The sequence below is a fragment of the Acidihalobacter yilgarnensis genome (assembly GCF_001753245.1).
Lineage (GTDB): Bacteria > Pseudomonadota > Gammaproteobacteria > DSM-5130 > Acidihalobacteraceae > Acidihalobacter > Acidihalobacter yilgarnensis.
On the sequence record NZ_CP017415.1, the window covers coordinates 1058182 to 1115852 of the forward strand.

The following is a 57671-nucleotide window of genomic DNA, read 5'->3' on the forward strand; positions in this document are numbered from 1 at the left end:
CGAGGTGGCCGAGACCATTTCTCGCGGTGGTGCCGGCTGCTTCATGCACGGACCGACATTCATGGCCAACCCTCTCGCCTGCGCGGTGGCTACAGCGAGCATTGACCTGTTGTGTGAGTCTGGCTGGCAGTGCAGGGTACAAAATATCGAACAGCAGCTGCGTGCTGAACTTACCGCGTGCGCCAAACTCCCTGGTGTGCGTGACGTGCGGGTGCTCGGCGCAACGGGTGTAGTCGAGATGCACAATCCCGTGGACCCGAGCTGGCTGACACAGCGCTTCGTCGAGGCTGGAATCTGGCTACGGCCTTTTGACCGTTTGATTTATATGATGCCACCCTATGTGATCGAGCCGCAGGATCTGTCAAGTATGACGAGCGCAGTGCGGTGCGTATTGGCTGAAATGGGGCGCTAAGTAAAATGCACGTGCTTTCCACGCGATTAGGCTACCTATTCCAGTCTCATCCCGATCACCCTTTCCAGGGTGATTATAGATTCGTCCCGATTTATCCGTGAATTTTAAGGGGTGACGCATGTTTCATTGCACATGGGAAAAAGAAGATGCCCGCAACCAGTCGCGAGAAGTACTGCACGCAGACGAAAGCAAGTCATCCGTATGCATTGTAACGAGATACCCGTAATGCTTGTGTTGAGCATAGCAGCCTGAGTTGGTATGCCGTGAACGCTGCGATCATCGCTTATTCATCTGCGGGGGCTGTGGCTGAATCGACACCGGTTCTATATACACTTTCCAGCCATTGTTGACTGCTTCAGTTTGGACACCGGCCATCGACACCTAGAAAGACAACAGGCTGCTTGGGGTCGAGAGCACGCATTCTGCCATGTAGGTGGCAGTCGTTCATAAAGCCTAATAGATTTCCTGATCCTGGTCGTTTTCAACCAATGACCGATATTACGACCTAAAAAGAAAGTACCAGTTTAAATCGGATATTCTCCATTATTTCAGCGGTTTCCAGATGTGCTGAATGATCGGGAGCATAACGGTTTATTGCAGGGTGTCGATCCGCAGGTCGATACCCTGGATGTCGGCCCTTGCCGCGAGGTGCTGGATGTATTGGGAGACAGCGCGGCGGTAGACGGACTCGGTGAGGTAGGCGGCGATGCGGGCATGCACGGCCACGAATGGCAGTTGTTGCCCGTGGATGCGTTCGTCGAGGCGGACGATATGGAAGCCGTAGCGGGATTCGACCAGTTTCGAGTGGATTCGGCCGACGCTCATGCACGCGAGGTCTGCCTCGAATTCGGGCACGGTCTGGCCGCGTGAGATGTACCCGAGGCTACCGCCATTCGATGCCGATGGGCAGGCGGAGGTTGCAAGGGCGGCCGCGGCGAAACCTGACGGATCGGCGAGCAGGGCATCGAGGCAGATTTGTGCCCGTTGCCGGGCGCTGGCGCGTGCGGGTTCGTCATCCGGCAGGGCCACCACCAGGATGTGCGAGACCTCGTAGGCGTCGGGTTCGCGAAAGCGCTCGGTGTTGGCCGCGTAATAGGTGCGGCAGCTTTGTTCATCGGCCTCCGGTGTGCGCACCTCGCGCGCGAGCAGGGTTCTGATCAGGCCGTCCTCATGGGCTTCGTCTTCATCTTCCCCCGTGTCTCCGTGCGGCGGGTCCGGTTCGTCGATTTTCTGCGTTGTGGCTTCTTGCAACAGCAGCGAGCGGATGACCAATGCGAGGGCGGCCTGATGCTGGCGTTCGGCGATGTCGGGGTGATCGTGGTATGCGGATTCGACGTTGATCGCGCGTTCGTTTATTTCGATGCCATTGATGAGCAGGGTCATGACGGCTTCCTCAGGCCTGGCGTTTGCGTACGATCTGGTAACGGCGGCCGAGGTACCAGACCGGTGCGCTCCAGATGTGTACCAAACGCGTGAAGGGGAACAATAGGAAGACGGTCAAGCCGAGGAACAGGTGGATTTTATAGATCCAGGGGACGCCGGCCACGAGTGTGGCGGCACCGGGCTGGAAGGTGACGATGCGCTGCGCCCAGTCGCTGAGCACGATCATCATCGACCCGTCCAGATGCGCGGCCGAGAACGGGATGGTGAGCAGGCCGAGTAGCAGTTGCACGTAGAGGATGATGAGAATGGGGATGTCCATCTGCGAGCTTTGAGCGCGTACCCGAGGATTGGTGAGACGGCGCAGGAGTAGGATTGCGCCGCCGACCGCAGCGAACAGTCCGAACAGCCCGCCGGTGACCATCGCGATCACTTGTTTGGAGCCTGCAGTCATGCCGAGATAAGGATAAAGAGCATGCGGCATCAGCAGGCCGACGAGGTGCCCGAAGAACAGGAACAGGATGCCAACGTGAAACAGATTGTTGCCCAACCGGAAGCGGGGCGTGTTGTCCACGATCTGGCTGGAGTTGGTTTTCCAGGTGTATTGACTCATGTCGAATCGCACGACACTGCCTACCAGAAATACCGTGCCGGCGATGTAGGGGTAGTAACCGAACAGCAAGTTGTTTAGATAGTCCATGGGTTGTCTCCTGTCATCGGGTCTGCGCAGCGTGCCAGTGCACGGGCTGTGCCTCATCGCTGGACTTGTGGACGGAGGTGCAGGTGTCGTCTGGGCCGCCGAAGGTGACTGGCGTCTCCTGCCAAACCTGGTCGAGCGCCTGAGGCGTATCGTCAGGCGTCTCGGCACCTGCCTGGTGATGGATGTCTGCGGCTTCTGGGTCGAGACCGGCTAGGCGGACGAGTGGGGCGAACAATGCCGCATAGTCGCTGCCGCGCGTCGCGAGGCGAGCGTGCAGTAGCTGCATCAGCTGCCCGGTTGCAGCGAGCCAGTCCTGCGCCTGCGCAGGCGTTTGTGTCGAGAGGAATTCCAGGAACAGCGGGATGTAATCGGGCAGTTCTGGCACCGCAATTTCGAAGCCTGCCCGGCGATAGGTTTGCAGCAGCTCGATCATGGCCTGACCACGGTCGCGCGACTCGCCATGTACATGCTCGAACAAGTACAGCGAGCGTGCGCGTCCGCGGTCGAACGTGTCGACGTAGGCCGACTGTGCGTCGAGCAGCTCCTGTTCGCACAGTCGAGCGATAAAGTCGGCGACGGCGTCGTATTCGGCGCGTCGTAGCAATTTTTCTCGCGCGAGCACTTGGCGCATGTCCTCACCGTGCGCCAGCAGCGCCTCGTCTGGGTAATGCAGCAAGGCGGCGATGACCTTGAATGTCAGCATGTTGCTCTCCTTAGGTCGCATCCTTGTGATCGATCGTTTCCGCGACTACGGGCACCGGAAATTTGCGACGGCGCGGGTTCTTGGAACCGAATAGATTGGTTGGGGTAACGCCGCTGGTGTTGCAGCCGTCGCCGAAGCTGAAACCGCAGCCGCTGCGTTCGCCGTAGGCGTCGTCGGTGGAAATCTCGCGGTGGCCGCCAGGGACCACGAAGCGGTCTTCGTAGTTGGCGATCGCCATGATCCGATACATTTCATCGAGCTGTGTCTGACTCAGACCCACCTGGTCGAGCACATCGGTGCGGGTGACGCCATCCACGGTTTGGCTGCGCTTGTAGATGCGCATGGCGAGCATGCGTTCGAGGGCATGTTGCACCGGTGCCGTGTCGCCGGCGGTGAGCAGATTGGCCAGATACTGGATCGGGATACGCAGTGATTTGACATCGGGAATGGCGCCGTCGAAGCCGATCTGTCCCTGATCCACCGCGGCGCTGATCGACGATAACGGCGGGATGTACCAGACCATGGGCAGCGTGCGGTATTCGGGGTGTAGCGGGAAGGCGACCTTCCAGTCGATGGCCATTTTGTATACGGGAGATTGGCGCGCGGCTTCCAACCAGGATTCGGGTACACCGTCCCTGCGTGCCTGCGCGATAACAGCGGGATCGTTGGGATCCAGGAATATATCGAGCTGAGCCTGATAGAGATCCTGTTCATTTGCCTGCGAGGCGGCGTGCTTGATTCGGTCCGCGTCGTAGAGCACCACGCCGAGATAGCGGATACGTCCGACACAGGTTTCCGAACAGATGGTCGGTTGCCCCGCCTCGATGCGTGGGTAACAGAAAATGCATTTTTCGGATTTCCCCGATTGCCAGTTGTAATAGATTTTTTTGTAAGGGCAGCCAGAAATACACATGCGCCAACCGCGGCATTTGTCCTGATCGATCAGGACGATGCCGTCCTCTTCACGCTTATAGATGGCACCGGATGGACAGCTTGCCACGCAGGTCGGATTGAGGCAGTGCTCACAGAGTCTGGGCAGATACATCATGAAGGTGTTTTCGAATTGCCCGTAGATTTCTTTTTCCATATTTCGGAAGTTGTAATCCTTGGCGCGTTTCTCGAACTCACCCCCCAGGATTTCTTCCCAATTCGGCCCCCATTCGATCTTGTCCATGGGTTTTCCGGTCAGCGCCGAATAGGGTTTCGCGGTGGGCTGAGCCTTGGATTCCGGGGCGTTGTGCAGGCGCTGGTAATCGAAATTGAAGGGCTCGTAATAATCTTCGATCTGCGGCAGGTCTGGATTGGCGAAGACCTGCGCGAGTACGCGCCACTTATTGCCGATGCGGGGAATCAATTTTCCCGTACTCCGGGTGCGCCGCCAGCCACCATTCCAGCGCGACTGATTTTCCCATTCCTTGGGATAGCCGATGCCGGGCTTGGTTTCAACGTTGTTGAACCAGGCGTATTCCACACCCTCGCGCGAGGTCCAGACATTCTTGCAGGTGATCGAACAGGTGTGACAGCCGATGCATTTGTCCAGATTCAGGACCATGCCGATCTGAGCGCGTACTCTCATCGTGTGTACTCCTGTGTCAGGATGCTTTCGTCATCACCTTCGAGCCAGTTGACCTTGGCCATTTTGCGCAAGATGATGAATTCATCTCGGTTTGAGCCGACCGTGCCGTAATAATTGAAGCCGTAACTCAGCTGGGCATAGCCGCCGATCATGTGGGTGGGTTTGGGCACCACGCGGGTAACCGAATTGTGAATGCCGCCGCGTTCGCCGGTTATTTCCGAGCCGGGCGTATTCACGATGCGTTCCTGGGCGTGATACATCATGGTCATGCCGACTGGGACGCGCTGCGAGACCACGGCGCGTGCCACCAACGCACCATTACGGTTGAAGACCTCGATCCAGTCGTTGTCGACGATGCCGGCGGTCTTGGCATCGATCTCGGACAGCCACACGATGGGCCCGCCACGCGAGAGCGTGAGCATGAGCAGGTTGTCGGTGTAGGTGCTGTGGATGCCCCATTTTTGATGTGGGGTGATCCAGTTCAGCACCAGTTCCTTGTTGCCGTTCGAGCGTTTTTCGAACAGTGGCTCGATGTCACGCGTGTTGATGGGTGGTCGGTAGGTGGTGAAGCCCTCGCCGAAGGCCAGCATCCAAGCGTGGTCTTGGTAAAATTGCTGGCGCCCGGTCAGCGTGCGCCACGGGATCAGCTCGTTGACATTGGTCCAGCCGGCGTTGTAGCTGACCTCTTCGGATTCAATGCCGGACCAGGTCGGCGAGGAAATGATCTTGCGTGGCTGGGCCTGGATGTCACGAAAGCGGATTTTTTCGTCTTCCTTGTGCCGCGCGAGGTGGGCGTGTTCGCGACCGGTCACCTTGGATAGCGCCTCCCAGGCCTTGATTGCGACGTGGCCGTTGGTCTCCGGGGCGAGGCTGAGAATGGCCTCTGCGGCGTCGATGGCGGTCTCCATTTTCGGACGCCCCATGCGCGAGCTACCCTCGGTATGGCGGCCGTTCAAGTCACCGAGGAATTCGACTTCTTCGCCGGTGTTCCAGCCGATGCCCTTGCCGCCATTGCCGAGTTTTTCCAGCAAGGGGCCGATCGAGGTGAAACGCTCGAATGTGGCTGGGTAATCGCGTTCCACGACAATGATGTTCGGCATGGTCTTGCCTGGGATCGGTTCGCAGTCGCCCCGGCGCCAATCCTCAACATCGCATGCTTGACCCATTTCGGCAGGGGTATCGTGCAGCAGCGGTAGCGTGACGAGATCCTTTTCCACGCCAAGATGGCCTTTGACTACCTCGGAAAATTTCTCCGCGATGCCCTTGAAGATGCTCCAGTCGCTACGCGACTCCCAAACGGGGCTGACGGCCTCGGACAGCGGATGAATGAAGGGATGCATGTCCGAGGTATTCAGATCGTCCTTTTCATACCAGGTGGCCGTGGGCAGGATGATGTCCGAATACAGGCAGGTGGTGGACATGCGGAAATCTAGCGTGACCAGTAGGTCGAGTTTGCCGCGAGGCGCTTCTTCGTGCCAAGCCACGTCCTGCGGATGGGCGCCGCTCTCGGGGCCGAGTTCATCGCTCTGCACGCCGTCGCGGGTGCCGAGTAGATGGCGCAGGAAATATTCGTGGCCTTTGCCGCTGGAGCCGAGCAGATTGGAACGCCAGACGAACAGGTTACGTGGGAAATTGACCGGGTCGTCGGGGTCTTCGCAGCTCATTCGGAGATGCCCGTTCTTGAGTTGCTCAACGACATGGGCCTTGGGATCCTTGCCGGCGGCCTCGGCTTCCTTTGTCAGCGTGAGTGGATTACGTGCGAGCTGCGGGGCGGATGGCAGCCAACCCATGCGTTCGGCGCGCACGTTGCAGTCAATCAGGCTCATCTGCCAGTCTTCGGGGTCGACCAGCGGTGAGACCAGATCGGACACGCGCTGTGTCTCGTAGCGCCATTGATCGGTGTGCGCGTAGAAAAAGGAGGTCCCGTTCATGTGGCGGGGTGGACGGGACCAATCCAGGGCGAAGGCGACGGGCAGCCAGCCCGTCTGCGGGCGCAGCTTTTCCTGGCCGACATAATGCGCCCAGCCACCGCCGGACTGGCCGACGCAACCGCAGAGCATCAACATGTTGATGATGCCGCGGTAGTTCATATCCATGTGATACCAGTGATTGAGCCCCGCACCGAGAATCACCATGGAGCGCCCGCGAGTTTTGGCGGCCGTATCGGCGAATTCGCGCGCGGTATTGATCACCTTGCGGCGGTCGACACCGGTAATGTGCTCCTGCCACGCGGGCGTGTAGGGCAGGTCGTCGTCGAAGCTGCTGGCCACGCCGGGGTCGTTCAGGCCTCGGTCCAACCCGTAGTGGGCCAGCATCAGGTCGTAGACGGTGGCCACTAGCGCCTCCTGCCCGTCAGCCAGGCGCAGGCGCCTGACCGGAACCCTGCGCATGAGCACGTCGTCGTGAGCGGTGTGGCGAAAATGCTCACGTTCGATCCCGCCGAAATAAGGGAAGACCACCTCGCTGACTTCGTCGTGCGCGTCAATCAGGGATAACCGGAAGCGCACTTCACGTTCGTTGTCAGCGGCCCTGGATTCGAGATTCCATTGCCCGCTTTCGTCCCAGCGGAAGCCGATCGAGCCCTGCGGCACGATCACTGCTTGGGAATCTTCATCAAAGGCGACGGTCTTCCATTCCGGGTGCTTGGTTTGTCCAAGGGCAGCGTCGAAGTCCGATGCGCGCAGGAAGCGTCCGGGCGTCAGGCCCTTGAAGCCTGGGTCGAGGCGTACAAGAAACGGCAGATCGGTATAACGTCGGCAATAATCGATGAAATATTCGTTGGGATTGTCGAGGTGAAATTCGCGCAGGATGACATGACCCATGGCCATCGCCAGTGCGGCGTCTGTCCCTTGCTTGGGCGCGAGCCAGACGTCGGCGAATTTGGTGGCTTCGGCATAATCGGGTGAGACGACTGCGATCTTCGTGCCGTTGTAGCGGGCCTCGGTCATGAAGTGGGCGTCGGGTGTGCGGGTTTGCGGGACGTTGGACCCCCACATCATGATGAATTTGGCGTTGTACCAGTCGGCTGATTCGGGGACATCGGTCTGTTCGCCCCAGGTCATCGGCGAGCTGGGGGGGAGGTCGCAGTACCAGTCATAGAAGGAGAGGCAGACGCCGCCTATCAGCGAGAGATATCGACTGCCAGCTGCATACGACACCATCGACATTGCGGGGATCGGCGAAAAACCGATGACGCGGTCGGGGCCGTATTTTTTGATGGTGTAGACATTGGCCGCGGCGATGATTTCATTGACCTCTTCCCAGTTGCTGCGCACCAGGCCGCCAAGGCCGCGACGAGTTTTGTATGCGTTGGCTTTCTCGGTATTTTCGACGATCGATATCCAGGCTTCCACGGGGTCATCATGACTGGCGCGAGCCTCGCGCCAGAGTTTGAGCAGCCGCCCACGGATCATCGGATATTTGAGACGGTTTGCGCTGTAGATATACCAGGAGAAACTTGCGCCGCGCGGACAGCCGCGAGGTTCGTGGTTGGGTAGGCCTGGGCGTGTTCGGGGATAATCGGTTTGCTGGGTTTCCCAGGTCACCAGACCATCCTTGACATAGATCTTCCAGCTGCAGGAACCGGTGCAGTTCACGCCGTGGGTCGAACGCACGATTTTGTCGTGCTGCCAACGCTGCCGGTAAGATTTTTCCCATGAGCGATCTTCCAGTGTGGTCTGTCCGTGGCCATCTGAAAATTCGTCCTGGACCTTGCGAAAGAACGTCAGTCGATCGAGGAAATGGCTCATGAGGCTGCCTCCGTATCGGTCGCGGCGTGACCGTGCCGCTGAGCTAAGTAAATGAGGTGTGGTTCCACGGTGTTGAGCGGATCGCGGCATGGCCTCGTGGCCGCCGCCGGGCATCCAATGGCACTGTCTTCGAATGACGGCATGATTCGGGTCTCGTATTCTGCTCGTGGGACTTAAAGGCGCGAGTGATGCGTGCCTGTTATTTATTTCACTCGATGGGGCGCGACGCGCACGGGGGAGGTATGGATGGCCACGCCCTTACGTGTCGTGTAGAGCAGGACAGTGAAGAGCAGACTGATCAGCGCCAGAATTACGTAGACGACGTAGCCGCGCGCGTATCCGATGGTGCCCATGCGCTCGGCGATACTGCCGAGTAGCGGTGGCACGACGAACCCGCCGAGCGCACCCAGACCACCAACCCAGCCGGCGGTGCCGCCGACCGCATCGGGCACGTAGAGCGGTACGAGCTTGAATACTGCAGCGTTGTTTACGCCCATGCCGGCACCGACCAGAATTTCGCCGGCGACGGTGATCCAGAAGCTACCGGAAAACGTCATAAGCAGTGCGCCGGCGAGCAGGACGAGCAATGCGACGGCGGCCACAAGCTCGCCGCCAAAGCGATCTGCCCAGCTACCGCCGGGCACGCGAATGATCGAAGAGAACAGCGAAAAACCCGCGGTGAGTGCGATCGCAGCCATGGGTGTCGCGTGGTAAAAAGTCTGCCAAAAATTGGGTAACCACGCAGTCAATGCCAGGAAGCCGCCGAAGGTGGTGAAATAAAGGATCACCAGCGGCCAGGTGCGCCAGCTCATGGCCGAGTCGCGTAAGGTTTTGAACATACTGACCGCCGGGAAGAGTTCCTGTCCGTGTCTGGCGGCTTCTTCGCGTGCCTGATCGGGCGGCACGTCTTGGTGGCGCAATTGGAAATAAGGTGCGTTGAAGCCAATGACGACGTATAGCGCGATGCCCGCGATTACGATGGCGAGCGAAACGAGATATCCCATCCATAATCCACCTGCAGCGATAATCAGCGGCAGAATGATCGCAACCAGCCCTGGCGACGTGTTGCCCAGCCCGGCATAGATAGCAAGTGCCCGGCCCTGGCTGTTTCTCGGGTACCAGTACGACACTTGGCCAATACCGACAGAGAACGTGGCGATACCGCAGCCGCCCAGCGCCCCGAAGAACAGTAACCATGGGTAATGGGCTTGTGTCAGATGGTCGGGGTAGAGCGTCAGTAGCATCCAGTACAGACCGGCGATCCCGATGACTGATGCCAACAACAGAATCAGAAAAGGCAGTTTGCCGCCATTGCGGTCTACCCAGGCACCAAAGGGTATGCGCAGTAGCGACCCGGTCAACATGGGAATGGCGACCAGGAAGCCAACCTGTGCGGGCGTCAACTGCATAACTTCAATGAAGCCGTGGGCGGTAGGGCCGAAGAGTGAAACAGCGCCGAATCCGATGAAAAATCCGACGGTGGCGCCGATCAAGGATTTGACGGCACTGCCTTTAATGGGTGTGGGTGCCTGTGCGGTTTTGGGGGAGGGCATGATTTTCTCCTCGACTGGGGTCTATCGGAATCTGCATGTGTGGAATATTGATAGCAGGTACGCGTTCGTTTATTCATGATCCCGATCATGAATTTATTGTTAACCGATATTAATTTGAATTTCGGTTGTTTGAATTTTTTCAGCCGAGTGGTTGTTTTGTTTTTTTATATTTTTTGTTTGGTATTTTTTTGTTTTTTTTGGGGTGTGCATAGAAACCTAATGGCTTGGATGTTGTGTCCAGCCACGAGATATTTCTCCATGTTTTTGTGTTTCTGAAAAATTTAATTATTTTGACGTGCGGGTGTGCCCTTGTTGTCGATTGTGTGAGTGTCGGGCTGGGTCCAGGCGGATCGATGAATACATTATGATTACGCTGATGCCCATGGGGGCGAGCGTAGGTGCAACCTGCATCGATTCATTTGGTGAGCCCGCAAACATACCGCGTGGCCGATCTGAATCGGTCACGCGTCGAAATGAATTTCCACCCCCTTCTTGCCATGGAAACGGCATTCGCATGTTTTGTAGCATTCGCTTCCCGGTTGGATATTGATCTGGATCAAGGAGGGCGGGAGCGATGATCATCGCTGCAGGAAATTGGCTGCGATGCGGCGGATCAAGGCCCGCTCCCGGTACGCGCGCGGAGATGGTTTTACCTTGTGGCGACGGAGTTGTGCGATCAGTCGTGCAGGTTGGGTGCGGCTGCGAGTGTTCTGAGCCCTGGCACATCAAGCAGGCGGAGGCTGCGAGCGTGCATTTCGATCAGGCCGCGGCGCTGCAGTTCGCCGAGCAGTCGCGAGAGTGTTTCCGGCTTGATGGCGAGGTGCGCGGCGACCACGGATTTGGAGGCCGGGAGTTGAAGGGCGTCGCCGGATTCCGCGAGTGCTAGCAGGTAGGCGATCAGCCGATAGTGCGCACTTTCGAGCGTCTGCGCCTCGACTTCGGCCAGCAGACCCTGGATACGCCGCGTCTGTTGCGCGAGCAGGGCAATGCAGGTCGATGGCGCATCGAGCAGGAGGCCGCGGAATGTTGCAGCATCGACAGCCCAGACTTCACTGGCTTCGAGGGACTGGGCGCTGACTGGGTAAACGGCCTGCTCCATGAAGGCGATACCCTCGGCGAAGGTGCCGCCAGGCGATACGATGCTCATAACCTTTTCTTCGCCCTGGCGCGAGAGCATGAATAGCTTGATGCGTCCGGTGCGCAACAGAAAAAATTCCGCCGCCGGGGCGCCGGCATGGAACAGCGGCTCGTCGCGTTCAAGTTTATGGCGATGCGTGTGACGCGCCAGCACGTCGATTTGCCGTTGATCCAGCGTGGCGAACAGACCCACTTCTTGCAGGTTTTCGATCATTCGATCCGTTTCCATACGATGAATTGCCTGACCGTAGAGGCAATCACGGTAATGCCTAGAGGTCCGGCGTCAGTCTATACGCATCGTGCTTTGCTTGCGTGTAAGGGCCTGCGCTGACTAGGGTGTTGACGCGTGAGTTTTTCAGATATTGATCTGGGTCAATGCCGCCTCGGTGGGGCGACTGCCAAGCTGATGCCGTATGGTCGAATGGGTATTGTGCCGGATGGGAGGCGATGTGGAATTCACACTGAATGAGGATGCCGATAAGCGAGATGCGCGCACACGCCCGGTTCGGACGAGGCGCCCTGGTGCCGAAAGGATCGGGCTGGCCGCGATACGTGAGGTGGTCGATCGATTCTATGAACGGATTCAATGCGATCCCATGCTTGCATCGCGCTTCGCCACCGTGGAGGACTGGGATACACACAAGGCACGGCTTACGCATTTCTGGTGGGTCGCCCTGGGTGGCCCGGCCTACGCACCTTATCGTTATCGGGTGGTGGAAAAGCATCGCGACATTGGAGTTACGCGTGTGGAAATTGAACGTTGGCTTGAAATTTTTTCCGAATGCGTGCGGGCACAATTACCGGAGTCACTGGCAACGCGCTGGTTGCATCGTGCGAGGGCGATGAGCGCTTCGCTGGCGCAGGTGGCAGGAGAGGGTTTGGTATGAAATTCCCTTCTCCGGCCGCCAGCTTTGACGATCCACTGGGATTGCTGAGAGATTGCCATCAGCGTATGGAGGGTTTTTGCGAGACTCTGGAGCGCTTGCAGGTACATGTGCGGGCGCACGGTGTCGATGACGAAGCGCGAGCCGCCATCGCGCGAATTCAGGCCTATTTCAACCACGCCGCGCTGCATCATCACGCCGATGAAGAGGCTGATCTATTGCCCTTGCTGCATTTGCGCGCAGTGACGCACGAGGCGCAGATGGCGGTGACGGGTTGGGCTGCGCGTATCGATACAGATCATCGGGCCCTGGCGGCGTCCTGGGCAAAGTTGCGCGATGAATTGACGGCGTTGACCGATGGTCATCGCACTGGCCCATCTGAGTCCGCGGCATTCGTCGCCATGACACGGGCGCATTATCGTTTCGAGGACGAGTCTGTATTTCCGCTGGCGAGCACGCTGCTGACGGCTGATGATCGCGTGGCGCTGGGGCAGAGTATGGCACGCCGGCGCCGTGCCGGCCTTGCGGAGAATGTCTGATATGAACGTTCCCGAGAATCAGGCGCACTGTGTGCGCAAGCCGGCGCTGTTATTACCCGCCGGATATGAATCATTCAACCGGACACCCGATTTTGACCGCTATACGATGCCGCCAGGATTGGCTGAGTCGCATCGCACCACGCGAGGCGTTTGGGCTGAAATCGTGATCGAACACGGCAATCTGCGTTACGAGTGGCTCGACGGTTCCGGCGAGCATTGGCAGCTCGCAGCCGGCGAGATCGGTGTGATTCCCGCAGATTTGCCGCATCGGGTCGAACCGATGAGCGATGACACGCGCTTTTACCTGCGCCTGTATCGAGAGGCGCGGCTGCAGGGGGATAGAGCGTCGGCTTCGTGCAAGGCCCTGCGGTATCCGCTGGACTTGCGCCAGTTCCCACGGCCGCTCCGCGAGCATGAATTATTCGCCGCATTTGACGCGTTGTCGCCGGGGCAGTCGCTGTCGTTCGTCGATGACCGAGACACGCGTGCGTTACTTGAGCACTTCGCCGCGTCGCGTCGGCACCGTTTTTTATGGTTGCCGCAGGCCAATACGATCGGTCGCTGGGCAGTTTGCCTGTATCGGCGCGAGCCGCTGTCGTCGCCTCGCGTGGGCGAGGTGTTACAGGCGGACCATGCGCGTATCGACGAATTGCTCGATATCGCCACGGAACAAATGGCGGCCGGCCAGCGCGGCGGTGAGTCGCTGGATGATTTGATCTGGGGGCTGCGTCGACATATCCGTTTCGAGGAGCAGCGATTTTTCCCGTTGTTTCTGAGCTGCGGTGGCGCCGAGCCGCCGATTCGGGTGATGCTCGCGGAGCATGGTGCCATTGAGACGTATTTGTGTCGTTTGGAGAATGCACCTGAGGATGCCAAGGCGTTGGCTGAGCTTCGTCAGCTGCTCGGACAGCATAATTTTAAAGAGGAAGGCGTGCTCTACCCCATGCTCAATGCCTATCTTGAGGGGCGCGATGAGCCGCTGGTCGAGGATCTCTTCGCCAGTCTGTGATGACGCGCACCCTTGATGGCGCAGGGCATTGTGAGCGAAGCAATTTCGCGACGGCCAGAAAATCGGTGTGTCCCCTATCCGGCCGTACGCGGATACGGGACAATGCTCGAATCACATGCTAGCGGTAGCGCCCGGTGGATCAATGAACGCTGTTGTAAGACGTATCCATACATTATGCAGATCCTCACGCCGACACTCCCGGCCGAGGCGCCATGAGGGAGCCTGTCAGCGCATTGCGGATTCACAGTGGCCGATGTGCCGGTGACGAGCGATTTCCCGGTTGCCTTGGTTACGGGCTCCACCTCGGGTATCGGCGAGGCGATAGCGCGTCGCCTCGCTCGCGAGGGCATGGCGGTCGTTTTGCACTCGCGCGAATCGACGGCGGCAGGGCGCGCCTTGGCGGCCGAACTGGGGCAAGCCGCTTATGTGCAGGCCGATCTGATGCTGGATGCCGATCGGGTCCGCCTGATTCGGGAGGCGGTGGGCATCTGGGGGCGTCTCGATGTGCTGGTCAACAATGCCGGATCGAGTCGGGTCATTCCGCATGCGGATCTCGTCGCTGCGACGCCAGAGGTGTGGCAGCTTTTGTACGAAATCAATGTGGTGGCGCCCTTTCGTTTGGTGGCCGAGGCCGAGTCTGCATTGCGCGAGGCCGCCCGACGTGGCCGACCCGGCTGCGTGGTGAATATCAGTTCCCATGCCGGCGTGCGGCCTAAGGGAGCGTCGATCCCGTATGCCGCCACGAAGGCAGCGCTGAACCATGTGACCCGTTTGCTTGCCTTGTCGCTGGCACCAGACGTGCGCATCAACGCGGTCGCACCGGGTTTGGTCGACACGCCGATGACCGTGGATTGGACGGAGGCCCGGGAAGTCTGGCGAACGCGCGCGCCCATGCAGCGGGCGGCCAGCCCGGACGATATCGCGCAAGCGGTCGCGCTGCTGGTGGCCTCTGATTATCTGACGGGTGAGATACTGCTTTCAGATGGTGGCTTGAATCTGACGTGAAGACGATAAATTACGTGTATCTGAATCAAGTCGGCTCGGTCTGTAACGCCGCGCCTAGGCAGTAGCGTGACGGATATTTTGGCGGGATAGCCGGAAACGGACGGGCTGAGCAGCCATACTCCCCTCATAGCGTGGCAATGAATGCGATGAATCGCAGCCCACAGTCGTCCATGCTTGGTATGTTCAGTAAGACTCTGGCATGCTACGCCGCCCGCATGAAGACACCATGAAAACTCCCAAGCGAATCCAGCCACTGGTTGATGATGGCCTCGTTGATGAAGTCATCCGCTCATTGATGAGCGGCAAGGAGGCTTCGGTCTATATTGTGCGCTGTGGCTCCGAAATCCGCTGCGCCAAGGTCTACAAAGACGCAAGCCAGCGTAGCTTCAAGCAGGCGACTCAGTACCAAGAGGGACGCAAATCGCGTAACAGCCGCCGAGCGCGCGCCATGGAAAAGGGCTCGCGGTTTGGCCGTGAGCAGCAGGAAACTTCATGGCATAGCGCCGAGGTCGATGCGTTGTACCGGCTGGCAGAGGCCGGCGTGCGCGTACCCCAGCCTTTCGGCTGTTTTGAGGGGGTGCTGCTGATGGAGTTGATCACCGATGTAGACGGCGATGTGGCGCCCCGTTTAAACGACGTCTCCTTGTCTCACGAACAGGCGCTTGCCGGCCATGCGCAATTGATGAGAGACATCGTGCGTATGCTCTGTGCAGGCCTGGTGCATGGCGATCTGTCCGAATTTAATGTGCTAATGGATGCATCGGGTCCGGTCATCATCGACCTGCCGCAGGCGGTCGACGCCGCCGCCAACAACCATGCGCAATGGATGCTTGCGAGGGATGTTGAAAGCATCACCGCTTATTATGCGCAATCCGCCCCGGAGCTGAGCGACACGCGCTATGCACAGGAGATCTGGGCGCTCTATGAAAAGGGCGAATTGACCCCGGATGTGGCGCTGAGTGGTCGATTCGTGGAGGAAGCGACGGATGCAGATGTGGACGCAGTGCTGCAAGTGATTCAGGATGCCAGGGAAGAAGAGTTGGCCCGCAGGCAGCGTTTACTTGACTCTAACGAATCTGATTGATCATGCGGTATAGAATGCGCGCCAATGCGTCATGGGCAGCTTGAGCGTGCTCAAGCGTAACCAGCACACCACCTATTGTTAAAGCCTTTTTCCCCAATGATTACCCGTCTTGGAAATCCACTTTATTGATTGTTGACAATCGTCGCCAGTCAATGTCGTCGAGACAAAAAATCAGCATTCTGGGTCGTATCGATACTGATCGATTGGCATGCCATTGAGACAAATATATAAGCGAGAAAGCTATATATGACGGTCGGCCTTGTGGGCAGTTGTTTGTGCACAAGCGCGATGCCATCATCAGGCAATCTTTGGCTGCAATAAAAATAAAATTATAAGATTGTGATTTTTGTTGTTTTATTTGTTTCTCAAACAACGCCTTGAAAAGTATTCTTTTAATCCATGGTCCGTTCGGTTTGTGGGGGCATGGATGTTCTCTGGCGTGGTTGTAATCTGCGTGACTTGACTTGGATCAAGGTGGTGTTCCAGGGGCGACGTATATTCGATGCTGGATTGTGTCAATAATGGATGCTTCGGCATGAACGGTTCCGAGATAAATTCTACCTATGCCTATAGTCTGCACGGCAATTGTTATTTGAATGTGACTAACCGTTGCACGCTGCGTTGCCGTTTTTGTCCGAAGTTCAATGGTCAGTGGCTTGTGCAGAGCTACGGTCTTAAATTGTATCGAGAGCCAGATGTGGATGCATTAATAGATGCGGTAGGTGATGCAAGCACATGGAAAGAAGTCGTTTTTTGCGGACTGGGCGAGCCTACATTGCGTCTGGGCACAGTGCTGGAGACGGCACGACGACTGCATGAATCAGGAGTGCGTGTGCGGCTCAATACGGATGGTCTAAGCAATCATGTGTACGGGCATGATGTGATCCCCCGGTTGGCGAATGTGATCGATGCGGTCTCGGTATCGCTCAATGCGCAGACCGCAGCTGTATATGCCGTCCATTGCCGCCCACGGGATGCAGGTGCTTATCCGGCGGTGCTCGATTTTCTGTATCGAGCATCGGATTGTTTTGCGGAGGTGACCGCGACAGCCATCGATGGTTTGGTGGGTGTGGATATGGATACTTGTGCCGAAATCGCCGATAAAATGGGCGTGTCATTTCGGCGACGCGAGTTGGATAAAGTGGGTTGATGGTTTCGTAGGGTTCGCGGAAACGCGTGTTTTTGAGATCCATATACATCGCTTCGATGTGGCTTGTGTCATTTGATTGGTGATTGATATGTCTGTGGTAAAAATACCTGAATTGGTTTGCCCGGCCGGTAGTTTGCCCGCGTTGCGCGCGGCAGTGGATGGTGGCGCAGATGCGGTTTATTTGGGTCTTCAGAACGCGACCAATGCAAGAAATTTTCCGGGGCTTAACTTTTTTATTGAAGATATTAGGCGTGGCATAGAATATGCGCGCCAGCGAAATGCGAAGATTTTTTTGGCACTCAATACCTATCCACAGGCAGAAAACTGGGTGCAATGGACGTCGGCGGTTGATATCGCGGCTGACTTGAATGTTGATGCCGTCATCATGGCCGATCCTGGGCTATTGTCGTACGCAGTCAAAAAATATCCGTCATTGCGCCTGCATTTGTCGGTTCAGGGATCGGCTACCAATTTGCATGCATTGACATTTTACAAAGAACATTTTGGTGTCCAGCGTGCGGTGCTACCAAGAGTGCTTTCATTGCAGCAGGTTCGTGCAATTATAAAAATTGCACCATTGGAAATAGAGGTTTTTGGGTTTGGCAGTCTGTGTGTGATGGTCGAGGGTCGATGTGCCTTGTCATCGTATGTGACGGGGGAGTCGCCGAATACACGCGGCGTGTGCTCGCCTGCGCATGCCGTGCGTTGGGAGGAGACTTCGGCCGGACGGCAGGTGCGGTTGAATGGCGTGCTGGTGGATCGATATGCCCCTGGTGAGCCGGCCGGCTACCCCACTTTATGTAAAGGACGTTACCTCGTATCGGCGAAGGCGGATTATGCGATCGAAGAGCCGACCAGTCTTAGTGTGCTGGATATCTTGCCGGACTTGATCTCAGCTGGTGTGACGGCGATAAAGGTTGAGGGGCGTCAGCGTAGCCCGGCCTATGTCGGGCAGGTGACACAGGTGCTGAGACGGGCGCTGGATCGGTGTGGTCGTGATGCCGGGACATATCGGCCGGAGCCAGCTTGGCGGGAGACCCTCGACAAGCTGTCGGAAGGACAGAGCCACACGCTGGGCGCACTTGATCGCCCTTGGCAGTGAGTATGTATGGGAGGAGAAATGAAGTTAGCGTTAGGCCCTCTTGCCTATTACTGGCCGGAGCAAGTGATGCGGGATTTTTACCGACAGGTGGAATCCTGGCCTGTCGACATCGTCTACCTGGGTGAGGTCGTATGCGCAAAACGACGTAATTTTGGATTAGATGACTGGCTGGAAACAGCTGATCGATTGTCCGCCACGGGTAAGGAAATCGTGCTTTCGACTTTGGCACTGGTCGAAGCGGCTTCGGAGTTACATGCTCTTGAGCGGATATGCCGGAATGGCCGTTACCGAGTCGAAGCCAACGATATGGCCGCGGTACAGGTGTTATCCAGCGAGGCATCCTTTGTCGTGGGGCCGCATTTGAATTGCTATAACCCAGCGACTTTGGGGTTGCTGGCGGGTATGGGCGCTACCCGCTGGGTGGCACCGGTCGAAATGTCCGCCTCCATGCTCAATGCCATACAGTTGTCAGACTTTGAGGGTGTGGAGACAGAGGTGCTCGCCTACGGTCGTCTACCACTGGCCTTTTCGGCCAGGTGCTTTACGGCTAGGGACGCTGGCATACCGAAGGATCATTGCGAATTTCGTTGCGAGAAACACCCAGATGGATTGCGCTTGAGTACTCAGGAAAATCAACCGCTGTTTACGGTGAATGGTGTGCAATTGCAATCAGGTTTGCCCTGTAATTTACTCGATGATCTCGATACTTTACGAGATAGTGGCGTGGATGTGCTTCGATTGATGCCCCAAATGCATGGCATGGCGCAGATTGTCGAGGTGTTTCATCAAGCCATACATGGGCATGTGGGCACAATGGCGACTTTAGAGTTGCTTGAAACATTGAATCCAGATGGCTATTGCAATGGATACTGGCATGGAAACGAAGGTATGCACTGGTACCCCCCTACATTGAGAAGCGAGTAGCCATTGGCATTATTGAATTGATGGCTATTTGTGGAAACAACGTTGGAGGCGATCTCACTTCAATGATTTATACAATATTTTAGCCATTTATTTCATCATGAAGAATCTTTCAGATTGTGAACCGATGTCGGGTATTGAAGTTGTTGCTTATGATGCGGCGCAACTCAGCTTGACAGCTAGGTACGGTGTGCCCTATTTGCGCTTCTATCGATATCGTCCTACTGCGTGTCTGGGGTACTCTGAAGACCTTGATCATGCGTTACGTCAAGAATTCTGTGCCGATAATGGCATCGCCATCGTAAGGCGTTTGAGTGGCGGTGACGCGCTTTATTTGGATGAAGGCCAATTATGTTGGACATTGACCGCCAAACGTGAAGACTTGTTGGGCAGTATGGATGCTGTCTTGATGAAATTGGTTCAAGGTATGGGTGAGGGTTTGAAGAAAATTTTCGTCGGCGCGAATTTCTCGAAACCGAACAGCCTGGAAGTGAATGGTAAGACATTAGGCATGGTCTATCTGGGCGAAAAGGATGATATCTGGATCGCTCATGGTGTATTGCTTGAATGCCTGGATATTGAAACACAGCTCAAGGTGCTGCGTGCGCCAAAGGAGAAATTGAATCCTGATGGTATTCTGTTGGCGGCGGCACGATTTATTACGTTGCATGAATTGATTGGGCCAGACTCAGGTGATTACGCGGGCGCGCTCTTCGCGTCACTCGCGCAATCCACTGGGCTCGCGATCAGGATAGCGCCTACGCTAGACGCTTGCGCGGATGTGATACCCGAGCATCCGCCGATGTCATATGCCAATGCTGTGTCTGCATTCCTTGTGACGCCTGGCGGCAATACATTACGTGCGACATTGAATCTGAGTTTTGACGGTTTGCGCGTCATGGGGTGCTCGCTTCACGGAGATGTATTGGTGCGCCCGAGTGGACTTTACGAATCCCTCTGCAACGATTTGGTAGGCCATCTTGTAGTGGAGCTGGATGCGTATATCAGAAGGTTTTTTGCGTGCTTCGACTGGGAAATGTTGGGTTGTGCCACAGACGATGTCGTTCGGCTTTTCAATATGGTCGTTTTGCGAAAGTCGCAGCAGGAGAAGCTCGAAATAACGGCCGACCAAGCCAATAGCCTGATGATACATGATCCTCAAGGCGACGGAGATGTGTCGGTGCTGCTGAATGTGGTCGACGCCGTATTAGTGCCTTATTGCGCGAAGCCGGTCTGGTGTAAATGGCGCCACAGGGATGGTTGCCCGGAATGTGGGATGTGCGCTGTGGGGGTCGCTTATCATCTGGCGCGTCAGCGCCATATTCCCGTCATTACAATACGCAATTTTGAACATCTTGAGTCGGTGCTGTCGGATTTCAAGGCATCGGATTCTCGGGCTTATGTGGGAATGTGTTGCAGCCATTTTTACAGGAAGCGCTATCGCGCCTTCGAGCATGCGATGATGCCTGCTCTGCTGATGGATATCAGCGGGTCTAATTGTTATGAATTGGGCCAGGAAAACCTCGCCTACGAGGGCCGATTCGAGGCCCAATCCGAAATCAACCGGTCTTTGTTGGAAAAAGTGATGGTTCAGGTGCCGCCGGCTCGGGATCAGTCCTGAATAGGGTCAGGATGTTTGACCCAATATTCTCGCTAGCATCAGATGTACCTGACGGGGCGCACCGCTACGTGCGACGATATCGGCGATCCGTTTTGTCGGAGCAGGACCAAGCAAGGTACTCAAGCGTCCTTCCCAGTCATAATCCAGGCTGTCGAGGAGATTTTTTACCGCTAGTCCCGTTTCTGTCGCCCCTTCTATGATTAATTGGCGATTGAAAAACAGGGTGTCTGGGTCCTCGGTCCGGGTTGCAAGGCGCAAGAAAACGGCCAATGTACCTCGAATACTCACCTCGCAGCGTTCGAGAGCGTCATTTGTGGAATACAGGCGCCCGTTTGCGATCAGAAAGCACCACCGATTGCCTGTATCGGTTATGGCGATGCCAATGCGTCTGCCATGCAGTTCGCGTGCTCTGGTAGTAATCGCCTGCGGTCCGATCATGAGATTGAAGACATGCGCAATCATCATGCCGTGCAACGCGTTGGGCATCGTCTTGAGTAGTAATGCGAGCGGGTATGGCGGCAAGGCGGAAGGATGTGACGTGGCGACGTTGGTGACATGAGGCATGACGATGACCCTCTGTATTGCCTGAACACATTGGCGATCATGCACTTGTGGTCGTTCGGGCCGGTTGATCTGTGTCAACCGAGAGAGGCTTGAGGCGAAGCGCGCCATGGCAAAAATACCGGGATATTGAAGCAGGCGGGATAGGAGCGCTGCCGACGGCAGCCGATCGTCAGGCAGGTACGCGGATTACATACAACAAAATCGCAAAAAAATGACAGGCGCTACCGGCGACCACGAATCCATGCCAAATGGCATGGTGATAGGGGAGTCGGCGCCACAGGTAAAAGATGGCACCGGCACTGTAGATGAGGCCTCCGAGTATCATGAGGGCAATTGCGGTGCTGGGCAGTACATGCGCGAGCGGCCCGATGGCGGCTACCGCCAGCCAGCCGAGGCAGAGATATAGAATCACCGACAGCATGCGTGAACCACCTCGCGTCGCCCATTCCCGAATGATGCCGAGCAGCGCCAGACTCCACACAACGGCAAATAGCGACCAGCCGATCTTGCCATGCAGGCTGACCAGTGCGAATGGCGTATAGGTGCCTGCGATCAGCAAGTAGATGGCACTATGATCCAGGCGTTGTAACACGTGTTTGGCACGGGGGGCGGGTATTGCGTGATAGAGCACCGATGCAAGGTAAAGTAGTACCAAGGCGGTGCCGAATATCGCTGAGGCTACGATGCGGTCCGGGCCGCCTTCCAGTGAGGCGAAGACCACGAGTACGACCAATCCCGCCAGCGCGAGTGCCAAGCCGACGCCATGAGTGACGCTATGGGCAATTTCCTCTTTCAGCGAATACCGTGATTCGAATGCCGTTGTTCGTGTCATTGCAAATCTCCCGCGCTACGCCGTTCACCGCCCGCTAATGCAGCGATGAGCACACCTGTTGCCACTTCCCTCGCCATTCAAGCCTGCCACGACAGGCGCCTGTCCTTGATGATCTGGTCATGATACGTCAGCGTCGCGCCATGCGTCAGCCGTGATGAGGCGTTGGGGGTATGTGCTACGCCGTACCTCTGAATTGGAAAGACTCGAACCAGGGGCTGATGTCTTCGCCCGCTTTGCGCCACAAGGATTCTTCTTCCGCTGCATGCTGTGGGTATCCGAATGCATCCAATATGCGCCTCGTCTGCCATGCGTAGTGGCGGACGCCCTGTTTGGCAAGCCATCGTGCAAGACGGGTCATGCCCTCGATCGTTGCGCCAGCGTAGATCGTGGTGCGTATCTCGTAGTCCAGACCGCTGCCGATGACCCCATCCAGGCTGCGCTGGAAACGCATTCCGGCACCGGGAACGCCGGTGATTTTCGAGTAGAGATCAAGTGGCGCCTTGGCGTCGAGCGCAATCCAGTCAAGGGTACTGAACAGTGACATCAGGCGCCGTGGATAAATTCCGGCGGTATGCAGGCCAGTACGAAATCCCATGGCCCGGGTTTCGATGAGGGCCGCTCCGAGTGCTGCCTGCGCAGTCGGCTCTCCACCGCTGAAAACAACCCCGTCGAGCAGACCGTGTCGGCGCTCAAGGAAGGTTTTGATCCGTGCCCAGTCGATACCTTGCCCCTTTGCGGTTGAGGCTAATTGCAGCGGGGTGTTTTGGCAGTAATCGCATCGCCAGGGGCAGCCCTGGCAGAAAACGACCGCGGCCAGGTTTCCTGGGAAATCGAGTGTGGTGAGCGGGGTGAACCCGCCTATGCGCAAGGTTTCCACTGCGCGGACACTTTTGTGGCAATTCGTTCAGAGGTTGCCGGCTCGCGGAAGTGTTGCCGCTGCGCATGCTCGGACTGTTTGCCTGGATTGAATTCAGAGACGGGGCGGTGGTAGCCCATCACGCGCGTCCACACCTCACAGCGCTGCCGCTCGGCGTCGCTCAGCGAATCGATTTTGTCGATGTGCATATGTTTTTCTCCTTGTTACTTGTCGATGTGGCAGCGCGGTTAATGTGCCGTCATGCGCTTGTGCGCCAGGCGTTCTTCGTCGCAGCGGGGGCAGAATTCGTGCTCGCCGGCCAGATAGCCGTGTTTGGGGCAAATGGAGAAGGTGGGTGTAATCGTGAGGTAGGGCACTCTGAAGCGCTCCAAGGCACGCCGCACGATCCGCTTGCAGGCCTCCGCACTTGAGATACGTTCGTTCATGTAGAGGTGAAGTACCGTCCCCCCGGTATAACGTTGTTGAAGCGCTTCTTGGCGTTCGAGCGCATCGAAGGGATCATCCGTGAAGCCCACCGGGAGCTGGCTCGAATTGGTGTAATACGGTTTTTCTGGCGTGCCCGCCTGCAGGATGCCCGGCAGGCGTTTACGATCTTCCTTGGCGAAGCGGTAGGTCGTACCCTCTGCCGGCGTTGCTTCAAGGTTGTAGAGATGACCGGTTTCTTCCTGGAAGGCGACGATGCGCGCGCGCACATGATCCAGCACCCGGCAGGCGAAGGCATGGCCCCAATCGCTGGTGATGTCTTGCGAGTCGCCGGTGAAATTGCGAATCATCTCGTTGATGCCATTAATGCCAAGGGTGGAAAAATGGTTGCGCAGAGTGCCGAGATAACGCTTCGTGTAGGGGAACAGTCCTTCATCGATGAATCGTTGAATGACCTTGCGTTTGATCTCCAGGCTGGCCTTGCCGAGTTCGAGCAAGGTGTCCAGCCGCATGAGGAGTTCAGTTTCGTCGCCACAATATAAATAACCCAGGCGCGCGCAGTTGATGGTGACGACGCCGATGGAGCCGGTTTGTTCGGCGGAGCCGAATAAACCGTTCCCGCGTTTGAGCAGCTCGCGCAGATCGAGTTGGAGTCGGCAGCACATCGATCGGACCATGTGCGGTTCGAGATCGGAATTGAGGAAGTTCTGAAAATACGGCAGTCCGTATTTCGCCGTCATTTCGAACAGGCGTGTGGCGTTTTCGGATGCCCACGGAAATTCCGGCGTAATGTTGTAGGTGGGGATGGGGAAGGTGAAGACGCGGCCCTTGGCGTCACCGCGGGTCATGACATCGATATAGGCGCGGTTGATGAGGTCCATCTCCGGGACCAGTTCGCCGTAGGTGAAAGGCATTTCCTCGCCGCCGATCACCGGGTGCTGCGTGGCAAGATCGGCGGGACAGACCCAATCGAAGGTGAGGTTGGTGAAGGGGGTTTGGGTGCCCCAGCGCGAGGGGACGTTGAGGTTGAACACAAGCTCCTGTATGTGCTGATGTACGGTTTCGTAGGTGAGCGCATCTTTGCGCACAAACGGCGCAAGGTAGGTATCGAAGGAACTGAACGCCTGTGCGCCCGCCCATTCGTTCTGCAACGTGCCGAGGAAATTCACCATTTGTCCAACCGCGCTCGACAGGTGCCGGGGCGGACCCGCCTCGACTTTTCCAGGGACGCCATTGAGCCCTTCGGCCAACAAGGTGCGTAGCGACCAGCCCGCGCAGTAGCCCGAGAGCATATCGAGGTCGTGAATGTGCAAATCGGCATTGCGGTGGGCCTCGCCGATTTCGGGTGGATAGACGTGACTGAGCCAGAAATTTGCGATGACCTTGCCTGAGACATTCAAGATCAAACCGCCCAGCGAGTAGCCTTGATTGGCGTTGGCGTGGACGCGCCAGTCCGCGCGGGTCAGATATTCCTGTACCGAGGATTCCACATCGATCAGCGTCTTGCGATCCTCGCGCAATCGCCGGTGTTGTTCGCGATAGACGGCATAGGCGCGCGCGACGGCATAGTATTCGGCACGCATCAGTGCCAATTCGATCTGATCCTGGATGTATTCGATGTGCGCGCCGCCATCGTGCGACAGGCGCCGCTCAAGGGCGCGCGTTACCGCGTCGGTCAATGCCTGGAGCGTGTTGTCTTGGCCGCTGGGAAGTGTGTTAACAGGGCCGGCGGCTAGAAATGCCTTCGTAATGGCAGTTTTGATTTTCGACGGATTGAAGGTCGAAAGTCGGCCATCTCGATGAATGACTTTGTAGGCTGCTTGCGGTGGATGGACGGGTGCTTCTTTGCTGCGTGCGGGTGTCCCGGTGCGGGATTGGGTTGTCGTGGCATCGATGTTCATGGCGCCTCCTGAGTCGGACTCATCTGGAGCGGGCGCCTACGCGGGCTGGGGTCAAGGGGTGACTCGGTGCCGAGTTGCACCAGCCGACTCCTTCACGCGAAGTCATGGGTCGCGAAGGCTTGCTTATCTCGCGAGACGGGTCACGATTCAATCGCGCGAAGCGAGATTGGCGCGGGAGTGTGGCCTGTGCCCGGTCTGCGTGAGGAATCGGCGGGCATGCCGGCTTCCTTTCGATGATGGCACTGTATGTTGTGCTTCATTGTCAGATTGAGCACAACATATGCCTCATCCGCCTGAGTGTCAACGTCGCGTGAGCGCGCGCTGGTGGGCCGGGATTCGCAGCTATTGCAGCAGCCGTTCAAAATCGGCAGCGGGTAGGGGCTTCGAGAAAAGATAGCCCTGCCCATAGTCGCAACCGATGTCCATCAGTAGCCGGCACTGTCCCTCAGTCTCCACGCCCTCGGCGATGACCTTGAGCCCGAGCTTGTGTGCCATGATCACGATGGCTTCGGATAAGGCTAGGTCGTTGGGTTCGGTTTCGAGGTTGCGGATGAACGACTGGTCGATTTTCAGGTAATCGATATCGAAGCGCTTGAGGTAGGACAGCGCCGAATAGCCGGTACCGAAGTCGTCGATGGCGACCTGGATGCCCGCATCGCGGAACCCGAGGAGCTTGTCGGTGACCTCGGGATGAGCATTGAGCAACAGGCCTTCGGTAATCTCGATGCTCAGGTGACTTTCGGCCACGCCGAGGGCGCACAGATGCGTCAACCAGTCGTCGATGACCAGGGCCTCGCTCTGGAACTGCAGTGGTGACATATTGACCGAAATTTGCAGGTCGCTATCCGTATTCTGCGTCCAGCGACTTGCCCAGTAGGCGGCCTCGCGAAACACCCAGTCGCCGATTTCGATGATCAGGCCGGTTTCCTCGGCGAGTGGGATGAATTCGGCTGGACTGATCGTGCCCTGTTCGGGGTGTTGCCAGCGCAGCAGGGCTTCTGCCTTGATGATCCGCCGGCTCGTTAGCTCGATGATCGGTTGGAAATGAAGCGCAAGCTGCCGGCTCGGTAGCGCGGTACGCAAGTCGTTGATCAGTCTCAGGCGATGTTGCGCGGATTCCTGCAAAGCCTGGGTGAAGTAGCTCAAGCGATTGCGACCGGCGTTTTTGGCGGCGTACATGGCTTGATCGGCGTTGCGCAGGAGCTGCTCGAGATCGGTCGAGTCATCGGGATAGAGGGTAATGCCGACGCTGGCGGTAATGTAGGCCGAGTCAGAGCCGAAGGTGAAGGGCACCGATACGGCTGCGATGATGTGTTGAGCGATGCGCTCTGCGTCACGGGTGTCGGCCAGCTGGGTAAGAATTACGGTGAATTCGTCACCGCCGAGCCGCGCGACGGTATCGGATTCGCGGACGCACGCACCGATGCGTTCGGCGGCCTCGATCAGGAGGAGATCGCCGATCGGATGCCCGAGGGTGTCGTTGACTTCTTTGAAACGGTCCAGATCGATAAACAGCAGGGCAAGCAGCGAACCTTCACGATGTGCCTTGCGGATTTCCTGCTCCAGGCGGTCATGGAACATGTAACGATTGGGGAGTTCGGTGAGGAAGTCGAAGTTGGCCTGTCGCCAGATCAGTTCGTCGGAACGGACCTTGTCGGTGATGTCCGAGCCGAGCGCGACATAGCGCAAGACCTCGCCCGTTTCGTCTCGGATGGTGTTGATGGTCAGCCAGGAAGGAAAAATTTCGCCATTTTTACGGCGATTCCAGAGCTCGCCTTGCCACAGTCCTTCGCGGGCGATCGCTTGCCACATGAGTCGGTAGAATTCCGGGTCATGCCGGCCAGAACGCAGGATTCTGGGGTTTTTACCAAGGATTTCACTGAGTTCGTAACCGCTCACCTTGGTAAAGGCGGGGTTGATGGCGATGATGCGGTTGTCGGCATCGGTCACCAGCATGGCTTCACTACTGCTGCGATAAATCAACGATGCGAGGTGACGCTCATCTTCTGCGCGCCGACGCTCGATGGCGATGCCCATCAAATTGGCCGCGCTTTCGATAATGGCAATTTCGTGTGTGCCCGGTGCACAGGGGTGGTGGTGATAGATTGCAAAGGTGCCGAGCACGCCGCCGCCGGCTGCGCGAATGGGTTCTGACCAGCAGGCTGCGAGGCCGGCGCGCTCTGCGAGCTCTCGGAACGCGCCACTCCAGTTGGGGTGCGTGGCGATGTTTTCCACCACGACCCGTTTTCCGCTATGGGCGGCTGCGCCGCAGGAACCGATGCCGGGGCCGATGCGCAGGCCGTTGACGGCCCCGTTATAAAAGCCGGGTAGACTGGGCGCTGCGCCGGTATGCAGTGTTTCGCCGCGCTCATCGAGCAGCAGGATCGAGCACATCATGCCAGGGTTGCTGGATTCTACGTCGCGGATGAATGCAGGCATCAGTTCGCTAAGCGGGATGCCCTTGGCGACCCGTTCGAGGGCTTGTTCGCGCAGGCGATCGCGCGCCTCGGCCTGCTTGCGAGAACTGATGTCCTCTACCAGTGAGACCACATAGGCAAGGCTGCCATCGTCGTTGCGTATCGCGCGCGCGGCGAGATGCGCATGCAGAATGCCGCCTTCTTTGCGCAGGAAGCGTTTGTCCAGGGTGTATTCGTCGATTTCCCCGTTCTGTAGACGCGTGAACAGGGTTTCGTTGGCCTGCAGATCATCGGGGTGGGTCAGGGAGGACCAGGTCCGGCCGGCCAGTTCCTCGCGGGTATAACCAAGCATGTCGCACAGAGCCTGATTGGCCTCCAGCCACCCGCGATCCGGCAGCGTTGCTGCCATGCCCACCATGGAGCGTTCGAAGTAGGCACGGAAGTGTCGCTCACTGGTTGCCAGTGCCTCGATGGCGGTCTGACGCCCATTTTCCCGGTCGAAATTATCGAGGGCGAAGCTGATGTCACGCGCCATCTCGTCGAGCAGGGCGATGGTTTCTTCGTCGAAGAAATCCTCGACGGCATGGTAGACCCCGAGCATGGCAAAGGGTTTGCCGCCGCGTTGAATCGGGAAGGAGCCGCTGCTGTTCCAGCCGAAGCGTCTGGCCTGGTCGCGCCAGGGGGTAGTGATCGGGTCGGCGAGATAGTGATTGATGATGACCGGCTGGCCATGACGGAAGGCTATGGCCGCCGGCCCTCGGCCTTCGGGCAGGGTATCCAGGACCGAAATGGTGATGTTCTCAAGATATTCGATGCCGGTGCCGTATGCCTGTATCGGAATGAGGTGGTCAGTCGCCGGCTCGTGCTGCCCGATCCAGGCCATACGCGCGCCCCCGAATTCGACCGCGACGCGGCAGACGAGCGGGAACAGTTCCGATTCCTCGCTCATGCGCACGATGGCCTGATTGATCTCGCTGAGCGCCTTGTACACCTGGGTAAGCCGCAGGATGCGGGCGGGCGACGGCGTTTCTGCCAGCCGTGTGGATCTATCGTCGCTCACGCCAAACCTCTCGAGTAGTGGGTAACACCAATGATCAGTCGAAGTTATGCCCCATCAGTTTGATGGTTTTAGGCTGGAGTGCAAGCGATGACGTGCTTTAAGGTTGGGCATATGAGGGCGGTGCCTCCGTTATGCGGCTGCGGCACTCGCTGAGCAGGGTTAAATAAGGAAGGTGGGCGCGGAAGAGTCTTTTCCCTTTATCGATGTCGTGAGACAGGAGGGCCGTGTCGATGGCGATGCGGTCGAGATGCGGCGCGAAGCGGTGAATGAAATCGTACATCGGCGGGCTGAGCACCAGTCCGCGCCGCAGCCCGATACTGGTGACTTCGTCCTGAAACAGATGCCGGATGTCGATGCAGGCCAGATCGGTGTCGCGTATGGGTTCGTAGGCCATGCGGGCGATGATGCCGACGCCCAGGCCGCTCCGGACGTATGTCTTGATGACCTCGGCATCCGTCGCCGTGAGGACTAGGTTGGGTTCGAGGCGCCGCCGCGCGAAGGCCGAGGTCATTTTGGAGCGATCGGTGAAGCTGAAAACATAAGTGACCAGCGGGTAGCTGGCGAGGTCTTCCAGTGTCGGTCGTTGGATCTGAGCCAGCGGATGGTCTTTGGGCACGACCACGGCTCGATTCCACAGATAGCAGGGAAACAGAACCAACTCATCGAAGTTTTCAAGACCCTCGGTGGCGATGGCGATATCCACCTTGCCGGCCACCGCCAGCGCTGCGATTTGATCCGGCGTGCCCTGGTGCAGGTTCAACCTGACGGCGGGGTAACGTGCGCGAAAGGCGGAAATAACGTCCGGCAACGCGTAGCGGGCCTGGGTATGCGTGGTGGCGATCGACAGGGTGCCGGTGCCCGGTGAGGTCAGTTCCTGCGCGGTGCGTCGTGTGTTGTCAACCTCGTGTTGTATGCGTTCAAGGTAGGGCAGGATGCCACGCCCGAATGCCGTCAGGCAGGTGAACTGACGCCCACTGCGTTCGAAGATTTGAGCCCCGAGTTCATCCTCGATCTGGCGGATCTGTTTGCTCACGCCTGGTTGCGAGGTGAATAGCGCCTCGGCGGCTGCGGACACATTCAGCCCGTTGCGCGCCACCGTGCAGACATATTGAATCTGTCTGAGTTTCATGCGAGCCCCTTGCGTGTATGGAGCCTGATTGGGTGAATGACTGCGACGATTCGCGCTTTTTATCTTATTCCAGAAAAGAATGTGTTGGTAAATATTTGTTCTTTGTATCGAATAAGTGCGTCTTGCTAATGTCGCTCCGTCCCGTAGCGATGTGATCGTCGCGGGCCCGATCGACAAGCCGTAGGAGCATGTATGTCCCCTTTGCCGAATACCCTGCCACGCAAAATAGACGGCGTGGTCGAGACTTTACGGGCTGCTGTGCGCGAGATTGCACCCGTGGCATTTGCCAACAGTTTGGGTGCCGAGGATATGGTCCTCGCGGATTTGATCTACCGTTATATTCCTGAAATCAATGATTTCACGCTGGATACCGGGCGCTTGCCGGCGGAAACCTATGAGCTGCTTGAGGTCGTCCGCCAGCGCTACGGGCGTGCGCCACGAGTTTATTTTCCCCGCACAGAAGCGGTCGAGCGCTACGTGTCCGAGTCGGGGCCGAATGCGTTTCGCGGTAGTGTGGAGTTACGAGTCCGCTGCTGCGAGATTCGCAAGGTCGAGCCGTTACGCAGAGCCCTGCAAGGCTATGGTGCCTGGGTGACGGGACTTCGACGCGGGCAGGCATTGACGCGCCAAACCCTCGACGATCGGGTGTGGGACGGCGTTAACGGTCTGTACAAGATTAACCCGCTGGCGGATTGGCAGGAGGCGGAAGTCTGGGCCTACATCCGGGCACATCGCGTGCCTTATAACGCCTTACACGACAAACATTATCCCAGCATCGGCTGCGCGCCGTGCACACGCGCCATCGCTCAGGGTGAAGACGTGCGGGCCGGGCGCTGGTGGTGGGAGCAACCAGAATCACGGGAATGCGGATTACACCGTTCCCAGACAGGGCGGCAGGCGTGATGAGTCGTGCCAGCGGCGCGGTCTCGATTCCGCATAACAACCCGACACCGATCCTCGACGCGCATTTGTACGGTGAGTTACGACGCTTAGCCGGTGCGCTCAATATGGAACAGCGGCTGTGGGCGAGCGGATATCTCGCCGGACTGCAGGGGGTGGAGGCAAGCGAGGAGGTCGCCGCGGAGCCACTGTCTGTCACCTTTCTGTACGGTTCGCAAACGGGGACCGGCGCTGCTCTGGCGAGCCGGTTGGCGCAGCGTGCGCGCGAGCGAGGTCTCGCGGTCGAGGTCGAGGACATGCAGCGCTACCGCCGTGCGCGTTTGCATGAGGATCGCAATTTATTGCTGATCGTGAGCACGCACGGCGATGGCGATCCACCCGATGGCGCGCAGGCATTGTACGCGTGGCTCACCGGGCCACGCGCGCCGCGCCTGGATGATACGCGTTATGCGGTGCTGGCCCTGGGCGACGCGAGCTATCCGCGTTTCTGTCAGACCGGCCGAGTATTCGACGCGGCACTGGCCGCTGCGGGCGCGGCGCGTATCGCCGAGCGGGTTGATTGCGATCTCGATTACGAAGTTGCGGCCCAGGTTTGGCTGGAGCAGGTCCTCGATACGCTGTGCCCAGTTGAGGGCGAGAAGGGCAGCGTGACGCCGCTATCTTCTGTCAGACCGGGTACGACGGTAACGCGTCTGCAACCATTTTCGGCGTCCTTGATCGAGAAGATTCGTCTGACCGGAAGCGCTTCAGAGCGCGAGGTGTGGCATCTGGAGCTGGATATCACGGGTGCGCCGCTCGATTTCTCGCCGGGCGACAGTCTGTCGATATTGCCGGCAAACCCGCCGGAATTGGTTGAGGCGCTGACCGCACGTCTCGGTTTCGATGGGCGCGAGATGGTGAGCACGCCCCGAGGTGATCACGCGCTCGCCGAAGCATTGACCCGGCACTACGAAATTACGCGTCTGACGCGGCCGTTTCTGATGCAGTATGCCGCGCTTGCCGGCGCACCGGCGCTGTGCGATCTGCTGGCAGACAGCGATGCGCTAGCCGCATGGATGGTGGGGCGCGACGTGCTCGATGCCATCGAGATCTACCCGGTACGCGATGTCGATGCCCAGCGCTTCGTCGAGTGCCTGCGCGGGCTTGCGCCTCGGCGTTATTCCATCGCTTCCAGTCTGCTGGCCTATCCCGGCGAGGTCCATCTGACGGTTGCGCCTGTGCGCTACACGCGTCATGGGCGCGCGCGTTTCGGCGTAGCTTCCACGCAGCTAGCTGATCGGTTCACCGATGGCGATACCGTGTCGGTATTCGTCGAGGGCGCCACGTCCTTCCATCTCCCAGAGGCGGCCGATTGCCCGATCATCATGATAGGTGCCGGTACCGGCATAGCGCCCTACCGCGCCTTTCTGCAAGCGCGCGAGGCGATGGGGGCCGCCGGTCGGAACTGGTTGTTTTTCGGCGATCGTAATCGGCGTACGGATTTTCTCTATCAGCGCGAGTGGCTGCAATGGCTAGACGATGGGCGACTCACACGGCTGGATGTCGCCTTTTCGCGTGATCAACCGAGCAAGGTTTACGTGCAGGATCGCCTGCGCGAGCACTCCGCCGAAGTGTATGCCTGGCTGGAAGAAGGCGCGGTGCTCTATGTCTGCGGCGCGGAGCGCATGGGGCACGATGTGCACCAGGCATTGATCGAACTGGTCGGCACGGCTGGTGGTCTGTCTGCGGACAAGGCCCAGGCTTATGTCGAGGACCTCAAGCACTCGGGGAGATACCGCCGCGATGTCTACTGAAAAACCGCTATCGGACGTCGAACGCGTCAAGACGGCCAGCCGGGGTCTGCGCGGCAGTCTCGTCGAGAGCCTGACGTTGGGCTACACCGGTGCCATCAAGATCGACGACACGCAGGTGATCAAGTTCCACGGCATCTACCAGCAGGACGACCGCGATGTACGCGCCGAACGGCAGCGTCAGAAGCTCGAACCGCTATACCAGTTCATGGCTCGTCTGCGACTGCCGGGCGGTGTGCTCAATGCCACTCAGTGGTTGGCATTGAGCGCGATTGCGCGTGCCCATGGCAACGCCAGTCTGCGCATCACCAGCCGCCAGAGCATCCAGTTCCACGGCTTGTTCAAAGGCGACATCAAGCCGGCACTACAAGATCTCGAACGTGCCTTGTTGGATACGATCAGCGCCTGCGGCGACATCAACCGAAACGTCATTGCCTGCGCCAATCCCGGTCGTTCACCGCTCTACGGCGAGGTGTACGGCTGGGCGCGGAAGATCGCCACGCACTTGCTGCCGCGGTCGCGCGCTTACCACGAGATATGGCTCGATGGTGAGCCAGCGGCGCAGCCGGAGGCCGAGCCTTTGTACGGTTCGAGCTATCTGCCGCGTAAATTCAAAATCGCAATCGCCATACCGCCGTCCAACGATGTCGACGTGTTTGCCCATGACCTTGGCCTTGTCGCCATTGAGGCGGAAGGCTGCCTGACGGGTTTCAATGTGGCCGTCGGCGGCGGGCTCGGCCGCAGCCATGCGAATCCGGCGACTTATGCGCGGGTGGCCGACGTGATCGGTTTTTGCACGCCGGATCAGGTGCTTGCCGTGACCGAGGCCGTGGTTGCCGTCCAGCGTGATCACGGCAATCGCAGCGACCGTGCCCAGGCTCGGCTCAAGTACACCATCGATCGCATGGGTCTTCGCACCTTCGTCGCCGAGGTGGCGCGGCGCAGCGGCTTCGACCTTTCGCCTGCGCGACCTGCGCGCTTCATCACTTCGGGTGATGATTTCGGTTGGGTCGAGCATTTCGACGGCACGGCCTGCCTGACGCTTTACGTCCCCGGTGGGCGTCTCGTTGATGGCGGTCAGGATCATCTGTCGCTGAGCGCCTTAGATACGCTGGTCCGCGCACATGCCGGCGAACTGCGCCTGACCTGCAACCAGAATCTGGCGTTGGTCGGCGTGACGCCAGCGGCTCGCCCGCGTATCGAGGCGCTGCTCGCACAGCATGCACTCGATCTCGCGCCGCGCCGCACGCCGCTGGAGACTGGCGCCATGGCATGTGTGGCGCTGCCGACCTGTCCGCTGGCGATGGCCGAGAGCGAGCGTTACCTACCCGTGTTGTTGACGCGTTTGAATGCATTGTTGGGCGACTACGGCCTGGAGCGGGAAGCGCTGTCGCTACGCATGACCGGTTGCCCCAATGGTTGTGCTCGGCCGTATCTCGCCGAGATTGGCCTGGTCGGCAAGGCACCCGGCCGTTACGACCTTCATCTCGGTAGTGACCGGGCAGGGACCCGATTGAATACGCGGGTGCGCGAATCGCTGGACGAAGATGAACTGGTCGAGGTCTTACGCCCGCTGCTCGCCCGTTTCGCCGGCGAGCGTTTGCCGGGTGAGGCCTTCGGCGACTTTCTTCACCGCCTCGATCTGATCGAGGTCATCGACCCACGGGCAGTCGTGCCCAACAAGCACAAGGAATAACCATGAGCCTGCAACTCAATCAGATCGTACCCGATTTCAACATCGATTCTACGGAAGGGCCGATTCGCTTCCATGACTGGATGGAGGAGGACTGGGCGGTGCTGTTCTCGCATCCGGCGGATTACACGCCGGTGTGCACCACCGAGCTGGGCGAGGCCTCGCGCCTGCAGCCAGAGTTCGCAGCGCGTGGCGTGAAATTGATTGGCCTGTCGGTTGACGCACTGGAGGATCATCACGGCTGGGCCGACGATATCCGTGCAACCCAAGGGCATGCCCTGAACTTCCCGCTCATCGCCGATAGTGACGGCGTCGTCGCGGATCGCTATGGCATGGTGCATCCGGAGGCCGACGCCAAGCTGACGGTGCGTACGGTATTCGTCATCGATCCGCGCAAGCGTTTGCGTCTGAGTTTCACCTATCCGCCTGCGGTGGGACGCAACTTCGATGAGATCCTACGCGTTGTCGATGCGCTGCAGACCGCTGATCGCGCGCAAGTGGCCACACCGGTGAATTGGAGGCCGGGCGAGCCGGTGATCATTCCACCGTCGATATCCGACGAGCGCGCACGCACGCTGTTCCCGCAAGGTTGGGATGCGCCACGCCCCTATTTGCGCTACACGCACCTGCCGAACTGAAAATGGATTGGTATCCCGTATTCTGGAATCTGCGAGGACATCCGGTTCTCGTCGTGGGCGGCGGCCGGGTGGCGGCGCGCAAGGTGGCTGCACTGTTACGTGCGGGTGCGACGGTCAGCGTGGCCGCTGAGGGTGTGTGCGGCCAGTTGCGGGATGCATACGAGGCGGGCCGGATCGCGTATCTCGCCGGTGCCTACGTGGCCGAGGTTCTGCGTGGGCAGCGTCTGGTAATCGCTGCCACGGACGACCCGTCGATCAATCATCGCATCGCATGGGATGCACGCGATGCGGGCATCCCCGTGAATGTAGTGGATGATCCAGAGCACTGCGACTTTATTCTGCCGGCCGTTGTCGACCGTTCGCCCCTGCTGATCGCGATCTCGTCCGGCGGCCGAGCGCCGATGCTCGTGCGTCATCTCAAGACGTACCTGGAGGCCCGGCTGCCGCGCGCCCTGGCGAATTTGACCGAGCAGATGGGGCGCCTGCGAGGATGCGTCAAGGCCCGTTTGCCGACGCCGGCTGCGCGGCGTGCCTTCTGGGAACACGTGCTGGGAGGCTCCGAGCTGGTCCAGATCGACGCGCAACGGATGCGCGATGTCCGGCGAAACCTGGTACGGCATGCGGAGGCGCCAGACACGGCAAGTGGTCCGCCGTTGGTTGCGCTGGTGGGGGCGGGTCCAGGTGATCCGGATCTGCTGACGCTCAAGGCGCTGCAACTCATTCAGGGTTGCGACGTGGTGCTGCACGATGCATTGGTGTCTGCGTCGATCCTGGCGCTCGTGCGTCCCGAAGCGGAGCGCGTGTTCGTCGGCAAGCGTGCCGGCGGCGTGCACACACCTCAGGCGGAAATAGAGCGGCGGATGATTGCCTATGCCCGCCGTGGTTTGCGTGTGGTGCGCCTCAAGGGCGGCGATCCGATGATTTTCGGCCGTGGCGGCGAGGAGATGCAGGCCCTGGAGCAGGCGGGCATTCCATTCGAGGTGGTGCCAGGGATCAGTGCCGCCAATGGCTGCGCTGCCTATGCGGGCATTCCGCTGACCCATCGCCGGCATGCGCATACGCTGGTGATGACCTCCGGTTGCATCCATCCCGATGGCAGCGAGCACGATTGGTCCGTACTGGCGCGGCGCCGTCAAACGCTGGTGTTCTATATGCCGCTGCGTGAGCTCGACCTGATCTGCAAACAGCTAGTCGCACACGGCCTGCCGTCCGATTGGCCGGCGATGCTGATCTTCGAAGGGACCGCTCCCGCGCAGCGTGTGCTGCGTGGGACTCTGATGTCCTTGCCAAGACTCGCCACGGCAGATGGCATGGTGTCGCCTGCCGTCCTAGTGGTCGGCGAGGTCACCGCCTTGGCTGATCGCCTGGATGAAGATGGCACGCCATCGCCGATTACCGGCGATGCACGTGAGCGGCGCGATACGGTGTATGCACTGCTTTGAACCTTAACCCAATATTCGGATAGCCCTCTCATGAGCAGCAATACCAGCACCTCTACACTCATCGCCCCACATGGCGGCCGCCTGATCGACCGTGTCGAACCATCCACGACGCATGCGGACGCTATGCATCAAGCCGAAACACTGCCGTGCCTGACCTTGACTGCGCGTCAGCTGGCCGATCTGGAGTGTCTCGCCACTGGCATCTATTCGCCTTTGGAGGGATTCATGGACGCGGGCGATTATCACAGCGTGCTGGAATCGATGCGCTTAGCCGATGGCACGTTGTGGCCGATCCCGGTGGTCTTTGACGTGGATGCCCAGGATTTGGCGCGGATCGGTGCGGCAGCGGAGATCGCCCTGGTTTGGGCAGGCCATATCGTGGGGACCCTGCAAATTGCCGCTCGCTACTCCGCGGACAAGGCGCGGGAGGCACGCGCGGTTTACGGTACGGAAGAGCCAGCGCATCCAGGTGTGTCTGCCCTGCGTGCATTGGGCGACGTCTATCTGGCCGGGCCGGTGCGTTTACTCGAACCCTCGCTACACGGCAGCTTTGACCGCTATCGGTACACGCCGTTACGAAGCCGGGCCGAGTTTATCCGTCGCGGCTGGCGCCGGGTGGCGGCCTTCCAGACCCGGAACCCCATTCATCGCGCCCATGAGTATTTGCAGAAGGTAGCGCTGGAGCATGTCGATGGCCTGTTCGTGCACCCGCTGGTGGGTATGACCAAGTCTGACGACATTCCCGCCGAGCTGCGGATACGCAGCTACGAGGTGATTCTGGAGCGTTACTATCCGCTTGAACACACGCTGCTGGGGGTGTTCCCGGCAGCCATGCGCTACGCCGGGCCGCGCGAGGCGCTGATGCATGCGATCGCGCGCCAGAACTACGGTTGCAGTCACTTCATCGTGGGGCGCGACCACGCCGGGGTGGGCGGCTACTACGGCACCTACGATGCCCAGCGGATCTTCGAGGGTTTGACTTCGGCGGATTTGGGTATCACGCCGCTACCTTTTGAGAACGCAGCCTACTGCCCGAGTTGCTCACAGATGGCTACACGCAAAACCTGCCCGCATCCCGAAACCAACTGGGTACAGTTGTCGGGTTCTCGCGTGCGTGAAATGTTGCGCCAGGGCATCCGTCCTCCCGCCGAATTCACGCGTCCCGAAGTGGCCGACCTGCTCATGCTACAAGCCGGCTGCCTCGAGGGGTGAGAGTGTGTTTGTGGGGATGGGCGCGCGCTAGTCGACAGCGCTCCTTGGCGGACGTCTTGAGGCCTTCCAGGCACTTGTGCGGCGCTTGATATAGTTCTGGCAGGATTTGGCGGTACGCAGCATGGGCATTTCATGATGGCTGCCGCCATGCTCGTCAGGTACATCGAGCTGTGAGACCAGCTCAGCGAAGACTCGCTCGAGGTGTGTGGGCACATTGGCCGCGGGGTGCTTCCCAGCGGGAGGGGGCACGCTGATGCCGGCGAGTGGGTCGTCGTCGCGCGGTTCGGCAAGGGTGAGGACGCCGCCGATATCGGGAGCGGCGGCGTCGCGACGGGTCAGTGGCGGGAGATGCCAGCGGCGTTCGATGGTTTTGAGGATCGAGGTGTGGTCTAGCGGCATCTCATGTTCAGCTACGCGGAACACCGTGCCGGGAGGGATCAACGGTGAGACGAGCACGGTGGGTACGCGGACGCCAAAGCGGCCGAAATCGAATCCGTACTCGCCGATGCTGTCGTCGGGTGCTACCGCGTGCGTCGGCGGCGCGACGTGGTCATAGCATCCGCCATGCTCGTCATAAGTGATGATCAAGAGTGTTCGTTGCCAGGCGGGACTGTTGCGCAGGGCGTAGTAGACATCGTGTATCAATTGTTCGCCTAGAGCGACATCGTAGTTGGGGTGCTGACTGTTGCCTGTGGCACCCCAACTAGGTTCCAGAAAGCTGAAGGCGGACAGCTTGCCGGTCTTGGCCGCGGTCTTGAAGTCGGAGAATTGGCCGAAATGTCGATCTTCGGCATGGGTGATGTCGGCGAAGGTATAGCGCGTTAGGGGTTCGGCATTGTAGCCGTATACGGACCAGTCGATGCCTGCATCAGAGAGTCGACCGAACACGGTGGGGCAGGTGAAATATTTCGTATCGTCGTTCATGTGTCCCTGTGAAGTGGCCGCACAGGCGAAGGCACGATTGGGCAGGGTTTCGGTGGGGGCCGAGCTGTACCAATGATCGCAGACCGCATAGCCTCGCGCGAGCCCGGAGAGCACGGGTAACGTCGCTGAGGTGAACATGCCCATGATGTTGTCGGCCTGCGTGCCCGGCAAGATCGAACGATGTTCGCGAGCCTCCCATCCCAAGGTGTATGCGTAATCCGTGACAAAGCCTCGGTTCGTGGCGATAGGGGGTGTCGGCGCCTGTCGGTGGCCGAAGAGCTGTGAGTTGGTAGCAGCGAAGCCTTCGCCGGGGTCGGCCCCAGGCATGAAATAGACATGCTCGTGTGAGCGCTCGATTGGAAAGGCGGGAACCGCACGCCCTTCGCCATCCGAATTGTCTTCGTGTCCGGTCAATCCCTCGAAGTCATGGCCGGCGGGGAGATATTGTTATTATCGGCATAGAGATAGCCGAGCATGTGGTCAAAGGACCGATTTTCCAACATGAGTACGACGACGTGGTCGATGGCATCGAGTCGGTCGTGAGTTGTCGTTGCTGCTGTTTGGTGGCCCGCTAGTGATTGAGCCAGCGTCCGTCCGCGTGGTACGCCCAGACCGGCGCAGGCATTCCACCCTGTCGTGGCGTTGTAGCCGATATCGGTACCTGAGGGGATGTTGTTTCCAGAGGTGACGGGGCGAAGTAGATTCGGTTGTTCATAGAGGCGGGGCAGAAAAAATCCCAATGAGTTTTTCGCCTGTTGATTGATCAATGCAGTCAGACCGGCCCAGAAAGGCGCTACCGCGCTGGTGCCACCCACGGTGGTCATGTTGCCTTGGACTACGATGAGATAGCCGGTCGAGGGCGCCGCGTCGGCAGCGACATCCGGTACGCCACGTCCACTGCGGCCGCTGTTGAGATTGGCGGGCATGGACAGATTTTTTTGGAATGTGGGTACGCCAAACACTTCACTGATACCACCCCCGGTGCCACGTCGGCCATTGTTCCATACGACTTCGTCGGTGATGACGCCGTGCTTGAGGGTGATCGCGGTACCGCCACAGCCAACGACCCAAGGGCTGGAGGCTGGGAAATCGACATGTGCCCTCCCGTCGTTGATGCCGTCCGTGGCGAGATTGTCACCGGCGGCAGCGAAGACCGAGACGCCCAGCGTCGCGGCATCCTTGAGCACGCTGTTCATCGCCTGCAGCGCCTGAGGACTCCAGTTGACCTCGGCGCTTCCCCAGCTGATGGAAATCACGCTGGGTGAATTCGTTCGGTCATGGGCTGCAGCACTGATGGCATTCACGAAGCCTGCATCCGTATTGGGCGTGAAATAGACGGCGATGCGAGCACCTGGGGCAATACCGCCCGCGACTTGGATATCAAGCGCGACTTCGCCGTCGGCTCCTTGGTTGGGATTGGGCTGATTCACACCATGATCGACGGAGATCGATACGACATTCGGCGGTGGGAGCCCCATGGCTCGGAATGCGACTTGTGTATCCGAATCGAGATATCCGCCGCCCAGCTCGACCAAGCCGATGCATTGGCCCATGCCGGTAACGTCGGTGGGGACATCGTATAAGGCACCGATTGCGTTCGGGAGATGACCCGGCATTGATGCAGCGTCGTGCAAGGGGACGATATGCCGAGGCTCCGCGATCGGCCTTGTGTCGAGCCCGAGCACAGCTTCGGTGACGGCGGCGACCTCTTCAGGTACCCACAAGGGGCCGCTACGCGCCCGGAATGAGTGCGTGCCGTCGTGATAGTGCTCAAGCCGGGTACGGAAGGCTGCCTCGATGCCTTGTGTCGTGCCAGAGATGCGAATCAGGCGCCTACCGGGTTCGACAGTGATGACGCTTAGCCCTGCTTCGCGTGTGAAATCGACAATGCGGCGTATCTCTGTTTGATAGGCTTCCGCGCGTCGTTTATCGAGGCCTTCGCGAGTTTCTCTGCCATGGCTAACGGCTTCGTGAGGTTGGGGTTTGAGATAGAGGCTGATCTCGATGAATTCACCGGGCGACACATGCGCGAGGCGTGTCGCCGCAGGTACGGTCTTGTGACTGCCGGGCAATTCGATGTAGGAACGGATGGCCATCAGTTACCTCCCGATTGAGCCCAGCGGCATCTCGCCGATGGACGGTGTGGGTGATTGTTTGGCGTCGACTCCGTGAAACTGAGATGTGCGGGTTGTGTCCATTCAAGCCGCTGAGGTCCGCGTGAAGGGGAGCGGCGATGGCCGACACATCACGCATCCTAGCCACTCTGAGTTGGATGGCAATGTGTCGCCACAAGGCGTCAAATCGGGGGGGTATTGGGGCTTGTGCTAAATCGGTCTGCCTTCAGCTCGAAGGGGATGTCGTTGGCCGCAGGTTTTCCTGTCAGTAGGCGCTGGCTTTCTGACGATGGCCAAGCTTTGCCCCCGATTCAATGACGACGACGAATCTCCGGACAGAAAATTTCGCGTACGTGGTGGATGAGTTCCAGCGTACGGTTATGACCGACACGGTAGAAGTGCCGGTTGCCTCGACGACGGCGTGAGACGAGCCCTCCGCCTAGTAGGATGCCAAGGTGTTGCGAGATATTGGTCTGTGTGGTTCCGACGAGATCGAGCAACTCTTTGACGCTGTATTCCTCGTCGCCCAGCGCGCACAGCAGTTTGAGGCGCATCGGATGCGCCATTGACTTGAGTACTCTGGCGGCGAGTTCCAGATCCTCTGGGCGATCTGCGAGTGCTTGTTCGTGCCAGTACATATCGTGTGTTGCGGTTGAACTGAATTGAGACATCGCATCCTTCCCAGGGTACCGCTGGCCCGGAAAGTTCGCTTGGGGCGATGACCCGGTGTCCAGACTTAATGTGTGGATTAAGAGTTCTTGTGAGCAAAAATAACACATCGCCGTACCGACGCGGCAGTGCCGTGCGCAAATAAAAATAAGTAAATCTAATCACAACGCGATGGGCAATGTTTTGTAGTTTATTGATCTGAGTCAAATATAAACCATCTTAAGTATGCGTGAATAGACGTCGGATACCCGTATAGACCACCTCAATGGATGGGTTACGACTGGGAAGTGGGTACGTCGTTTGGGAGGGGGCGTGGCGGTGGTAGCAGTGATGCCGCCTAGGCTGTCCTCAAATATTGGTGGGGCAGGCATGCTCTAAGCGCCACCAAAGTCATAACCATCTGTTATAAAAGAATAATTATATGTTGTGTGGGTCTTGGTGACTTGTTGAATGTTGCCATGCTGATGGGTGTTCAAAAAAAACGGTTTTGAATGAATCGATCCAGAGGAGAGATGTAAAAATGAGCGTCCCCGCGCACAATCATGCCCTACCGCACCTGCATATTCCCAGCCTGCACTTCATTATTCCGCATACGATCGGCTTACCCGCCTGGTGGTGGATGGGGACCTATATGCTGGTTCCTTGGAGCTGCTTTTTGGTGGTTCTGTTCTGGTTCTATCGCAATGCTCGCAAGGAGGAAGAACTCAGGATCCAGCATGTGGAAGATGATCTGAGCTGAATTCCTCGCAGTGACGATGGGTCAATACCCCATTGAAGAGTCGCACGTTCATTGTGGCGATAGCGCGTGAGCGTGCGACTCATATAAGGGATACGCGCGAGGATGAGGCTGAATCGGCGTCTTACACGTGCGTTTACCCAAAGGCGCGATACATTGGGCGTCGTTGCCTAGGTTATGTCACAGCCAGGCGATAAGGCGGACGCGTATGCGGGTGCAGCAGCGCGCGAATCTACGGGATCAAACCTTTGTTCGCCATCTGGATAATCTATCTAATGCCGCCTTTTCTATACCATCAGGTCTGCCGGCCAGGAACCAAGTCACTGAAAGGGTCGATATATAGGTGAAGGCGCCAACAGCAACCATGGAAATCAGCGCGAAGAACGCATCGGGCATGGGTGAGATCCCCTCTCTATGGAAGGGGAGTGTCAGTAATGCCACTGACATGGCGAGGGCAGAAATCACGGGTCTGAGGGCGGAAAGTGCGATTTTGACCATACTCAGGCCGATGTAGTGGCGCAACAGTAATGCACTCAGCGGAAGTGTAGCGATTGAAGTAATCAGTAGGGCCAGTGCGGCGCCTGAAACGCCGTAGTGTCGAGATAAAAAATACACCAGTGGAATTAGTATGAGGGCCCTTAATCCTGAAATTATGGCGTCTATATTGGGTTTATTTAGCGCAAAAAAAACATAGCCAAAATTGGATTGCAACGATATGAAGAGACCCGAAATGGAGATGATCTCGACAATGGGGATCGCAGGTAGCCATTTTTCACCCAATACGACTTGTACGAGTGGTTTTGCAACGAAATAGAGACCGATGCTGACGGGTATGGCGACGGTGGCAATGACGTTATAGATGTAAAGAATGGTTTTTTTGAGTGCGTCGTGTTGAGTTGCCAGTTTGGCGTACCCAGGGTATGCCGCTCTGTTGATTGTTGATGTGAGTTCCTGGGAAGGCATGTTGGCAATGTCTGAACCCACTGTGAATATGCCTAACGGCAATGTTCCTAGCATCTTGCCAATGATGAGTTCGGTGCTCTTATTGTTGATGAAGTAAAATAGATTTTTCAACATCAGCCATGAGGAAAATCTGAACAGCGATCGTCGTTCGCTTAAGGTAATGTGGGGACGGTAAGGCGCAAGGTAATAACCCATGAAGAATAGTGTAAGTCGTGTTGCGATGAAGCCTGCCAGAAGCGCCCAATAGTTTTTGAACAGAAAAGCAGAAGTTATCGTAACCACCACGCCTACAATTTTTCCAGATAGAGTTAGGGCGAAGTCGTACTTAAATCTGAAGTGCTTCTGAAAATCGACGGTTTTGATGCTGTTTAGACCGGTGAGTACGAAGCCACCGGCAAGTACATAAAGGATATCGGTAAGCGCGGGTGTCTCATAAAATCTTGAAATAGCAGGGGCTGCGATGATCAATGCGACGGCTGCAACAGTAAAATACAAAGCGTTGAAGGTCCACGCGGTATCGTAATGGGCTTGAGTTGGCGCCGGGTGCTGGATGATGACTGTATCGAAGTCGAATGACCCCAGTAGTTGAAGAAATCCGATGAATACCATACCCAAGGCCACCAGGCCGAAATCATGCGGTGTGAGGAGTCTTGCAAGTACCAAGGTGCTGACCAGTCCAATGGACCTTGCTGATAATCTGGCGAGCGCGGTCCAGAGGGCACCATTCGCAATGCTGCTGAGTATTCGATTGGTCACGGGTTTGTTTTTTCTGTGCTGGTCGAGGTGTCGGGAGATTGAAAAGGGTTTTGATCGCGCCTATCGCCATCGATTTTTCTTATAGTGATGCTTGCCCTCACGTACGGGTGCAGACGGAGTTCGTGCGTTCTATATCCAGCGATAACTGCGCGGCAAGATTGTCGCACAGTTTGGTATATAACGATTTCATATCGCCTGTCATTCCACGGACTGCGTCTTGCAATGTAATGCTGTAAGCCGCGCGAGAGCCATGGTAGTCGATCAAGGGCGCTTCTTGCCGGAATACGATACCGAAACGTGTCAGCATGCGAGCCAGTCTAGGTTGCATCATGGCGCAGGCATGTGCTTCATCCAGCGCGTAAATCTCGCCCAGAGCGATTACCGACAGATAAAGGGCAAGCGAGACTAGCGGGAATGTCCTGAGTTCGATCTCTGAAGTTGGCGGCTTAGTCGTTTCCAGGCCTAGCGGAGATAAGCGTTCTCCTGCCCGTCGCCTGAATTGGGGCGAGACCGCCAATCGTGAGATCTCGAACAAGGTCTCGCGTGGAATTTTGCCAAGATCGGGTTTCTTGACGTGACTGTCGTAGGCAAGTTCCAGTGGAAGAAATTCCCCAGGGCCGAGAGAATCAGCGCAGACGACGCGCACGCAGCCCGCGATTGTCCCGCTGGGAATGTGTTCGGCATACAGGTGCGTGGCACGTGGGTCGAATACATCGCATTCACGTTCTCCTGGACAATCCTCTTCGCGTTCATATTGGAATTCACGACAGTAAACTAACCAGCGTAAATGCTGGATCCGTTCAACTTCGCCCGGTGTGCGTGCCATGTGGATGGCGAAATATTTCAGGAACTCAAGCGGCATGATGTTCCCCCTTCTGGCCCGATGCACGACTGGCCCTGTTGCAAGCCTTTTTGTCGGTTTGTGTTAATTGTCCCCGTATTGTTGAGCATACACTCAAGCGCGGTAATTCGCCCGGCATGGCATGCATGCGGTTACGGCATATACCCGAGCGCCTCAAGTTTTAGCAGGATGAGTTGCACAATTGCCTCCGGTGAGGCATCGGTAGTATCCAGTTTCAGATCGGGTGACTCCGGTTCCTCATAGGGATCGTCTATCCCTGTAAAATCCTTTATTAAGCCAGCGCGCGCCTTGGCATAAAGACCCTTGCGATCACGTGCTTCGCAGATACTTAATGGCGTTGCCACATGGATCTCTACAAAACCGCCAACGGCTTCAATCATTTGCCTGACTTCACGCCTGGTGGCGGTGTATGGCGCGATGGGTGCGCAAATCGCTATCCCACGATTTTTGGTGATCTCGCTTGCTACGAAGCCGATCCTGCTGACATTGAGATCACGATGTTCCTTGGAGAAACCGAGTTCACTCGAGAGGTGGGTTCTGACAATATCACCATCGAGCAGAGAAACCGGCCGGCCGCCAACTTCCATCAATTTGACGAGTAAGGCATTCGCTAATGTGGATTTGCCAGATCCTGATAGTCCGGTAAAAAACACGGTAAAGCCTTGAGCATATCGAGGTGGATATGTCCGTCTGAGTTCGGTGACGATCTCTGGATACGTGAACCAGTCTGGAATATCCAAACCCTCGCGAAGTCGGCGTCTCAATTCAGTGCCGGATATTGAGCGTACAGTTTCATCAGGGAGGATTTCATCACTGGGCGCATATTCCGAGCGCTCCTCGACGTACACCATGGCTTGGAACGGAATCATGTGTATGCCGAGTTCCTCCTGATGTTTGTACATGAGGTCCTGTGCATCGTAGGTGCCATAAATTTCATTACCCAGGCTATCGCACCCCGGGCTGGCGTGATCGCGGCCCACGATAAAATGGCTGCATCCATAATTGCGTCGGATGATGGCATGCCAAAGCGCCTCACGCGGGCCCGCCATGCGCATAGCAAGCGGTAACAACGATAGCATCGTGGTTTGCTCTGGGAAGCGATGCAATGCATGTTCGTAGCACCGTACGCGAGTGTAATGATCGACATCGCCGGGTTTGGTCATACCCACAACGGGATGAAGCAGAAGATTGGCTTCAGCTTGCTGGGCTGCTCTGAAAGTCAATTCAACATGCGCCCTGTGCATAGGATTGCGCGTCTGGAAAGCGACTACGCGTTGCCAGCCTCTACGTATGAATTCATTGCGAAGTTGTTCGGGTGTGTAGCGTGATTGACGGAAATCGTAGTGAGGCGGCGGCGTGACACCGCTTAAGGTTCCGCCTATGTAGGTTTCATTGGTACGGTGATAAAGATGGTCTACGCCTGGGTGTGCCTGGTCCTGCGTGCCATATACGCAGTCGGCCTCGATTTTTTTGTCTGCGACCCAGCGCGTGGAAACCTTCATGTGGGCAATCAATAGACCTTCGGCATTCCGCAACTCAATCGACTCGCCAATTTCGATCGACGCTGCAAATTCTGACGTGACATCCAGTGTCAGTGGCATGGGCCAGAGTGTGTGGTCCATTAGCCTCATTTCATGGAGTACGCGATTGTAATCATCCTCATTCATAAAGCCACTTAGGGGTGAAAAAGCCCCATTGAGCAATAATTCCGTATCACATAGCTGGCGTGCGCTCAGTACCCACGAATGGCGTAGCGCTACCATGGGTTCCGGTGAGGTTTGGTATAGGTTTTTAAGCGTGCCGCCATATGGGGTGATCAATTGAATCATTGCCGAACTCCTTTGGCTGGCTGGAGACATTTACTAGACGGCCTTGTTTGACGTGATGGCGCGATTAAGTTGCGTGCCTGTCTTCGTTTAAAGGACATGTCCGTATTCAGGTTTCGGAACGCGCCATGCGTTTCAGTTTCCGCCTGGCGATAACCAAAACCAGGCGTTGTATCGGATTTCGATTGCCGCCGGGACGCCAGGTATGTACGAGGCGTTGCCGGTAAGCGTCAAACTGTAAACCGTGTGGTGCAACTGAAACCGGGCCGCGTTTGAGTAACAACTTCAAGGCGGCTGTCGAGGCGATTCCGGCGCAGAGCTCACAGGCCATTGGAGTAGAAGGGCCGCGTTGTTCCTTGAAATTCACCGCGTTGGGGTCTGCCAGATAGCCCTGATGAAGGATTCTGGGGGCGAGGCCTATTAGGAATCTCAGGAGCTGCTCTTCGTAGGGTTGTCCTTCGAGTTGGAAATAGTCCTCGAACGACATGCTTTTCGGCGAAAAAACCAGGAGACCAGCTCCCATGCCGAGCGGTGCTGCAGTGATCGCTGGAATACCGCGTTCTTGGCAAGCGGCGAATACGGCGCGACGTATGCCGACTTCGAAAAAATCCAGGCCATCGACATAGAGGTCGACGTCATTCAGGAAATCATCGAGATTGTCGAGGGACACGCCTTCGGGATGTGGGGTGATCTGAGTATTCGGATTGATATCCTGTGCGAGCCGAGAGATGACGTCGAGCTTCGCTTGTCCCAGCGTGGAGTGGAAGGCGCCGGCCTGACGATTCATATTGACTTGTGCGAAGGTGTCCATGTCGGCCAGACTGAATCGCTGTATGCCGAGTCTCGCAAGCGTGAGGACGTGTGAGCCGCCGACGCCGCCCAAACCGGCGACGGCGATTTTTTTGTCCTTGAGTATGTTGCGTTCCGATTGGGTGATCCACCCGATCGTACGAGAAAAAGCTTCGTCGTAACTATGGTTGTCCAATTGGATGGCCCCGCGAGCTGAAAAACAAATCCTAGCGGACAACGGAAGAAAAGGCGCCTACAAAGACGCCTTTGGCGTTGAAGTCGATTCGAATGATGCTTAACGACCAGAATTCACCGCGCAATAGGGGTGATATTGATCATTTTGTCCATCGGACTCGATAGGTCGGCCATACTAAATTATTTATGCAAATATCGAGCCTACTGTTGATGATGTGGGTGGTGTTTTTATAAGTTGTTGTTATATTGGCGGTATTTAAAGGGATGCGTCTCTATCATCGATACGGGTGTGTTGTCTCGATCCTGGATTTGTAAATATTTCCGACGATCCCTGCTTATTTTGAGGACAGCAGTGCGATCATTGGACGAGATGAGTGGTCCAGCCGTAAAAAATCTCGACACTATTCAGTCGGTTGAGTATGGGTCAGTTGTTGCGATGATGGAGTCGTACCGGGAGGTTATCGGTAGCGGGTGGCCGACTTGTCGCGGGCGTAAGGATTTGTATCCGTTGCGAGTGCGGCAAGGCTGTCTCTGTCGTTGTGGGCATTTGGATTGGATGTCGGGCCGTTCAGTTGGCGCTCTCCGCGTGGTAGCGGGCGAGTAGGCCGCTACGCACGGCGTGACGATAGACATACAGGAAGTAGGCGGTGGCCGCTACGATATACAACGCAGCAAGCGCGAAACTCCACATCAACGTGATTAGTGGGAAATGGGCGCCGGCGGCCAGGGCGCGGATGCCGTCGAAGACGTATGCAGGTGGTAGCAGACGGCCAATAGCCTGCATCCAGGTCGGTAGCGTGCTCAAGGGATAAAAAACCCCGGCGAAGGGTGAAATCACAGCTGGGATGGGCCAGATCAGCCATTCGGAGGCGGGGCCTAGACGCAGTACCAGCGCGCTACAGAAGATGCCCAGCGCGATGCCGAACAGGAACAGAATGGCCAAGAATGGGATCAACAGCAGGCCATAGGCCAGAAATGAGAGTCCAAAGATCGTGCTCGCCATGACCATCATCAATGCGAGACCCAGGGCGCTGGTCACAATGCTGGTCAGCACCAATCCGCTGACATATTCGGGATGCTCAGTGGTGTGGCGAACAGATTAAGGAAATTACGCGCCCAGATGTCCTCGAAGAAGGCTGCAGTCATGCCGAGCATCACGCGTGTGAAAAAGTCCCAGAGCAGGACTGCGCCCAGTAGGCGGGGCACGAAGTCAAGACCGCTGCCTGAGATCTGATTGAGGTAGCGCGTAAAGAACCCCCACAGCACCATATCGACGCCGACCCAGATGAAAATAGGCAGTATGCGTGCAGGGCTGCCGCGCATGATGTAGAACTGACGCAACGCGATGGCGGCGATACGCTGTAGATTCATGAAGTCGTCGATCCGAAGGCGAGCGGCTCGCGCGCGATGTGTATGAACAGATCTTCAAGGGTTTCACGTCCATGCGCTCGCGGTAAGGCGCGTGGGTCGCCCTCCAATAGGATGCGTCCGCGGGCAAGAAACAGGACCCGGTCGCAAACTTCGGCCACCTCATACATATTGTGCGAGGTCCACAACACACCACAATGTCGGCGATCCGCAAAGGCACGCAGGCGCGCACGGATGTCGTGCGCGCTGGCGGGGTCCAGCGAGGCGGTAGGTTCGTCGAGCAGCAGCAGTTGCGGCTCGTTGAGCATGGCCTTGGCCAAAGCAACCCGAGTCTGTTCGCCGGAGGAAAGTACGCCACATTTTTGGCCGCGGTAGCGCTCGAGATCGAATTCGGCGATCAGCGATTCGATTCTGGCGCCCAGATTGTCCACGCCATAGAGCATGCCGAATATTTTGAGATTCTGATAAACCGTCATGTTGCCGGGTAGCGGCGCGTAGATCGCGGCGAAATTGGTGCGCGATAACGCTTGCTGACGCTCGGTGGCGAGATTGGCTCCCTCAATCAAGATTGCACCGGCCGTCGGTTCGAGGATGCCAAGGATCATATTGATGATGGTCGTCTTGCCCGCGCCATTGGGGCCTAGGAGGCCGACGATTTCGTTGTGCTTGACCTCTAACCCGACGCCGTCCACGGCTACGGTAGTGCCGTACTGTTTGCGTAACGCATGCACGATTAATGCGGGCGCTGGGTCACTAAGGGGCTGGGTGCTTGTGATCAAGAGGGGAATCTCGTGCGTGCTGCGATGTTTGTATGCAGGGGGTCACAGTCCATGTGCAAGATACGGCGCCTCGTCAGCTGTGCAGACTGGGCTCTCGATTCGCAGTGGCGTGAGGTATCCCCATATTCGGCGGTAGTGCAATCGCCCGCAGCCCTTGCGTGGCCAGGTGATCAAGCAGCAGTGGCAGTACTTCGAGTGCAAGAGGCGGCGTGTCTTTACCGCTACGGGTGTCGTGAAGCAACAGGATATCGCCGGGCGTGAGCCCTTGGATCAGGCGCTGATATACCCGGTGTGGATCGCGCAAGATGCGATCGTAACCGCGTCGGGTCCAGGCGACGTGTGTCAGATCGAGCCGGCGCAACACTCCGGCGAGGAGCGGGCTGCGAAACCCCATAGGGGCGCGGAAATATCGCGGTATCTGGCCGCCGGTCTCGCTCAGTACGCGTTGTGCGGCCAGGATATCCCCAAGTAGCGCGCCAGCACCGAAGGCTGCAAACGCGGGAGCGTGGCGGTCGCTGTGATTTTCCACGCTGTGTCCGCGCCGTAGGATCTCACGGATCAGCTCGGGATGACGCGCGGCCTTTTGGCCGACGCAGAAGAAGCTTGCGTGGGCATCGTAGCGCTCAAGAATATCCAAAATCAGCGGCGTGACGGTTGGGTCCGGGCCGTCGTCAAAGGTCAGGGCGACGGCGCCCTGCGCGGCATCCTCATTCGGTAGCCGCGCGAAATTTGGACCCAGCAGGCGGCAGCGTGGACAGAGCACAAGGGCGAACATGATTAGCAGATTGAGGCTCAGGATGGAGAGTCCTTCGCGCCAATCGATCACACCCAGCCACACGGCCAACCCATTCAGGGTTTGGACACATAACGTAATCTGGTGTGCAGCAACCATGCGTTGTGGCAAAAAGGTGGCGGGCAAGGGCGTGATCGGTCGGGCCATATCACCGTGTCGACGTGGATTGAGCTTGGATGTTGCCTATGCGTGTCGCGCCTGTCGAGGGGTTGGTGTAAAGACTGCGCTCGACGTTGCGTTCCGGTTAACCTCGAAGAGAATGCTGGGAGGGATTGATGGGTCTGTATGAAATACCCCTAACTACGATTGATGGACGAACTTGTACCTTGTCGCGTTATCGCGGGAGGGTGTTGCTGATTGTCAACGTCGCCAGTCGCTGCCTGTTCACACCTCAATACGCCGCCCTGGAGACGCTTCATCGACGCTATGTCGATGCCGGTCTGAGCATACTGGGCTTCCCCTGTGATCAATTCGGGCATCAGGAGCCTGGCGGTGAGGCGGAAATTGCTGATTTTTGTGCGGCCCGCTATGCGGTGACTTTTCCAATGTTCGCCAAGATCGAGGTGAACGGGGAGAGCGCCCATGCGCTATATCGCTTGCTGACGGCGGCGGCGCCCGGTTGGTGGGGCGTGGAACGCATCCGTTGGAATTTCACCAAATTTCTGGTTGATCGAGAGGGACGCGTCTATAGCCGGCATGCGCCACAGACCGCGCCCCGACGGCTGGAACGCGGCATCAGGCGCTTGCTCGGCTAGAGAGGGTGTCGGTCGGTGGCGCGGGGCTACCTAACCTTGATGTGGTGCCATCAAGGCATGGATTTTCTTGCTGAGCATTTCCATGGTGGCCTTACGCTCGGCGGGTGCCATGGCCATGAGTTTTTTGTGGAAGGCTTGTTCACGCTTGAGGGCAACCGGCGTCGTGTGCGTGGTGCCGCCAGCGATCATCCCGCAGACGCCCTGAGGTACCAGGATAAAGGCATTGGGGTCGCGGGATTTGGGGTCGGTGCCGGCGCAGGAGCCAGTGGCGGTCTTGCATGCATTCTTGTGAGCGGCGTTGACGCCAAAGCATTTGACCATCTTCGGCGCGTCGGCGTGGGCGACGATCGGTGAGAGTAGTGGCGCGGCGGCCACGAGGCTACCGAGGGCGAGGCGAACGGCCTGATGCATATGTTTCATCGAGTGATTCCTCATGATTACCGCTAGGAGTGCCAAGGTAGACCGTTTACTGAGCACGCAGTTCCACAACCTGAAATTGTGTTGTCATCTAGAGCGGGCATAATCCACATGCTGTCGCGTGACTGGCCACGTGGTGGTGGAAATTCGATACTTTCCTCCTTATAAGCCCCGCACAGGGATGTGTGGGGCTTTTTTTGTCTCGCGTTCAGGCGATCGGGATGGCATCGGTGCAGGCCGCGCCGGGACAGGGCAGTACCTCGACCGTGAGGTGTCCAAGTCCGGGAACTCCGGAGAGCAGCCCCTTGTAGTGGTCGGCAGGCCGGGGCGTATGGGTTACCACCGAGAGGATGCAGGCCTGCGCCTTGGGGCCTACTCGCCAGACATGCAGATCGGTTACCCGGTTGTCGGCATCTGCCTCGATGAGCGTGCGCACGCGCGCTTGCAGTGGGCGGGTGTCCTCTGCATCCAGTAGCACGGCACCGGAGTCGCGTAGCAACCCGATGGACCAGCGCGCTATCAGGATCGAGCCTACGATACCCATCAGCGGGTCCATCCATATCCAGCCAAAGTACTTGGCAGACAGCAGGGCGACGATCGCCAGCAACGAGGTGATCGCGTCGGCGGCTACGTGCAGATAAGCCGCGCGCAAATTGTGATCATGATGGCGCTCGGATTGTGAGTGGGCATGCGCATCGTGTTCGTGGTGCATCACTTCAGCATGCTCATGCTCATGCCCGTGCCCGTGCCCGTGCCCGTGCCCGTGGTGATCGTGGTGATCGTGGTGATCGTCGAGTACTAGCGCGCTGGCCAAGTTGACCACAAAGCCAAGTACTGCAACCCAAATGGCCTCATTGAGGATCACGTTGACCGGGTTGAGTAATCTATCGATGGACTCCAAGGCCATCAGCAAAGCGACGATGGCAAGGCTGACCGCGCTGGTGAAGCCGGCTAGCGAATTAACCTTGCCCGTGCCGAAGCTGAAGCGCGGGTCATGCGCATGCCGGCGCGAAAAGCCATAGGCGAAGGCAGCGATACCCAGGGCAGCGGCGTGCGAACCCATATGCCAGCCGTCCGCGGTGAGCGCCATTGAGTGAGTGAAGTAGCCGGTCACCAGTTCGACCGCCATCGTGATCAGCGTGATTGCGATGACGATATAGGTTCGGCGTTCGGAGGCTTGCGAGCCGGTCAGACCGAAACTGTGGCTGTGCCCTAGCTGTTGCAGCGTTTCGGCGTGAGTGTGCATGGCGGTCTCCGTGGCGATCTGCCACACGGTCAATGTGAGGATGGCAAAGGGGGTGTTGGCGCCGATTATCCGGTTGCCGCGATGTGCGTCAATCAGCTTTAGCGAGTTTCGGCGGCATTACCGATCAAAATCTTGAGGCCATACCGCAGGGTGATCGTTACGCCTAATCCGACGAAGATGCCGGCAAGGACATCGGCGGGGAAGTGTTGCCCAAGATTGATGCGTGATAGTCCGACCCAGACGATGAATAGGACTCCGAAAGTGCGTAGGGGACGGTTTAGCTGGGGCCAAAGACTGGCGATCAGCGTCGCCGCGAATGCGGCATGCCCACTCGGCAGGCTGTGATCGCGTGCGGCGTGTCCGATTACCTGTATCGCCTCGGGCGGGAACACGGCAATCGGCCGAGGATAGTCCGCAAGAGCCTTGAGCCAGCCGATGAGTCCGATTTCAACCGTATAGGCCAGTGCGAATACGGCAATCACCAGTAGCCAGCCTCGCGCTTGCTCCAGTGCCTGACGGCTGAGGCTGTACCGGCTTGCGCCAATTACCGCGATCAGCGAGGCCAAGGCCAGATAGATCGGAAAGCGCTGGTGCGCGCCGAGGCTGGACCCGGTCAGCATGATACGGTCGACCCATTCGCCATGGATGTTATTGATGGCGTGGAACAGCCAGATGTTCGCACCGCCCCAATCGTAAAGCGCGTATTTGAGCGTCATGGTTTCAGAGTATCGCCAGGCCGGCGAGACCGAGACCGCCCAGCGCCGCCGCGCCGGCAACGTAGAACAGCCAGCGCTTGCGTGTGAGGGCCGTAATCGAGGCCAGCGAGATGGCGATCTGGATCAGGCTGATCGACTGCTCCGAGCGGTGTAGTGGGCGCATTAGCGCCTGGCTTTGCTTGTCGGCCTGATGCGATTTGGCATCGAGGGTTTCGGCCTGGGTCTTGATCTCGATTTTCTGCTTTTCGTATTTGGCGACCTGTTCGCGGTAATGGACCTGTTTGCCGCCGCCGACGATATCGGCAGCGAGTTCCATCAGATGACCCTTGGTGCTTTTGGCCTGGTAGTAATTCCATTGATCCGAGGCCTTGGTGGATTCGAGCACCGCCTCATTCTTGAGCATCATCGCCTCGTTTTGCGTGGCGCTGACGTGGTAGCTGACTACGGCGCCCAAGGTGGCAAGCACCGCTGTGAAAATGGCCACGTACTGTGATAGGCCTGGCCCCTCGTGTTGTGCACGATGTTCGAGTTCGTGTTCGTGCGGACCGTGGACATGAAAGCCGTCGTTGGGCATGGGATATTGCGCTCCTGGCGCGATGCGGTGGAGGAGAAAGCGGCGGCCTATATTATGCGGCTGTGTTGATGACGGCGAGACCTTCGTCGATGCGATGGCATACGTTTTTCGCGGCTATTGCAACTCCTGGGATGGCGGGACTATGATCTGCATGCCCCATTCCCAGGCACGTCTTCATGCGCTGCCGCACCAAGCGGCCCGCCCGCCAGGCGCAAGGTTCCGATCCCCTCTTTTATATCCCTTCACTGAGCGGGAGGCTCGCGTGGTGAATGGTCCATTCCGGCTGTACTGAAGTCGCCGTTCATGGCGATCTGATTCCCCTGGATTTGCTCGCCGATCTCCCTGTTCATCTAGGGCGATGGCCAAGTTTGCTCGTCCCGCGGATATCCGCTGTTTCCCCGCCCAGTTGTGCAGAGGTTCGCCATGTCACTGACGCCATCACCTGAATTGCCCGGTCCCCTTTTCCCCGCGCACGCTCCGGCCTTGCTGCAGCGTTTGCGTGAATTTCTCCTCGGCGGTCTCGTCCTCGCGTTGTTGTGCAGTATCGGCTACACGCTGGCGCATCCGGTCATGCGCAGTATCGGCCATCACCAGTGGTTGCAACCACTGGTCTATTTGCTGTTGATCTGGGCCAGCCTGGAGCTGGCGCTGTTGTTGCTTAAGACTGGACTCTGGTTCCGTTACCGGCCCGTCGCGTCTGCCATGCTTGCGACCGCGCCACGATTGACCGTAATCATTCCCGCCTATAACGAAGGTGCGATGGTGGAGCAATCCATCGATTCGGTGGCCTCCGCGGCGTATCCGCATGAGCGCCTGGAAATTCTGGTCGTCGACGACGGCAGTCGTGACGATACCTGGTTTTACATCGAGCGCGCCGCAGCACGTTATCCCGGCCTGGTCGTACCGATTCGCTTTACGGAAAATTGCGGCAAGCGGGCTGCGCTACTTGAGGGTTTCCGCCGCGCATGCGGCGAGGTGATCGTAACCATCGATTCGGATAGCGTGATCGATGTGGGGACGTTACTGGCCCTGGTGGCGCCGTTTACCGACGCACGCGTTGGCGCCGTGGCAGGCAAGGTGGTGGTGCACAATCGCGATGCGGGGGCAATTCCGAGGATGTTGCAAGTGGCCTATATCCTGTCCTTCGATTATCTGCGCGCGGCGCAATCGGGTTACCGGACCGTCTATTGCTGTCCGGGTGCCTTGGCGGCTTACCGTGCGTCGGCTGTCCATGAGGTTCTCGACGAATGGATGGGACAAACCTTCTGGGGCAGCGTATGCACCTATGGCGAGGATCGTGCGATGACCAATTACCTGCTCGCGCGCGGTTACGACACGCTTTACCAGAGCACGGCCGTGGTGCATACCGTGGTGCCGACCACCTACCGCAGATTGTGCAAAATGTTCCTGCGCTGGGATCGTAGCTTCATCCGCGAGGAGATTCGCCTCGCGGGCATCGTGTGGCGCCGGCCGCCCGTCGCCCGGCTGATCACACTGTTCGATCGCGTAGTCACCGACGTGCGTTTCCCTCTGCGTTATCTGGGTACCGGGCTGGCCGGATTGATGGTGATGGACGAGCCCGCCGCGCTAGGGTCGTTGTTCCTTGGCAGTACGATGTTCAGCATGTTGTATGCGGTGTACTACCTGCGTAGCGAGCGTTCATGGAACGTTCTGTTTGGCGTGGTCTACAGCTACTACAGCGCACTGGCCTTGTGGTGGATTCTGCCTTATGCGGCCATGACCTTGCGCGCCAAGTCCTGGATGACCCGGTAGGCCGGTCTTGTAGCGGCATGCATCCAATGGACGTATGTCGCTACAAGGGCTGGTAGTTGACTCGGCCGGCGTATTAATGATGCACTTGGGGTTTGCCCGATAAGAATTACTTTAGTGCGCCAAAAAGTCCTTCCGCAGGTTGGTCTGCTGTTGCTATTGATTGCCGCTGTGGTGGGCTACGGCGCCAGTTCCTGGCAGGCTGCCCGCCGCCACATTCGTCACGATCTCGATCGTAGGACTCAGTTACAGGCCGAGCTGCTCAGTGACGCCTTGATGCGCTGGACCGCCGAGTTTCGAGCGCTGGGTTTCAGCTTGGAGGCCAACGACGATCTCGACGCGCTGACCCGCACACTGAACCTTTACCACTCAGAGCATGCCGACGCGCCGCTGCCGATGTATATCTTTGCACCGAGTCCGGAGCGCCTGCTTGGCGGTGAGCCGGTTGAGGCGCCAAATGCGGCCTCGGCATTGGTTTTGCGTGCGCAGCGCCTGTGTGCGGGCAGCCGTCACAATCGCTTGGTGCTCAGCCCGAGCACGCGTCGCTTGCGTGGGCAGCCGTCGATTATGGCGTGTTTGCGACTGCGCGACGCTGATGGGGTGCCTTTGATCGACATTCTCGGTCGGCTGCACTGGCCGCCAGTTTCAATACTGCAGGCGCGCCGCCTCACGATCAATCCACTCAATGCGACGACCGCACTGGCCTGGATCAAACCGGATGAGGGAGATGGAGGGGCCCGTTTGGCCTGGCTCGACAACGCATTGCCGGGGTTTGAGGGGGTGCTGCGAACGGCGGATCGCGCGGGCTCTGGACATTATGCCCAGGACGGTGTGCAACATGCCTGGGTTCGCCTATCCGATTGGCCCATGATCGTGGTTTCCTCGCTGAGCGAACGCCAGGTTTGGCATGTCTGGCTGCGGCGAGGCGGGGCCGGTGTGAGTGCCGGACTGTTGCTGCTGTTAACCGCCATCTTGGCCTTCGCTGCGCTACGTTCTATCCGGTTGGCGCGTTCTGAAGGGCGTTTACGGCAGTACTATGGTGCGCTCAAGGACATCAATCAAAGCCTGATGATGCTGCCTCAGCCGGGGGTGCTTTATCAGAGCGTGTGTACCTTGCTCGTCGATCGAACCGAACTGCCGGTTGCCTGGGTCGGCTTGCAGCAAGGCGACCGAGTGAATGTGATCGCCTCGGCCGGCCCCGCCCATGCCTATGTGGATGGATTGTCGTTCGCGCCGGAAGCGGATAAGCCGGAGGGCTTGGGTCCAACCGGACGCGCGCTGCGCTCGGGCAGTACGGTGGTGGTGGCGGATTTGTGCGACGACCCTCAGTTCAGCATGTGGGCCTCGCGCGCCAGACGATATGGTTTGCGCAGCTCCGTAGCAGTGCCATTCGGCAGTGGTAACGGTACTCGCGGCGTGCTGGCCGCCTATTCGACGCGTAAGGGTTTCTTCAGTCAGGATATCGTGGATTTACTCGAGCAACTCGCGCGAGACATCGAACTGGGGCTTAGCCAGTATGCGCGAGTGGCCGAAATTACGCGTTTGAGTCAGCATGACCCGCTGACCGGTCTGCCGAATCGGACCTACTTTATGGACAATCTGGAGCGATCGCTGGTACGCGTGCAGCGAAGCGAGCGCCTGATCGCAATCGGCATCCTGGACCTTGACGATTTCAAGGGCATCAACGATGTCCTGGGGCACGTCGCCGGCGACGAGCTGCTCAAGCATCTGGCCGGTCAACTACCCAAGGCCTTACGTCAGGGCGACATGGTTGCCCGGCTGGGTGGCGACGAATTCGGCATTTTTTTGGAGGGCGTGACCGGCGTGTCGGAGATTGAGGCCATAGCCGAACGTATCCTGTCGACCGTGCGCCGACCGGTCCTGTTGTCGGAGGGGGAGTATGAGCTGTCATCGGATGCAAGTCTCGGACTGACACTTTATCCATTGGATGACGGTGACGCGGCCGATTTGTTGCGTCATGCCGACGAAGCCCTGTATGCGGCGAAAGGGGCTGGT

General features: G+C 58.1%; 49 protein-coding genes (2 of these 49 only partly in view). 20 read left to right on the plus strand and 29 right to left on the minus strand.

All coding sequences use genetic code 11. The features are described from left to right. Nucleotides 1-412, plus strand: the 3' end of a protein-coding gene (gene bioA / locus BI364_RS05010; protein WP_083251167.1) for an adenosylmethionine--8-amino-7-oxononanoate transaminase. The gene continues 959 nt to the left of window position 1, outside the view; only the last 412 of its 1371 coding nucleotides appear in the window; its start codon lies beyond the left edge, outside the window; its stop codon occupies nucleotides 410-412. 591 nt (nucleotides 413-1003) lie between these two features. On the opposite strand, the gene BI364_RS05015 is transcribed toward bioA, so the two are convergent. The 7 genes from BI364_RS05015 to BI364_RS05045 all read right to left on the minus strand — a co-directional run bounded on the left by BI364_RS05015 (nucleotide 1004) and on the right by BI364_RS05045 (nucleotide 11424). Beyond that, nucleotides 1004-1795 carry a peptidylprolyl isomerase gene (locus BI364_RS05015; protein WP_070077813.1) on the minus strand — a complete coding sequence of 264 codons (792 nt, stop codon included), beginning with the start codon at nucleotides 1793-1795 and terminating at the stop codon, nucleotides 1004-1006. A 10-nt stretch (nucleotides 1796-1805) separates the two neighbouring features. Further along, on the minus strand, nucleotides 1806-2492 hold the full coding sequence (gene narI, locus BI364_RS05020) for a respiratory nitrate reductase subunit gamma (protein WP_070077814.1): 687 nt from the start codon (nucleotides 2490-2492) through the stop codon (nucleotides 1806-1808). A 13-nt stretch (nucleotides 2493-2505) separates the two neighbouring features. Next, on the minus strand, nucleotides 2506-3195 hold the full coding sequence (gene narJ, locus BI364_RS05025; RefSeq protein ID WP_070077815.1) for a nitrate reductase molybdenum cofactor assembly chaperone: 690 nt from the start codon (nucleotides 3193-3195) through the stop codon (nucleotides 2506-2508). Between the two features lie 10 nt (nucleotides 3196-3205). After that, nucleotides 3206-4771: a nitrate reductase subunit beta gene (gene narH / locus BI364_RS05030; protein ID WP_070077816.1), complete on the minus strand. Its 1566-nt coding sequence runs from the start codon at nucleotides 4769-4771 to the stop codon at nucleotides 3206-3208. Beyond that, entirely contained in the window at nucleotides 4768-8520 is a 3753-nt protein-coding gene (locus BI364_RS05035) for a nitrate reductase subunit alpha (protein ID WP_070077817.1), read from the minus strand. Before BI364_RS05035 ends, narH begins: the two co-directional genes overlap by 4 nt. A gap of 203 nt (nucleotides 8521-8723) precedes the next feature. Continuing rightward, a complete protein-coding gene (locus BI364_RS05040) occupies nucleotides 8724-10073 on the minus strand; it encodes an MFS transporter (RefSeq protein ID WP_070077818.1) in 1350 nt (449 codons plus the stop codon). A gap of 676 nt (nucleotides 10074-10749) precedes the next feature. Then, nucleotides 10750-11424 (minus strand): Crp/Fnr family transcriptional regulator, encoded by a 675-nt coding sequence (locus BI364_RS05045; protein ID WP_070079904.1) that lies wholly within the window; start codon nucleotides 11422-11424, stop codon nucleotides 10750-10752. A 235-nt stretch (nucleotides 11425-11659) separates the two neighbouring features. On the opposite strand from BI364_RS05045, the gene BI364_RS05050 reads away from it, so the two are divergent. From BI364_RS05050 to BI364_RS05090, 9 genes are all read left to right on the plus strand, one after another. Beyond that, complete coding sequence (locus tag BI364_RS05050) at nucleotides 11660-12097, plus strand: truncated hemoglobin (protein WP_233279579.1); 438 nt, start codon at nucleotides 11660-11662, stop codon at nucleotides 12095-12097. Further along, nucleotides 12094-12633, plus strand: a complete 540-nt coding sequence (locus BI364_RS05055) for a hemerythrin domain-containing protein (protein WP_070077819.1) — start codon at nucleotides 12094-12096, stop codon at nucleotides 12631-12633. The genes BI364_RS05050 and BI364_RS05055 overlap by 4 nt, the downstream gene beginning before the upstream one ends. 1 nt (nucleotide 12634) lies before the next feature. Further along, the gene (locus BI364_RS05060; RefSeq protein WP_070077820.1) at nucleotides 12635-13642 is read left to right on the plus strand and encodes a hemerythrin domain-containing protein; all 1008 of its coding nucleotides are present in this window, start codon (nucleotides 12635-12637) and stop codon (nucleotides 13640-13642) included. A 261-nt stretch (nucleotides 13643-13903) separates the two neighbouring features. Continuing rightward, nucleotides 13904-14647: an SDR family NAD(P)-dependent oxidoreductase gene (locus tag BI364_RS05065; protein WP_070079906.1), complete on the plus strand. Its 744-nt coding sequence runs from the start codon at nucleotides 13904-13906 to the stop codon at nucleotides 14645-14647. A 226-nt stretch (nucleotides 14648-14873) separates the two neighbouring features. After that, a complete protein-coding gene (locus tag BI364_RS05070; RefSeq protein WP_070079907.1) occupies nucleotides 14874-15731 on the plus strand; it encodes a PA4780 family RIO1-like protein kinase in 858 nt (285 codons plus the stop codon). A gap of 535 nt (nucleotides 15732-16266) precedes the next feature. Then, complete coding sequence (locus BI364_RS05075; RefSeq protein ID WP_070077821.1) at nucleotides 16267-16881, plus strand: TatD family nuclease-associated radical SAM protein; 615 nt, start codon at nucleotides 16267-16269, stop codon at nucleotides 16879-16881. Nucleotides 16882-16969: 88 nt separating this feature from the next. Continuing rightward, nucleotides 16970-17983 (plus strand): ubiquinone anaerobic biosynthesis protein UbiU, encoded by a 1014-nt coding sequence (gene ubiU / locus BI364_RS05080; protein ID WP_070077822.1) that lies wholly within the window; start codon nucleotides 16970-16972, stop codon nucleotides 17981-17983. Between the two features lie 6 nt (nucleotides 17984-17989). Further along, a complete protein-coding gene (locus BI364_RS05085) occupies nucleotides 17990-18907 on the plus strand; it encodes a U32 family peptidase (RefSeq protein WP_070077823.1) in 918 nt (305 codons plus the stop codon). A gap of 28 nt (nucleotides 18908-18935) precedes the next feature. Continuing rightward, nucleotides 18936-20525 (plus strand): lipoate--protein ligase family protein, encoded by a 1590-nt coding sequence (locus BI364_RS05090; RefSeq protein ID WP_156782630.1) that lies wholly within the window; start codon nucleotides 18936-18938, stop codon nucleotides 20523-20525. A 6-nt stretch (nucleotides 20526-20531) separates the two neighbouring features. On the opposite strand, the gene ubiT is transcribed toward BI364_RS05090, so the two are convergent. The 7 genes from ubiT to cysB all read right to left on the minus strand — a co-directional run bounded on the left by ubiT (nucleotide 20532) and on the right by cysB (nucleotide 29728). Next, nucleotides 20532-21197 carry a ubiquinone anaerobic biosynthesis accessory factor UbiT gene (gene ubiT / locus BI364_RS05095; protein ID WP_197495883.1) on the minus strand — a complete coding sequence of 222 codons (666 nt, stop codon included), beginning with the start codon at nucleotides 21195-21197 and terminating at the stop codon, nucleotides 20532-20534. 61 nt (nucleotides 21198-21258) lie between these two features. Continuing rightward, complete coding sequence (gene trhA, locus BI364_RS05100; RefSeq protein ID WP_070077825.1) at nucleotides 21259-21921, minus strand: PAQR family membrane homeostasis protein TrhA; 663 nt, start codon at nucleotides 21919-21921, stop codon at nucleotides 21259-21261. Between the two features lie 175 nt (nucleotides 21922-22096). Next, on the minus strand, nucleotides 22097-22798 hold the full coding sequence (locus BI364_RS05105) for an anaerobic ribonucleoside-triphosphate reductase activating protein (RefSeq protein WP_083251172.1): 702 nt from the start codon (nucleotides 22796-22798) through the stop codon (nucleotides 22097-22099). Further along, the gene (nrdD, locus tag BI364_RS19100) at nucleotides 22780-22986 is read right to left on the minus strand and encodes an anaerobic ribonucleoside-triphosphate reductase (RefSeq protein WP_197495884.1); all 207 of its coding nucleotides are present in this window, start codon (nucleotides 22984-22986) and stop codon (nucleotides 22780-22782) included. The genes BI364_RS05105 and nrdD overlap by 19 nt, the downstream gene beginning before the upstream one ends. 39 nt (nucleotides 22987-23025) lie before the next feature. Then, nucleotides 23026-25122, minus strand: coding sequence for a ribonucleoside triphosphate reductase (locus BI364_RS05115; RefSeq protein ID WP_083251173.1), 2097 nt, complete (start codon nucleotides 25120-25122; stop codon nucleotides 23026-23028). 342 nt (nucleotides 25123-25464) lie between these two features. Continuing rightward, nucleotides 25465-28599 carry a bifunctional diguanylate cyclase/phosphodiesterase gene (locus BI364_RS05120; protein ID WP_083251174.1) on the minus strand — a complete coding sequence of 1045 codons (3135 nt, stop codon included), beginning with the start codon at nucleotides 28597-28599 and terminating at the stop codon, nucleotides 25465-25467. 97 nt (nucleotides 28600-28696) lie between these two features. Then, entirely contained in the window at nucleotides 28697-29728 is a 1032-nt protein-coding gene (gene cysB / locus BI364_RS05125) for an HTH-type transcriptional regulator CysB (protein WP_070077826.1), read from the minus strand. A 192-nt stretch (nucleotides 29729-29920) separates the two neighbouring features. Between cysB and BI364_RS05130 the strand changes: the two genes are divergently transcribed. Genes BI364_RS05130 through sat form a run of 6 tightly spaced genes read left to right on the plus strand, consistent with a single transcriptional unit; the run spans nucleotide 29921 to nucleotide 37403 of the window. Further along, nucleotides 29921-30631: a phosphoadenylyl-sulfate reductase gene (locus BI364_RS05130; protein ID WP_070077827.1), complete on the plus strand. Its 711-nt coding sequence runs from the start codon at nucleotides 29921-29923 to the stop codon at nucleotides 30629-30631. Further along, a complete protein-coding gene (locus BI364_RS05135; protein ID WP_083251175.1) occupies nucleotides 30631-32421 on the plus strand; it encodes a diflavin oxidoreductase in 1791 nt (596 codons plus the stop codon). The genes BI364_RS05130 and BI364_RS05135 overlap by 1 nt, the downstream gene beginning before the upstream one ends. Further along, entirely contained in the window at nucleotides 32372-34114 is a 1743-nt protein-coding gene (locus tag BI364_RS05140; RefSeq protein ID WP_407639333.1) for an NADPH-dependent assimilatory sulfite reductase hemoprotein subunit, read from the plus strand. The genes BI364_RS05135 and BI364_RS05140 overlap by 50 nt, the downstream gene beginning before the upstream one ends. A 2-nt stretch (nucleotides 34115-34116) precedes the next feature. Further along, nucleotides 34117-34749, plus strand: a complete 633-nt coding sequence (locus BI364_RS05145; protein WP_070077829.1) for a peroxiredoxin — start codon at nucleotides 34117-34119, stop codon at nucleotides 34747-34749. 2 nt (nucleotides 34750-34751) lie between these two features. After that, complete coding sequence (gene cysG, locus BI364_RS05150; protein WP_070077830.1) at nucleotides 34752-36191, plus strand: siroheme synthase CysG; 1440 nt, start codon at nucleotides 34752-34754, stop codon at nucleotides 36189-36191. Nucleotides 36192-36221: 30 nt separating this feature from the next. Continuing rightward, on the plus strand, nucleotides 36222-37403 hold the full coding sequence (gene sat, locus BI364_RS05155; protein ID WP_070077831.1) for a sulfate adenylyltransferase: 1182 nt from the start codon (nucleotides 36222-36224) through the stop codon (nucleotides 37401-37403). A 27-nt stretch (nucleotides 37404-37430) separates the two neighbouring features. Here the strand turns inward: sat and BI364_RS05160 are convergent, their stop codons facing one another. From BI364_RS05160 to BI364_RS05165, 3 genes are all read right to left on the minus strand, one after another. Beyond that, nucleotides 37431-38741 (minus strand): alkaline phosphatase family protein, encoded by a 1311-nt coding sequence (locus BI364_RS05160; RefSeq protein ID WP_197495885.1) that lies wholly within the window; start codon nucleotides 38739-38741, stop codon nucleotides 37431-37433. Continuing rightward, nucleotides 38738-40423, minus strand: coding sequence for a S53 family peptidase (locus BI364_RS18240; RefSeq protein WP_197495886.1), 1686 nt, complete (start codon nucleotides 40421-40423; stop codon nucleotides 38738-38740). The genes BI364_RS05160 and BI364_RS18240 overlap by 4 nt, the downstream gene beginning before the upstream one ends. 329 nt (nucleotides 40424-40752) lie before the next feature. Next, a complete protein-coding gene (locus tag BI364_RS05165; RefSeq protein WP_407639334.1) occupies nucleotides 40753-41112 on the minus strand; it encodes an ArsR/SmtB family transcription factor in 360 nt (119 codons plus the stop codon). 518 nt (nucleotides 41113-41630) lie between these two features. Between BI364_RS05165 and BI364_RS05170 the strand changes: the two genes are divergently transcribed. After that, the gene (locus BI364_RS05170) at nucleotides 41631-41849 is read left to right on the plus strand and encodes a hypothetical protein (protein WP_070077833.1); all 219 of its coding nucleotides are present in this window, start codon (nucleotides 41631-41633) and stop codon (nucleotides 41847-41849) included. Between the two features lie 237 nt (nucleotides 41850-42086). Here the strand turns inward: BI364_RS05170 and BI364_RS05175 are convergent, their stop codons facing one another. The 8 genes from BI364_RS05175 to BI364_RS05205 form a co-directional block, all read right to left on the minus strand. Further along, entirely contained in the window at nucleotides 42087-43565 is a 1479-nt protein-coding gene (locus BI364_RS05175; protein WP_083251176.1) for a lipopolysaccharide biosynthesis protein, read from the minus strand. A 97-nt stretch (nucleotides 43566-43662) separates the two neighbouring features. After that, entirely contained in the window at nucleotides 43663-44427 is a 765-nt protein-coding gene (locus tag BI364_RS05180) for a PEP-CTERM/exosortase system-associated acyltransferase (protein ID WP_070077835.1), read from the minus strand. Nucleotides 44428-44558: 131 nt separating this feature from the next. Continuing rightward, nucleotides 44559-46253 carry a bifunctional sulfate adenylyltransferase/adenylylsulfate kinase gene (locus BI364_RS05185; RefSeq protein WP_070079914.1) on the minus strand — a complete coding sequence of 565 codons (1695 nt, stop codon included), beginning with the start codon at nucleotides 46251-46253 and terminating at the stop codon, nucleotides 44559-44561. A 109-nt stretch (nucleotides 46254-46362) separates the two neighbouring features. Then, complete coding sequence (locus BI364_RS05190) at nucleotides 46363-47238, minus strand: ThiF family adenylyltransferase (RefSeq protein WP_070077836.1); 876 nt, start codon at nucleotides 47236-47238, stop codon at nucleotides 46363-46365. 567 nt (nucleotides 47239-47805) lie between these two features. After that, nucleotides 47806-48291: an ABC transporter permease gene (locus tag BI364_RS18245; RefSeq protein WP_197495887.1), complete on the minus strand. Its 486-nt coding sequence runs from the start codon at nucleotides 48289-48291 to the stop codon at nucleotides 47806-47808. Beyond that, nucleotides 48285-48608, minus strand: a complete 324-nt coding sequence (locus tag BI364_RS18250; RefSeq protein WP_197495888.1) for a hypothetical protein — start codon at nucleotides 48606-48608, stop codon at nucleotides 48285-48287. Before BI364_RS18250 ends, BI364_RS18245 begins: the two co-directional genes overlap by 7 nt. Next, nucleotides 48605-49384 (minus strand): ABC transporter ATP-binding protein, encoded by a 780-nt coding sequence (locus BI364_RS05200; protein WP_070077837.1) that lies wholly within the window; start codon nucleotides 49382-49384, stop codon nucleotides 48605-48607. Before BI364_RS05200 ends, BI364_RS18250 begins: the two co-directional genes overlap by 4 nt. A gap of 73 nt (nucleotides 49385-49457) precedes the next feature. Next, on the minus strand, nucleotides 49458-50324 hold the full coding sequence (locus BI364_RS05205; RefSeq protein ID WP_070077838.1) for a polysaccharide deacetylase family protein: 867 nt from the start codon (nucleotides 50322-50324) through the stop codon (nucleotides 49458-49460). A 128-nt stretch (nucleotides 50325-50452) separates the two neighbouring features. Here BI364_RS05205 and BI364_RS05210 point away from each other — a divergent pair, with 128 nt between their 5' ends. Continuing rightward, entirely contained in the window at nucleotides 50453-50932 is a 480-nt protein-coding gene (locus tag BI364_RS05210) for a glutathione peroxidase (protein WP_070077839.1), read from the plus strand. 30 nt (nucleotides 50933-50962) lie between these two features. Here BI364_RS05210 and BI364_RS05215 read toward each other — a convergent pair whose 3' ends face one another. The 4 genes from BI364_RS05215 to BI364_RS05230 form a co-directional block, all read right to left on the minus strand. Next, nucleotides 50963-51352, minus strand: coding sequence for a BufA1 family periplasmic bufferin-type metallophore (locus BI364_RS05215; protein ID WP_070077840.1), 390 nt, complete (start codon nucleotides 51350-51352; stop codon nucleotides 50963-50965). A 205-nt stretch (nucleotides 51353-51557) separates the two neighbouring features. Continuing rightward, nucleotides 51558-52595 (minus strand): CDF family Co(II)/Ni(II) efflux transporter DmeF, encoded by a 1038-nt coding sequence (dmeF, locus tag BI364_RS05220; protein ID WP_070079915.1) that lies wholly within the window; start codon nucleotides 52593-52595, stop codon nucleotides 51558-51560. A gap of 98 nt (nucleotides 52596-52693) precedes the next feature. After that, nucleotides 52694-53311 (minus strand): phosphatase PAP2 family protein, encoded by a 618-nt coding sequence (locus tag BI364_RS05225; RefSeq protein ID WP_156782631.1) that lies wholly within the window; start codon nucleotides 53309-53311, stop codon nucleotides 52694-52696. A gap of 4 nt (nucleotides 53312-53315) precedes the next feature. Continuing rightward, complete coding sequence (locus tag BI364_RS05230) at nucleotides 53316-53885, minus strand: DUF4337 domain-containing protein (RefSeq protein WP_070077842.1); 570 nt, start codon at nucleotides 53883-53885, stop codon at nucleotides 53316-53318. Between the two features lie 423 nt (nucleotides 53886-54308). Between BI364_RS05230 and BI364_RS05235 the strand changes: the two genes are divergently transcribed. Both BI364_RS05235 and BI364_RS05240 read left to right on the plus strand, forming a co-directional pair. Continuing rightward, entirely contained in the window at nucleotides 54309-55658 is a 1350-nt protein-coding gene (locus BI364_RS05235) for a glycosyltransferase (protein ID WP_070077843.1), read from the plus strand. A 114-nt stretch (nucleotides 55659-55772) separates the two neighbouring features. Further along, nucleotides 55773-57671, plus strand: the 5' portion of a protein-coding gene (locus BI364_RS05240) for an EAL domain-containing protein (protein ID WP_070077844.1). The gene runs 1209 nt beyond the window's last position; the window shows 1899 of its 3108 coding nt (coding positions 1-1899); it begins with the start codon at nucleotides 55773-55775; its stop codon lies beyond the right edge, outside the window.

What these genes read in the sequence shown, in the direction of transcription:
- BI364_RS05145 (WP_070077829.1), top strand. Translation starts at nt 34,117, where the DNA reads ATGAGCCTGCAACTCAATCAGATCGTACCCGATTTCAACATCGATTCT.
- BI364_RS05075 (WP_070077821.1), top strand. Translation starts at nt 16,267, where the DNA reads ATGAACGGTTCCGAGATAAATTCTACCTATGCCTATAGTCTGCACGGC.
- BI364_RS05040 (WP_070077818.1), bottom strand. Translation starts at nt 10,073, where the DNA reads ATGCCCTCCCCCAAAACCGCACAGGCACCCACACCCATTAAAGGCAGT.
- BI364_RS05115 (WP_083251173.1), bottom strand. Translation starts at nt 25,122, where the DNA reads ATGAACATCGATGCCACGACAACCCAATCCCGCACCGGGACACCCGCA.
- sat (WP_070077831.1), top strand. Translation starts at nt 36,222, where the DNA reads ATGAGCAGCAATACCAGCACCTCTACACTCATCGCCCCACATGGCGGC.
- BI364_RS05235 (WP_070077843.1), top strand. Translation starts at nt 54,309, where the DNA reads ATGTCACTGACGCCATCACCTGAATTGCCCGGTCCCCTTTTCCCCGCG.
- dmeF (WP_070079915.1), bottom strand. Translation starts at nt 52,595, where the DNA reads ATGCACACTCACGCCGAAACGCTGCAACAGCTAGGGCACAGCCACAGT.
- narJ (WP_070077815.1), bottom strand. Translation starts at nt 3,195, where the DNA reads ATGCTGACATTCAAGGTCATCGCCGCCTTGCTGCATTACCCAGACGAG.
- narI (WP_070077814.1), bottom strand. Translation starts at nt 2,492, where the DNA reads ATGGACTATCTAAACAACTTGCTGTTCGGTTACTACCCCTACATCGCC.
- BI364_RS05035 (WP_070077817.1), bottom strand. Translation starts at nt 8,520, where the DNA reads ATGAGCCATTTCCTCGATCGACTGACGTTCTTTCGCAAGGTCCAGGAC.
- BI364_RS05225 (WP_156782631.1), bottom strand. Translation starts at nt 53,311, where the DNA reads ATGACGCTCAAATACGCGCTTTACGATTGGGGCGGTGCGAACATCTGG.
- cysB (WP_070077826.1), bottom strand. Translation starts at nt 29,728, where the DNA reads ATGAAACTCAGACAGATTCAATATGTCTGCACGGTGGCGCGCAACGGG.
- BI364_RS05085 (WP_070077823.1), top strand. Translation starts at nt 17,990, where the DNA reads ATGGGAGGAGAAATGAAGTTAGCGTTAGGCCCTCTTGCCTATTACTGG.
- narH (WP_070077816.1), bottom strand. Translation starts at nt 4,771, where the DNA reads ATGAGAGTACGCGCTCAGATCGGCATGGTCCTGAATCTGGACAAATGC.
- trhA (WP_070077825.1), bottom strand. Translation starts at nt 21,921, where the DNA reads ATGACACGAACAACGGCATTCGAATCACGGTATTCGCTGAAAGAGGAA.
- ubiT (WP_197495883.1), bottom strand. Translation starts at nt 21,197, where the DNA reads ATGGCGCGCTTCGCCTCAAGCCTCTCTCGGTTGACACAGATCAACCGG.
- BI364_RS18250 (WP_197495888.1), bottom strand. Translation starts at nt 48,608, where the DNA reads ATGAATCTACAGCGTATCGCCGCCATCGCGTTGCGTCAGTTCTACATC.
- BI364_RS05070 (WP_070079907.1), top strand. Translation starts at nt 14,874, where the DNA reads ATGAAAACTCCCAAGCGAATCCAGCCACTGGTTGATGATGGCCTCGTT.
- ubiU (WP_070077822.1), top strand. Translation starts at nt 16,970, where the DNA reads ATGTCTGTGGTAAAAATACCTGAATTGGTTTGCCCGGCCGGTAGTTTG.
- BI364_RS05135 (WP_083251175.1), top strand. Translation starts at nt 30,631, where the DNA reads ATGAGTCGTGCCAGCGGCGCGGTCTCGATTCCGCATAACAACCCGACA.
- BI364_RS05180 (WP_070077835.1), bottom strand. Translation starts at nt 44,427, where the DNA reads ATGCCGCTTGAGTTCCTGAAATATTTCGCCATCCACATGGCACGCACA.
- BI364_RS18240 (WP_197495886.1), bottom strand. Translation starts at nt 40,423, where the DNA reads ATGGCCATCCGTTCCTACATCGAATTGCCCGGCAGTCACAAGACCGTA.
- BI364_RS05015 (WP_070077813.1), bottom strand. Translation starts at nt 1,795, where the DNA reads ATGACCCTGCTCATCAATGGCATCGAAATAAACGAACGCGCGATCAAC.
- nrdD (WP_197495884.1), bottom strand. Translation starts at nt 22,986, where the DNA reads ATGCACATCGACAAAATCGATTCGCTGAGCGACGCCGAGCGGCAGCGC.
- BI364_RS05140 (WP_407639333.1), top strand. Translation starts at nt 32,372, where the DNA reads ATGTCGAGGACCTCAAGCACTCGGGGAGATACCGCCGCGATGTCTACT.
- BI364_RS05060 (WP_070077820.1), top strand. Translation starts at nt 12,635, where the DNA reads ATGAACGTTCCCGAGAATCAGGCGCACTGTGTGCGCAAGCCGGCGCTG.
- cysG (WP_070077830.1), top strand. Translation starts at nt 34,752, where the DNA reads ATGGATTGGTATCCCGTATTCTGGAATCTGCGAGGACATCCGGTTCTC.
- BI364_RS05165 (WP_407639334.1), bottom strand. Translation starts at nt 41,112, where the DNA reads ATGTCTCAATTCAGTTCAACCGCAACACACGATATGTACTGGCACGAA.
- BI364_RS05130 (WP_070077827.1), top strand. Translation starts at nt 29,921, where the DNA reads ATGTCCCCTTTGCCGAATACCCTGCCACGCAAAATAGACGGCGTGGTC.
- BI364_RS05170 (WP_070077833.1), top strand. Translation starts at nt 41,631, where the DNA reads ATGAGCGTCCCCGCGCACAATCATGCCCTACCGCACCTGCATATTCCC.
- BI364_RS05055 (WP_070077819.1), top strand. Translation starts at nt 12,094, where the DNA reads ATGAAATTCCCTTCTCCGGCCGCCAGCTTTGACGATCCACTGGGATTG.
- BI364_RS05210 (WP_070077839.1), top strand. Translation starts at nt 50,453, where the DNA reads ATGGGTCTGTATGAAATACCCCTAACTACGATTGATGGACGAACTTGT.
- BI364_RS05205 (WP_070077838.1), bottom strand. Translation starts at nt 50,324, where the DNA reads ATGGCCCGACCGATCACGCCCTTGCCCGCCACCTTTTTGCCACAACGC.
- BI364_RS05045 (WP_070079904.1), bottom strand. Translation starts at nt 11,424, where the DNA reads ATGATCGAAAACCTGCAAGAAGTGGGTCTGTTCGCCACGCTGGATCAA.
- BI364_RS05230 (WP_070077842.1), bottom strand. Translation starts at nt 53,885, where the DNA reads ATGCCCAACGACGGCTTTCATGTCCACGGTCCGCACGAACACGAACTC.
- BI364_RS05215 (WP_070077840.1), bottom strand. Translation starts at nt 51,352, where the DNA reads ATGAAACATATGCATCAGGCCGTTCGCCTCGCCCTCGGTAGCCTCGTG.